Origin of the sequence: Halomonas sp. BLK-85 (genome assembly GCF_044792155.1) — a bacterium.
GTDB lineage: Bacteria > Pseudomonadota > Gammaproteobacteria > Pseudomonadales > Halomonadaceae > Vreelandella.
Map to the genome: position 1 here is coordinate 1,499,460 of NZ_CP087731.1, position 56,256 is coordinate 1,555,715.

Below are 56,256 nucleotides of genomic sequence, written 5' to 3' on the forward strand. Positions count from 1 at the left end.
ATATCAATACGATCCGCTGGCTGGAGGATATTCTCAAGGCGCGTAGCAGCACCATGATCATTATTTCCCACGACCGCCACTTCCTGAACAGTGTGTGTACCCATATGGCGGACCTGGATTATGGGGAGATTACCCTGTTTCCGGGTAACTATGATGACTACATGACCGCGGCCACTGCCGTGCGCGAGCGTCAGCAGTCAGATAATGCCAAGAAAAAGGCTCAGATTGCCGAACTGCAGCAGTTTGTCAGTCGTTTCTCCGCCAATGCCTCCAAGGCCAAGCAGGCAACGTCGCGGGCGCGCCAGATAGACAAGATCAAGCTTGAGGACATCAAGCCGTCCAGCCGGGTCAGCCCCTTTATCCGCTTTGATCAGGCCAGGAAAATCCATCGCAACGCGGTCAATATCGATAATATCAGCAAAGGTTATGACAACGCGCCGCTGTTCAAGCGGCTTTCGATGACCGTGGAAGCCGGTGAGCGGATTGCCATTATCGGCCCTAACGGCATTGGCAAGACAACGCTGCTCAAGACACTGGCCGGCGAACTTCACCCGGATGCGGGAGAGGTAAAATGGACCGATAGCGCCGATCTTGGGGTTTTTGCCCAGGAGCATGGCGATGATTTTGCCGTGGATGCCACCCTGTTTGAGTGGATGGCCCAGTGGACCCAGGGCGGCGAGCAGACGGTGCGCGGGGCGCTCGGGCGGATGCTGTTTTCCAGCGATGATATTGATAAATCGGTGAAAGTGATTTCCGGTGGTGAGCAGGGTCGGATGCTGTTTGGCAAGCTGACCCTGACGCAGCCGAACGTGCTGCTGATGGATGAGCCCACCAATCACCTGGATATGGAATCCATTGAGGCGCTCAATCTGGCGTTGGAAAACTATCCGGGTACGCTGATTTTTGTCAGCCATGACCGCGAGTTTGTGTCGTCGTTGGCCACACGCGTGCTGGATATGAGCGATGAAGGCATTGTCGATTTCAGTGGCAGCTACGATGATTACCTGCGCAGCCAGGGCGTTGCCTGATTCGTTGTGAATCCTCAGCGCCAGTTTGCCGCTGGGTCAAAGCCCGAACAGTTTGATGATCTGAGGAATCAGTATTGAACTGAACACGCCGGTCAGGCCCATGGCCAGGCCGGCAAAGGCACCTGCCAGGGTACTGCGCTGCATGGCGTAAGCGGTACCGAAACCATGGGCAGCCATGCCCAGGGCAAAGCCGCTGGCAGTGTCTGAACGTATCTTCAGTAGCCGGAAGACCAGCGGCGCCAGCAGGCAGCCGATCATACCGGTGGTCAGGGCCAGGCCAGCAGAAAGGGAGGGGAAACCGCCTATCTGTTCGGAAATACCAATGGCAATCGGTGACGTGACGGATTTGGGCGCCAGCGAGAGCAGAAGCTGACCGCTGCCGCCAAACAGCTGACCGACCCAAAGGGTGGTGACGACCGCCGTCAGGCTACCACTCAAACAGACCAGCATGATGGGGCCGACCATCTGGCGAATGCGGGCGCGGTGATCAAACAGCGGCACGGCCAGCGCCACCGTGGCTGGGCCAAGCAGAAAATGGATGAACTGAGCCCCTTCGAAGTAGGTATCGTAGCTGGTGTCGCTCAGGGCCAGCAGCGCCATGATCATCAGCATGGCCACAAGCACCGGATGCAGCAGGGCGGTCCCCCCCGCTTTGCGGTTGAGAGCGCTGGCCAGCAGGTAGGCGGCCAGGGTGATCACCATCCAGAAGAGTGGCCGGGCGTTGAAGTAAACCCAGAAACTGGTCAGTTGCATGCTTTATTCCTCCCTGTGTTGCTGTCGCTTTTCGAAGGCTTGCAGCATCCAACCGGTTAACGCCAGGGTGAGAAAGGTGCTGAGGATCAATGAGGCCAGAATGCTCAGCCAGTGTTGTGCCAGAGTGTCGGCAAACAGCATCAGGCCAACGCCTGCGGGCACGAACAATAATGACAGGTGGCGAACCAGGCCTTCCGCGGGCAGGCGCAGGCTGTCCGGTACGCGGCCAACGACCAGCAGCCCTGCCAGCAGCAACAGCATGCCGGCCACCGGGCCGGGAATTGGCCAGCCGAACCAGACCATCAACCATTCACCTGCCAGTTGGCACACCAGCAGAATCAGGAATCCTTGCACCATTTCAATTAATCCTCCGTTGAGTGAATCAATGCCCTGAAGGCGGTACCTTGCCACGCAGCGCCTTGGTCTTACCCTTGCGTGTCTTGCTGTCTACCCGCTTGCGCCTGGCCGAGCGGGTGGGCCGGGTAGGGCGGCGGGCGCGCTGTTCATGAGTAGCGGCCTGGATCAGTTCCGCCAGGCGCTGCAGGGCATCGTCGCGGTTTTTTTCCTGGGTGCGAAAGCGCTGCGCCTTGATAATAATCACGCCTTCCTGGGAAATACGCTGATCATTGAACGCCAGCAACCGCTCCTTGTAGAACGGCGGCAGGCTGGAGCGCTGAATGTCAAAACGCAGGTGAATGGCTGACGCCACCTTGTTGACGTTCTGCCCGCCAGCGCCCTGAGCGCGAATGGGGTTAAGCTCAATTTCCCATTCTGCGAGTGTTACCGTATTGGAGAGTCGCAGCATGCGGCACCTTGCCTGGGTGTTAGCGTTTCAGAATATTCAGGCGGAGGCCATGTTCAATTTAAAACATAGCAGGGTATATAGTCCTGGCCATCGAGTTTCATCCGCCCCTGGGCAACAAAAGAAGTCAGCAGGGCATCCAGGCGGCGCATCAGCTCGGGCTCTGCCTGCAGGCGGAAAGGGCCGTGCGATTCGATGGCGCGAATCCCCTTCTCCTTGACGTTGCCGGCCACAATGCCGGAAAAGGCGCGACGCAGGTTGGCGGCCAGTTCATGGGTGGGTTGCGCGCGGTCGAGCCTGAGCGCCTGCATGGCGGCATGGCTGGGCTCGAAGGTTTCCTGGAAATTACGTGCTATGGTCAAACGCCAGTTGTAGTAGAAGGCATCCTGGTGGTGACGACGGAACTCGGCCACGTCATCCACTCCGTGGCGCATCTTGCGGGCCACGTCCACCGGATCACCGGTAATAATGCTGTAATAGCGGCGAACATCTTCCCCCAGGGTGTAGACAAGAAATTCGTCAATCCTGGCGAAGTACTCGGCTGAGTCGGCAGGGCCGGTGAAAATCAGCGGGAAGGGCGTTTCGTGGTTGTCGGGGTGCAGCAGAATACCCAGCAGATAGAGAATTTCTTCGGCGGTACCCACCCCGCCCGGAAAGACAATGATGCCGTGGCCCAGGCGGACAAAGGCTTCCAGGCGCTTTTCAATATCCGGCATGACCACCAGTTCGTTGACAATCGGGTTGGGGGCCTCGGCGGCGATGATACCGGGCTCTGAAATCCCCAGGTAACGGCCATTGTAACGGCGCTGCTTGGCATGGGCGACGTTGGCACCCTTCATCGGCCCTTTCATGGCACCCGGGCCACAGCCGGTGCAGATATCCAGATCCCTCAGCCCCAGATGGTAGCCGACATCCTTGGTGTACTCATATTCTTCACGGGAGATGGAATGCCCGCCCCAGCACACCACCAGGCTGGGATCGCGCCCTGGCTGCAGGGTGCCCGCCTTGCGCAGGATGTGAAACACCGCATTGGTGGTGCCTTCGCCGGTGGTCAGGTCAAAGCGCTGGTGATGCTGGATTTCATTATAGACGTAGACAATATCGCGAATGATCGCCGACAGGTGTTCGCGGATGCCGCGGATCATCCGCCCGTCAACAAAGGCATCAGCCGGGGCGTTGGTCAGCTTGAGGCGGATGCCGCGATCCTGCTGGAGGACCTCGATATCGAAATCCTTGTAGGCTTCCATCAGGGCCAGGCTGTCGTCGGTGGGGTTGCCGCAGTTGAGAACGGCCAGGGCGCAGCGGCGCAGCAGGTCATGCAGACCCGTCTTTGAGGTGCCGTGCAGGCGGTTGACCTCATGCTGGGACAGCACCTCCAGGCTACCTTCCGGGGAAATGATCGTGGAGAGCGTCGGGCGCTTCTGAAGCGAGCTGTTCATAGATCGGGTTCCGTTGTGTCTTCGTCAAGGGGCGCCATATTAGCATGCAGGTTGCATGATGGCAGAGGCCAAGCGGATGAATATGTTAGGCTATTCTTATCTCACTGTGGGTCGCTTGCTATGTTCAATGCGCAGTATTTTCGCACCTATATCACTCTGGTAGAGACAGGCAGCTTTACGCGTACGGCAAAGCGTCTGGAAATGACCCAGCCCGGGGTCAGTCAGCATATCCGCAAGCTGGAAACCTACCTGGGTAAGGCCTTGATCGAGCGGCAGGGGCGGCGAATCACTCTGACCGAGGCGGGTCGACGGGCCTATGATTACGCCCTTAAGCTGTTTGCCGAGCATGAACAGTTTCGTCATGGGCTGGATGATGACCTGCTCGACAGCGGTGAATGCCGGATAGCGTCACCGGGCAGCGTTGGCCTGATGCTGTACCCTTATTTTCTGGGTCAGCAGCAGATGCAGCCCAACCTGATTGTTAATTACAGTTTTGCTTTTAACCATGAAATCAGCACCGATCTGCTCAATGGCCGTCACGACATCGGAATTGTGACGGAGGCGGTCAAGCATCCTGATCTGGTGTGTGACGTGTGGCATCAGGAGCCCCTTTGCCTGGTGGTTCCTGCAGACTTTGCGGGGAACACCCTCAGCGATCTCATGGGGTTAGGGTTCATCAATTATTACGATGGAATCAACCATGCCAGTGCCTTGTTGAACGCCAATTACGCGGACGAGTTTCGCTCGATGAGTCATTTCCGTCATCAGGGGTTTACCAATGAGGTCGGCATGGTGCTGGATGCTGTGGCACGTGGGCTGGGCTTCACCGTGGTCTCCCGGCTGGTGCTGGACACCTCGCCCTGGCAACGTCAGGTCAAAGCGTTGGCGCTTAGCCAGGACGTGGATGAAGTCCTGTTCTGTGTCTATCGGGCTGGCGCTCCTTTAGCCAAACGCTACGCCCGGCTCCTGGAAGGCTTCAAGGAGCAGCGGCGTATTGATAAACAGGTGTGATCCCTCATCGCAAGCAATCCATGCGCCCGGCGGAATGACCAGGCGCACACCTCATGACGGGTCGCGATAGGCGTCAACACTCGGGCAGGTGCAGATCAGCTGGCGGTCGCCAAAGACATTATCCACGCGATTGACGCTAGGCCAGTATTTGGCGGCCTTGACGGCGCCAGTGGGGAAGGCGCCGGTTTCACGGTCGTAGGCGCGCTGCCAGTTGCTGGTCATGATATCGGCCATGGTGTGCGGTGCATTGACCAGAGGGTTGTCTTCCAGTGTCCACTCGCCACGCGCCACTTTGTCAATTTCGTCACGAATGGCCACCATTGCATCGCAGAAGCGGTCAATTTCATACAGCGACTCTGATTCGGTAGGCTCAATCATCAGGGTGCCGGGTACCGGGAAAGACATGGTGGGGGCGTGAAAGCCGTAATCCATCAGACGCTTGGCGATATCTTCCTCGCTGATCCCGGAAGCGGCCTTGAGCGGTCGGATATCAATGATGCACTCATGGGCCACGCTGCCGTTGTCACCGCGGTACAGCACCGGGAAGCTATCTTCCAGGCGTTTGGCAATGTAGTTGGCATTGAGAATCGCCAGTTCGGTGGCTTCCCGCAGTCCGCGGGCACCCATCATCTTGATGTAGGCCCAGGAAATCGGCAGGATTGAGGCGCTGCCAAACGCAGTCGCCGCAACGGCGCCGCTGTTTTTGTCGAGGCCGTCAATCGGCGTGACCGAGTGGTTGGCGACATAGGGGGCCAGGTGCGCCTTGACGCCTATGGGACCCATTCCCGGGCCGCCGCCGCCATGCGGAATACAGAAGGTCTTGTGCAGGTTGAGATGCGATACATCAGCGCCGAAATCACCGGGGCGGGTGAGGCCTACCAGGGCGTTCATGTTGGCCCCATCCACATACACCTGGCCGCCATGGCGGTGCACTACCTCACACACCGCACGTATATGCGATTCGAACACGCCGTGGGTGGAGGGGTAGGTGATCATGCTCGCGGCCAGCCTGTCGCTGTACTGCTCGGCTTTCTGGGTCAGGTCATCGAGGTCAACATTGCCTCTTGCATCACATTCCACCACGACGACCTGCAGCCCCAGCATGGCGGCTGACGCCGGATTGGTGCCATGGGCAGAGCTGGGGATCAGGCACACATCACGCTGCGCTTCGCCCTGGGCGGCCTGGTAGCGACGAATGGCCAGCAGGCCGGCATATTCCCCCTGAGCGCCGGAATTGGGCTGCATGGAAATATGATCGTAACCGGTGATTTCGACCAGACATGCGGCCAGTTCATCCATCATCTGGTGATAACCTGCGACCTGTTCTCTTGGGGCAAAGGGATGCAGGTGGGCAAAGGCCGGCCAGGACACCGGTACCATCTCACTGGTGGCATTGAGCTTCATGGTGCAGGAACCCAGCGGGATCATGGCATGGGCCAGGGAGAGATCCTTGTTTTCCAGCCGCTTGAGATAACGCAGCATCTCGGTTTCACTGCGATAACGCTTGAAGGTCGGGTGCGTCAGGAAATCAGTTTCCCGTTGGCAGTTGGCCGGAATACCGGTGATGCCCTCGCTGATCACCTGTTCATCAAGCGCCGGAATGGATAGCTGATGGTCGTCACCGAGGATGATAGTGAACAGCAACGCCACATCATGGGCGGAGGTGGTTTCGTCCAGACTGATACCTACATCGCCGTTGGCGAAGTAGCGCAGGTTGACGTCATGGGTCATGGCGCGGTCATGCACCTTGCCCTTGTCGATAGCGGTCAGTCGCAGGGTGTCAAACCAACTGTCATGGGCAAGGGTGATGCCTGCCTGCTGCAGGCCGAGGGCCAGAATCGTGGTCAGGCGCTGTACGCGGTTGGCAATGGTGCGCAAGCCGTCAGCGCCATGATAGGTCGCGTAGAAACCGGCTATATTGGCCAGCAGCGCCTGGGCGGTGCAGATGTTGGAGGTCGCTTTCTCGCGGCGGATATGCTGTTCACGGGTCTGCATGGCCATACGCAGCGCCGTCTTGCCGTGGCTGTCCCGGGAAACGCCGATGATGCGCCCGGGAATGGAGCGCTTGAGCTTGTCCGAGGTGGCAAAGAAAGCTGCATGCGGGCCGCCAAAGCCCATGGGAACGCCAAAGCGCTGAGAATTACCCACCACGATATCGGCGCCTGTGGCGCCGGGTTCCTTGAGCAGCACCAGGCTCAACAAGTCAGTGGCGACACAGGTCATTACCTGCTTTTCCCGGGCCTTGGCCAGCAGTGGCGCCAGGTCATTCACTTGGCCACTGTCACCAGGGTATTGCAGCAGGGCACCGAACACGTCGTGATCCTGCAGTGCTTGAGCCGGCGCAACAATCAGGTCAAATCCGAAATATCGGGCGCGGGTCCTGAGAACATCCAGGGTCTGGGGGAACACGTCTTCTGCCACAAAAAAGGCATTGGACGTGTACTTCTTGTTGGCACGTTTGCAAAGGGCCATGGCTTCGGCTGCGGCGGTGGCTTCATCAAGCAGTGATGCGTTGGCCAGCTGCATGCCGGTGAGATCCATGACAACCTGCTGGAAATTGAGCAGGCCTTCCAGGCGCCCCTGGGAAATTTCAGGCTGATAAGGCGTATAGGCAGTGTACCATCCCGGGTTTTCCAGCACGTTGCGTTGAATGACCGCCGGCATCTGGGTGCCATAGTAACCCTGACCGATAAAGTTTCTGGCCATACGGTTCTGACGGGCCAGTTGCGCCAGGTAATCAAGTGCTTCCGATTCATTGCAGGGGTCGTCCAGTGCCAGCTCGCCTTCGAGGCGGATATCATCAGGCACGGTTTGCTGAATGAGGGCTTGCATGGAAGGCAGGCCCAGTGCGTCCAGCATGTGCCGGGTCTCTGCGGCGTCAGGGCCGTTATGACGTTTGAGAAAGGCGTCGTGATGAGCGAGTTGGGTCAGCCGCTGTGCCGCATAAGGCTGTATTTCAGTGGACTGTGGAGACATGGTGCGAGATCCAGACGTGTAGGAAGACCCGACAGGGTTAACGGAATTGCCCGCCAGGGCGAGGCGGGCAAGGGGATGGTAGCGTGTGTGAGGCCTCAGTCATCAGCGTCTATGGAGGCCTGATAAGCCTCGGCGTTCAGCAGGTCATCAACGCTGCCATCCAGGCGGACTTTCATGATCCAACCGTCTTCATAGGGCGATTCATTGACGGTTTCAGGCGAGTCTTCGAGGTTTTCATTGACCTCAATCACTTCACCGTTCACCGGGGCATAGAGGTCAGAGGCTGCCTTGACGGATTCAATCACGCCAAACTCATCCCCTTTGCTCAGCGCATGGCCGACTTCAGGCAGCTCAACAAAGACAACGTCCCCCAGGGCTTCCTGCGCGTGGTCAGTAATCCCGATGGTAACGGTGCCATCCTGATTGTCCAGAACCCATTCGTGGCTCGGGGCGTAATGCAGATTCGCGGGAACTTGGCTCATGATGTTTCCTGTAGTGAATATGGATCAGAGACGGGTGCATGGTCTGAACCCTGCCATCAGCCGTATGGGAAAGGTTGACGCTGATGGGCCAGCTTGACAGGCTCGACGCATCAATCTGGCGATTTGAGTGCCTGTGAATAGCCCATATTAACGTGTTTCCGATACGAAACAAATTTCTTGTGAACCCTTTGCTTCGCTGGCGACATGTTTTAGTTTAGAACGATGGTATTACTGGATCTGACCTAAAAGATAGTCAGTTTTTCTAATAATACTGTTAGAAACGCTATCCACTCACCAAAAAAATACCGTTTTGCATTTAAAATTGGCTTGATAGAATTTGGCTTGCTTCAATGGGCTAAGGCGACCGATGACATGGCAGGATGTTGGCCACTGTCATCCAGGATTATTTTGCTGCGGGGTTGGCTCCAGCGCTGCAAAGTCGCTGCTTATTGTTGGAAATGCCGCTATGTGGCGATTGGCCACCATAGACGATCAGCCACTGCATGCGTCTCTGAATGAAGCGGCGATGCAGATCAACTGTAAAAGGGTCCAGGAGAAAAACAATGGAAACATTGAACGCTATCTTTGGGTCTATCAACGGGATCGTTTGGGGTCCCTTGATGCTGATTCTGTTGCTGGGGGTCGGGCTCTACCTGCAGATTGGCCTGAAACTCATGCCGCTCAGAAAACTGGGAATGGGTTTTCGGCTCTTGTGGCAAGGGCGTGATGCCAAGCACACCCCTGACGGTAAAGCCAAGACCGATGACGACGGCGAAATTTCACCTTTCAATGCCTTGATGACCTCTCTGTCGGCCACCATTGGAACGGGAAATATTGCCGGTGTGGCTACCGCGATTGCCCTGGGTGGGCCGGGAGCCGTGTTCTGGATGTGGATTACTGCCCTGGTGGGGATGGCGACCAAGTTCGCTGAAGCCGTACTGGCTGTTCGCTACCGTGAGACGGACAGCACCGGCTTTCACGTGGGTGGGCCAATGTTCTACATCAAGAACGGTCTGGGGCGTAAATGGCTCTGGCTGGGCGGAGCTTTTGCTTTCTTCGGGGCCGTGGCTGCCTTTGGTATCGGTAACACCGTCCAGTCCAATTCGGTTGCCGATGCAATGAACTCGACGTTCGGTATTCCGTTCTGGCTGACAGGCATTGTGATCATGGTACTGTCAGGCGCCGTTATCCTGGGTGGTATCAAGCGCATCGGTAAAGTGGCTGGTAAACTGGTGCCGATCATGGGGATTGCCTATGTGCTGTCGGGTATTCTGGTACTGATCCTCAACGCAAGTGAGATTGGTGAAGCCTTCAGCATGATTTTCTACTATGCCTTCAACCCGCATGCTGCCATGGGTGGTTTTGCCGGTGCGGCGGTCATGGCGGCCATTCGCTTTGGTGTGGCCCGTGGTATTTTCTCTAACGAAGCCGGGCTGGGCAGCGCACCGATTGCGCACGCGGCTGCCAAAACCAAGAATCCGGTTCGTCAAGGCTTGATTGCCATGCTGGGCACCTTTATCGATACGATTATTGTGTGCACCATTACGGCATTGGTTATCCTGACCTCTACCGTCTGGGTAGATGGTGAAGCCGGTGCCTCGCTGACGGCCCTGTCCTTTGACGCGGCCTTGCCCGGCTGGGGTAACCAGCTTGTGTCGATCGCGCTGGCGGTATTTGCCTTTACCACCATTATTGGATGGTCGTTCTATGGCGAAAAATGCTTCCAGTTCCTGTTTGGCACACGTTCCATCATGATTTACCGGGTGCTGTTTGTTCTGGCGATTCCGCTGGGTGCGATGGCAAACCTTGGCTTTATCTGGTTGATGGCAGATACCTTCAACGCCATGATGGCGATACCCAACCTGATTGCCCTGGCGCTGTTGTCACCGGTCGTGTTCAAGCTGACCCGTGACTACTTCGATGGCAAGGATATCCTGCCAGGCGAAGCACTGGATCACGATCAGAAATAATCAGCTGGAGGTGGGCGTTCTGGTGGTGACTGGGGATGCATTGGTGACCGAATGACCCTGGTGCGGCGCTGGAACGTTGCTAGCAATAAAAGCCGGGAAGCCACCTTGCGTGTCTTCCCGGCTTTTTTTGAAAAGAGGAAAGTTGAATGAGCGAGCTGAAAAAGACCCCATTGCATGACCTTCACCTGGCGCTGGGCGCCAGGATGGTTCCCTTTGCCGGCTACGACATGCCGGTGCAGTATCCGCTGGGCATCAAGAAAGAACATGAGCATACCCGAGCGGCATGTGGCCTCTTCGATGTCTCTCACATGGGGCAGATAACCGTCAGTGGGGAGCAGGCGGCACTGGCACTGGAGGCCCTGATTCCGGTGGATATCCTGGGGCTGACGCAAGGAGCACAGCGCTACGGCCTGTTTACCAGCACTGAGGGAGGCATATTGGATGACCTGATGATCGTTAATGCAGGAGATCACTTCTATCTGGTGGTCAATGCGGCATGCAAGCAGCAGGATCTTGCTCACTTAAGGGTCAACCTGGGTGATCAGCAGGAGATTGTCTATCTGCAGGAGCGAGCGTTGCTTGCACTGCAGGGGCCACAGGCGAAGGAAGTCATGGCACGTCTTTGTCCTGCCGCCTGCGACCTGGTATTCATGCAGCATCAACGTTTTACCCTGGAAGAAGGGGACGGGCTGGCAGGCGAGGAGATCTGGGTGAGCCGCAGCGGCTATACCGGCGAGGATGGCTTTGAGATCTCGGTGGCGGGACATGCTGCACAAGCGTTTGCAAGGCGTCTTCTGCGCGAGCCGGACGTCGAGATGATTGGCCTGGGCGCGCGCGATTCACTGCGCCTTGAAGCGGGTCTGTGTCTTTATGGCCATGATATGGATACTCAAACCACACCGGTCGAAGCCAACCTGAGCTGGGCGATCAGCAAGCCTCGCCGCCTCGGTGGCGCCAGGGCCGCCGGCTTTCCGGGCGCTGACCTGATACTGCACCAGCTGGATGCCAAGGATCACACCCGTCAACGGGTGGGTCTGGTGGCTGAAGGCAAGGCCCCGGTGCGGGAAGGGACGTTATTGGTTGACGCGGATGGCAAGCCGCTGGGCACCGTTACCTCCGGTGGGTTTGGCCCGAGTGTCGGCAAGCCGGTCGCGATGGGGTATGTGGACCGCGACTGGGAAAGTCCGGGTTCCCGGGTGTTTGCCCAGGTGCGCGGCAAACACCTGCCGATGATCGTGACCCGGATGCCTTTTATCACACCCGGCTATTATCGTGGCTAACGTCTTGGTTACCTGAGCACACGACGTGGGTCGATAGGGTTGCCGCCCTGACGCAAATCAAATAGCAGGTCGTAGCGCCCGTTACCGTTCTGGCCGACCTCGCACAAGGCATCGCCGCTGGACACCTGTGTGCCTTCCTCGACCTGCAAGGCCGCGCATAGCGCATAGACGCTTTGCAAATTGTCCGGATGGTGAATGATGACCACCTGGCCAAGTTGGCGCATGCTGCCGGCAAAGCGTACGTCGCCCGACGCGACCGCGGTTGCCTGAGCGCCTGCCTGTGTGGCAAGCAGCATGGGCTGGAGAGTGCCACGCTCATCGGGCCCGAAACGCCGTACAATCCGGTAATCATCCAAAGGCCAGGGCCAGTCGTCTGCCGATGAGGGGAGCTTGTCAGAGGACGGCGGCCGATCGGCTGTGGTGGTATCAGTGGCCGATGGCGGACGACGGGGGCTGCCAGATACGGGTACCTTGATCAGCTGGCCAATACCCAGGGCCGTCGGGCTGATGCCGGGGTTGGCACTGATCAGGTCCTGTGTGCGGGAACCGAAATGGCGTGCGATGCCAGCAAAGGTATCCCCCGCGCGCACCTGGTAGCGGTAGGGGCCGGCGGAGGGTGCCCGCTCCTCTTGCCGGGGAATCAGCAGTTGGTGTCCTACCAGCAGTCGCTGGGGATTAACATCAGGGTTGAAGCGCTGCAGGCGTTCCACAGGTATGTCGAACTGCCGGGCAATATCACCGAGGGTGTCGCCGGCCTGGATGGTTCTCCACGAACTGGTTTCGGCCTGACGTTGCGCATCTTCGTCCGGGCGGCTGTCAGACGTGCTGGCACAGCCAGCCAGGGTAGCCAGAAAGCAGCAGCAGATAAGGGCACTGATCAGTCGTGGTGAGTGCGTTTGTCCAGCAGGGCGTCTTTTTCTTGCCACAATGCATTGATCCATTGATGAAAGCGTTCCTTGTCCTGAGGTTGTGCATGATACTGGGTATCCAACATCCATTTTGGTACCTCCAGCCGACGGACCGTGAGTGTGATAGCTTGTTCTGTGCCACACAGAAACCCCCAGAAAGTCGGTGACGGGTTGGCATAGCTGACAGTGACATCGAGAATGCCACTGAGCTGATCGCCCATAAGGGTAAGGACTTGAGCGATTCCTCCCGCCTTGGGGCGAAGCAGATGCCGATAGGGGCTTTGCTGTTGCTCCCGCTTTGAAGGCGTGAAACGGGTGCCTTCGGCATAGATGACAATACTGATAGGAAAGTCTTTTGCCCGCTCGCACATTCGCTGGGTAGCGCGTCGGTCAATGTCAGCCAGCTTGGGGTTTTTGGCCATCTGCTCTCGACTGTAGCGGCGCATGACAGGAAATTCCAGTGCCCAGAATGCTTGCCCGATGACCGGTATCCACAACAGTGCGCGCTTGACAAAAAAACGTGGCATGGAAATGCGCCGGTGTAGCGCCATGAACAGCACAAAGATATCTATCCAGCTGCGGTGGTTGGAAATGATCAGCCACCACTGCCCGTCACCCAGTTGATCGGGCACCTCCTCCGTCAGCGGTGTTTTCAGCCAATGGCGCATCCACCACAGATTGGCATCAATCCATGTCAGGGTGATCCGGTTCATGCCTTGCAAGATGAGGCTGCGTGCTTTTTGAGTGGGTGCCAGCAGCTTCAGGAGTGACAGGCAGACCAGAGGGATACCCAGCACCAGGGTAATCACACAGATCATCAGTAAGCTGGTTACTCCTTTTATCAACGGCATGCGGCGGATTCCTGGTGCTTTAGTATGGTGATGTCGATGATATCATTTTATCCTGCGTCAAGGCGTGGGGCCTGAACAGTATCCCTGAGCACATCCCGCAGGGCCTGAGCCGCCACGGATAGTTCCTGGTGGGTAAGAATCCCCACCTGGCAGGATATATCCGGCCGTGTGAGCGGGACACAGTGAGCGCCGAGTTCCTTCATCTGCTGAATGCACATGGAGGGCACGGCACTGACACCCAGACCATCGGCGACCATTCGCCCAACGGTCGCCAGTTGGTGGCTTTCAAATGCCACAGGCAACTGCATGGCACGCCTTTCGAGCGCCTGTTCCAACAGTCGTCTTACCATCGAGGGGCGTTGCAGGGTGATAAAATCCTGACAAATCATATCGTGCCAGGTCAGTTGTTCAAGTCCGGCAAGTGGATTGTCACGCGGCACGACAGCCACAAAGCGGTCATCGAACAAAGGGGTGAAGTGGAGGCTCCCCAGCCCTTCCGGTGCAAAGGCAATGCCCATTTCAACCTGCCTGGAGCGTACCATGTCAATCACTTCCTCGTTGATGACATCATGTACCGTGATGTTGATTCTTGGGTATTGCTGGCGAAACTTGACCATGGCAGCGGGCAAGAGGTTGCTGGCGAATGCTGGCATGGCCGCAACGCCCAGACGACCAAGCTGCAGTGTGAAACGCTGGCGCAGGCGTTCCTCGGTGTTATCCCACTGTGCCAGCAGGTGTTTTGCCAGCGGTACCAGTGATTCGCCTTCGGGCGTCAAGCGCACACTGCGGGTACTACGTATCAATAATTTTCCTCCAAGGGTCTCTTCCAGCCCCTTGATCGCCAGACTCAGCGCTGGCTGTGAAAGGTGCAACCGCTCGCAGGCCTGGGTAAAGCTGAGGGTCTGGGCGACTGCCAGAAAGGCGCGCAGTTGTTTGACCGTCATCGACTGGCTCCGAAAAATGGCGCATTTAACGCACTATTGATTAGCAATATAAATTAATTAATAAATAAAACAAACTTAACAAATATATCAACGGGTATAACACTGGCATTATCCGGTGGCTGGTGCTGCCAATGGTATGAAAGGACACGTGGCCGTTGTAACAAGGCGTGTGAGACCCATTGCATCCATTAATAACAAGTGAGGATTCATCATGGCAGGTTTTGACAAGCGAGTGGCTTCCTATGCGGAAGCAATGCAGGGCATCGAAAGCGGTATGACGTTAATCGCTGGTGGCTTCGGGCTGTGCGGCATACCGGAGAACCTGATTGCCGAGATCAAGCGTCTTGGCGTCAAGGACTTGACCGTTGTTTCCAATAACTGTGGCGTTGACGGTTTCGGCCTTGGCCTGCTGCTGGAAGATCGCCAGATTCGCAAGATTCTGGCGTCCTATGTCGGTGAAAATGCGATGTTTGAGCAGCAGATGCTTAATGATGAAATCGAAGTAGTGTTGACGCCACAGGGTACGCTGGCTGAAAAAATGCGGGCGGGTGGTGCAGGCATTCCCGCTTTCTATACCGCCACGGGTTACGGCACGCCGATTGGTGAAGGCAAGGAAGTTCGCGAGTTCAACGGTCGACCACATATCATGGAAGAGTCCATCGTTGGTGATTTTGCCATCGTCAAGGGCTGGAAGGCCGACTGGTATGGCAATGTGGTTTACCGTCATACGGCACAGAACTTCAACCCCATGGCGGCTACTGCGGGAAAGATTACCGTGGTTGAGGTAGAGGAAATTGTGGCGCCGGGCGCGTTGGACCCAACCCAGATTCACACCCCGGGAATTTATGTGGATCGCCTGATCCAGGGCTCTTTCGAGAAGCGTATCGAAAAACGCACCGTTCGCAGCTAGGCCAGCATGCCCTGTCTGCTTAATTTGCCCAAGAATCGTATTTTAAAATAACAGGATAGATAATCATGGCACTAACACGTGAACAGATGGCAATGCGCGTTGCGCGTGAGCTGGAAGATGGCTTCTACGTTAATCTGGGCATCGGTATCCCGACCCTGGTGGCCAATTATATTCCCGAGGGAATGGACGTCATGCTGCAGTCCGAGAACGGGCTGCTGGGAATGGGGCGTTTTCCAACCGAAGAAGAACTTGACCCCGACATGATCAATGCCGGTAAGCAGACGGTCACGGCCCGTCCGGGCGCTGCCATTTTTTCATCGGCAGAGTCGTTTGCGATGATTCGCGGCGGTCATGTTGATCTGACCGTATTAGGCGCTTTTGAAGTCGATCAGAATGGCAATATCGCTTCCTGGATGGTGCCGGGCAAGCTGATCAAAGGTATGGGCGGTGCCATGGACCTTGTGGCTGGTGCGGAAAACATTATCTGCACCATGACCCACGCGTCCAAGCACGGTGAATCCAAGCTGCTTGAAGCCTGCACCTTGCCGCTGACGGGCGCGGGGTGTATCAATCGCGTGTTGACGGATCTGGCCTATATGGAAATCAGAGACGGCAGCTTCATTCTCAAGGAGCGGGCGCCGGGCGTTAGCGTTGAAGAAATTGTCGAGAAAACCGCGGGCAAGCTGATTGTGCCGGATGATGTGCCTGAAATGACTTTTGTTGAAGGCTGAACAGCCGTGGCAAGCGCCATGCCTGGGGAAGTGCAGCGTCAGCTTTTGGCTGGCACTGCACCGCCAGTGACCGTTAGGTAACCTCACAGCGGGTATGGTGAGGTAACAGCTGGCAGGCGATTGGCTCGTGGTTGTCTTCCACGCGCTTTTGGACCAATGCCAGCCCGCCGAAGGAAACGCGGTGTTCATCTCCTTCTGCAAATACCATTTTCTGGGCATTGGTCGGGTAGAAGCGATGCTCCAGCAACGAAGAGACAGGGAAGATGCCGTTTTGGTCTACGCATGCATGGGCCATTCCGCACTCGTTGAGCTGTTGGTCTATGTCATGAAGCGGCTGGCCAAGTGTATGGCAGTTGAAACCGGCATGATGAAGGCGTGGCCCCATGGTGGCCAGCCAGGCTGCCAGAGGATGCGTTTCCAGCAGTTCCTCATGAAGCGACCATGTAGGCATGGGCCAGGGACGGCCGTGGCAGAACAGCGTGACGCCTTTTGCTGTGTTGTCGTCAGTAACGCCCGGTTGATAGATGAGACGAGTAAGCTCTTCTCTCGGGCCTTTGGGCAGGGTGCCTATCTGTAGCTCTGCGACAATCAGCCAACTGCCATTGTCCTGCGGCGACCAGAGGTGTATCAGCAGGCCCTTGTCAGCCATGGCGTAGCGGGACACCAGCTGATAACCCATCTGGGCCAGAAAAGGGGAGAGTGTTTTGGCACTGAATTCACCGACATTAAGTGTCAGCAGGGCCATATATTCAGCCTGTTCGGCGTTGGGCCAAAGGGTCAGGGCCCCAAGATCAGGGTGGGCATGGATATAATCCAGCCATAATTGTTGTATGAACTCCTTGCGGTGCATGATGAAATCCTCGCCTGCGAGATACGTTAAGAGTAGACATCTATCTACACACGCAGTATAGGCAACGAGGACTGTGAGGCGTTCAACGCAGGTTAACGGCATGACCCGTTAATCCCAGCCGCGCGGTTTGTCAGTGACTCAGCGCGGGGTGTTGGCGCACGTAGTGGTCGAATTCTGTAAAGCCACCAATGTGCTCCTGATCAATAAATACCTGAGGAACAGTATGCACCGGCTTGCCAGCGGTTTTGGCGATATCTTCCTTGGTAATGCCTTCACTGGGCATGTCGATATAGCGCAGGCCATCAATCTTGCCGCTACTTTCCAGTTGTTCGGCCAGGCGCTTGGCCATGACGCAGAAAGGGCATGACAGACGGCCATAGATGACAACAAACATAGGGTGCTATTCCTTTGAATCAATATTTAATACATTAGTTTGACGTAGCCGACGCCGTTTGGCTAATAGCAGGATGCTACATCTGCCATTGAGCCTGATTATGGAGGTTATTTTGCTTTCGTACAGAGAACCTTTTAATGCAGTTACCCACGCTTGAAGAGTATGAGCAGATTGATGCGCTGGCGCGCAGCTATCGAGACAGGTATATACGCCAGCTCAAACGTAAGCCGGTTTTCAACCCTCGTCTGGGTGTCGATGGTTTATGTTTTCAGCGTGATCGCCTTGAAGTGTTCAATGGCACTGTCCTGATAGGCGCCTTGATCACGCCTTGTGCATTATGGCTGGCAGCCATTCCAGGCAGTACCGGCTCGCCTGCCTGGCAGGACAGCGTCTTGGTGTCACTGCCATCCGGGGCCTATCGTTTTCAGTGGCAACCATTGCCGGATGGTCAGGGCTGGTATACGTGCCGGATACTGGATGACCTGAGCGACCTTCAGACCATGCAGGAGGCGGCCCAGCTGGCCCAACGCCTGATGGAACGTATCATGGCGCCTGCCGCATAGTGGTGTTGCCAGGCCATTGTGGTTACCTTGTTGACAGGTTTGGCGGTTTTTTCAGGATTTCATCAATCACAAGCCCGTTTCATCGGTACTTGCAGCAGCAACTTTCAACAGCAACTTTTAACAGGATGTCCTATGACAACACGTGCATCGACAACGAATCATCCCCGTGTGGCGGTCGTCACCGGTACCAGTAGCGGCATTGGCGAAGCGGTCGTCAAGAAGCTTTGTGACCTGGGCCACCAGGTGTTGGCAGTAGACTTCAACCCGGACGGTAAGGCAGTGGCAGACGCTGCAGGCGCGGCCTTCTTCGAGGCGGACCTGACGGATCCGGGTGCCTGTCGTGGGGCGGTTGATGATGCCGTCAAACGTTTTGGCAGCGTCGATATTCTGGTCAACAATGCCGGTATCCAGCACGTATCCCCGATAGAAAGCTTTCCAGAGCAGAAATGGCGGCAGATTATCGATCTGATGCTGACCGCGCCTTTCCTGCTCTCTCAGGCGGCCTGGCCACATATGCGTGAAGGCGGTTGGGGGCGCATCGTCAACATCGCCTCCGTACATGCCCAGGTGGCTTCCCCGGGTAAATCAGCTTACATCAGTGCCAAGCATGGCATGGTTGGTTTGACCAAGACGGCCGCTCTTGAAGGTGGGGAGCAGGGAATTACCGCTAACGCCATTTGTCCGGCCTACGTGAAAACACCCTTGGTGGATAATCAGATTGCTGACCAGGCCAAGATGCATGGTATGGACGAACAGGAAGTGATCGAGAAGATCATGCTCAAGAATGCGGCCGTCAAGCGCCTGATCGAGCCTTCGGAAGTTGCCGACATGGTGGCCTTTCTGTGCGCCGATTCCGCCGGGGCGGTTACCGGTTCAAGCTGGAACATCGATCTTGGCTGGACGGCCCAGTAACGCCTCAAGCCATCGGGCTGGCAGACAGACAACCCGCCACCAGGCGGGTTGTTTTAGCGCTTTACCGGTCGCTTCTGTAACTTGCGCTGCAGGGTGCGCCGATGCATGCCCAAGGCGCGGGCCGTGGCAGAAATGTTGCCATCGTGTTCCTGGAGCACTTTCTGGATGTGTTCCCAGGTAATGCGGTTGACCGAGGGCGGGTTGTCGGCGACTTCTGCATCCGGATTGCCTTCCTGACGGTTGAAAGACGTTAACACATCGTCTGCATCAACCGGTTTGCACAGATAATTGACAGCGCCTAGCTTGATGGCTTCAACGGCAGTCGCAATGCTTGAGTAACCGGTCAGGACCACCACACGACACTCGGGTACCACACCGAGCAGTTCGGGCAGAAGCTTGAGCCCGGAGCTGTTTTCGAGTTTCAGGTCAAGGGTTGCCATGCTGGGCGATTGACTGGCGGCAAGGCTCAGCGCCTGATCTGCATCATGGGCGACGCTGACCTGATAGCCGCGCCGGGTAAGCGCTCGACTGAGTACATGACAGAACATTTCATCGTCATCAATGATCAGCAGACGCTGATCCTGGGGTGATGACTTGTGTTTAGATGACTTGGGAATAGACATGGCTTCCTCTGTTAATCCGCACAGCAATTCAGCAAATGATGATGCCAGGGGCTGATCATGACGGTGGCGGAGAGCTCAATGGCAGGATGACCTCTGTCAGTGTGCCACCTTCCGGGTGATTGTAGAGGCTGACCCCACCGCCAAAGCGATTGATCGTAGCATGCGTCAGAAATAACCCAATACCCATGCCTTTGCTTTTGGTCGACACAAAGGTATCGCCAAGTTGATCAGCAATCGACATGGAAACGCCAGGCCCATGATCACGGATATCAATAATCACGCTGTCGTTATGCCAGTCCAGACGTATTGCAATGTTTTCCGGATTGGCATCGGCCGCATTATTCAAAAGGTTGGTGAGGGCCTGGTCAAGCGTGGTGTCCGCGGCGAGCCAGGGGCGCCCACGACGTTCCGAGACGTGGAACTGATGGCTGACATCCGGGCGCAGTACCAGCCAGCGCTGAACCACGCCCGCCAGCCAAACTTCCCCATCGAATACCTCGGGTTCTGCCATGCGTCGGCGATCGGCATGCTCAACCAGGTGCTGCAGGCGAGACTTGCAGGTATCGACCTGTTGCCTGAGCAGGTAAATATCATCGCTGAGCGTTGAGTCTCTGGGTACTTCCTCGAGCATTTCATTGAGCAGCACCGCCATGGTGGAAAGGGGTGTGCCCAGCTCATGGGCTGTGCCTGCTGCCTGCGTCGCAACGGCCAATACCTGCTCGTTTCTGAGCGCAGCTTCCCGGGTGCTAGAGAGGGCCTTGTCGCGTCGACGCAGCGCATGGGCCATCTTGTAGATAAAAAAGGTAATCAAGCCGGCGGAAAGTCCAAAGTTCAGCCACATGCCAAGTGTGTGCAGGCTTAGGGGGGAGTCACTGTGGATATGGCTCATCTGGGGAACAACGTGATAATTGAACATCAGGAAACTGTAACCCGCCATGGCAAACGCGGCGATGATCCATGTGTGCCGCCAGGGCAGAGTGGCAGCGGCAATAGTGACAGGTACCAGGTAGTAGGTGATAAAGGGATTGGTAGCCCCGCCGGTAAAATAGAACAGCAATGTCAGGCCGGCGATGTCGGCCAGCAAATGCAGTAAATATTCGGTGTGGTTGACGGCACGTGGGCGACCCAGTCGCCACCAGGTAACGATATTGAGCGTTCCCATGGCGATCACGACACCGATGACAGCAGGCACCTTGAGTTCAAAGCCAAGCAGCTCTACACCGAAAATGATGGCAAGAAGGAATCCTGTCCAGGTGATACCACGCACGATGGTCAGACGGACCAGGTTCCGGTTGGGCGTTGAAAGCGGCAGAGGTAATTCTGTAGGCATGGGGCTACTTGCCGGTGGTTATCTGGCGGTGAATCAGCTTGATCACCAGTGTAAAGACAAACGTCAGCCATCCAGCTGATGCAAGAACATTGACGGCCAACATCTTGGGGGGCAGCCAGGCAGGACCCAGAAGGAACTCCAGCAGGATATAGGCGGCCATGCCAAGCAACAGGGGTAACGCCAACAGGTGTATCCACATGTCGGTGCGCCGCTTGCGCACATGATAGCGGCGCAGTAACAAACGTAGTGGACGGTGGAACCAACTGACGAAGATGACGGTAGCAATTAACAGCAGCATGCCAACAGTCGGTTCTGTACTGCCACGATAGGCCGAAAGAGTGACAGACCAGCCAAGTGCCAGCCATAACAAGCCTTCCAGACTGGCGACAATATCCGCATAGCGCCTTACGTTATGCATATAAAAAATGCGTCCTGAAACTGATATAAGAGGGAATGATACGTCAATTCACCTGCTTTGTGGGCATGGATTCAGGTGTGATTATCTGGCGGGCAATTTAAGCAGGTTGAATATCCGGTATAATCATCACTGAAGCTCAATTGCCCACACCATAACGTATCCTGATCCGATACGAACCAATACTTGCTCGACAGGAATTGCCGTGAACACACTTAGCCTAACCCGCCCTGATGACTGGCATCTGCACCTTCGGGACGACGCTGCCATGCAAGCAGTTGTCAATCACAGCGCTGCCCAGATGGGGCGTGCCATCATCATGCCGAACCTAAAACCACCGGTAACGACAACGGCCCAGGCACACGCCTATCGCCAACGCATTTTGCAGGCGCTTCCAGAAGGGGCGCATTTTGACCCTCTGATGACGCTTTATCTGACCGATACGACGCCACCGCAAGAGGTCCAGCGGGCCATTGACAGCGGCATTATTCACGCCATCAAGCTTTATCCTGCCGGTGCAACGACCAACTCAGCATCCGGAGTGACCGATCTGCGTCACTGTGATGAGACGATAGCGGCGATGGCCGATGCGGGGCTGCCGCTCTTGATGCATGGTGAAGTTACTGATGCTGATATCGATATTTTCGATCGCGAAGCTGTTTTTATCGAGCAGGTGCTCAAACCCTTGCTGGCGCGGCATCCTTCGCTCAAGGTGGTATGCGAGCATATCACCACCGAGCAGGCGGCCACCTTTGTGGCCGAAGCACCGAATAACGTCGCGGCGACCATTACCGCTCATCACCTTTTGTTCAATCGTAACCAGATGCTGGCAGGCGGTATCCGCCCGCATTATTACTGCCTGCCGATTCTCAAGCGCGAGCGTCATCGCCAGGCGTTACTCAAGGCAGCAACGTCGGGCAGCCCGAAATTTTTCCTGGGTACTGACAGTGCACCTCACGCTCAGGGGGATAAAGAGTCCAGTTGTGGTTGTGCCGGGGCCTATACGGCGCCAGCAGCGATCGAGCTGTATGCCATGGCGTTTGAACAGATGGAAGCGCTTGATCAGCTGGAAGCTTTTGCAAGCTTCAATGGACCTCGCTTCTATGGTTTGCCGGTCAATCCGGATAAGGTGGTGCTTGAGCGTCACAACTGGACACTGCCGGACAGTTACCCCTATGCGGACGGGCAGCGCATCATCCCCTTGTTGGCGGGCGAAACACTGCCGTGGAAATTGCACAAAGGTAACGCCTAGGCGGGTGTTGCTGCCCCGATCTGCTTAAGCATCTGGTCAACCATACGCGATGAGTGCAGGGCGGCAACCTCCAGAAACTGCTCGAATGACAGGTGGTTGTCCGAGTCCCCGGGAATGTCCGAGAGGGCGCGGATAACCACGAAAGGCACATCAAACAGATGGCAGCTCTGGGCAATCGCTGCCGCTTCCATATCGACGGCCAGCATATCAGGGAACTGACGACGCAACTGCTCTACACGTTGTGGGTCGGCCATGAAGCTATCCCCGGTGGCAATCATGCCCTCTCGCACACTGACTTCATTCAGTGCAGCAATAGCCCCTTTGGCGACGTTTTTTAGTCCTGAATCCGCCTCAAACGCAGCCGGCATACCCGGAACTTGCCCCATTTCATAGCCGAAGGCCGTCACATCAACATCGTGATGACGAACGTCACTGGAAATGACCACATCACCGATGTTCATGTCGGTGGCAAACCCACCCGCAGATCCGGTGTTGATAATGGCCTGAGGCTGAAAACGCTCGAGCAGGACGGCGGTGCCTACTGCAGCATTGACCTTGCCAATGCCTGACTGAAGAACGGTGACGTTCAGGCCATGGCGCTGGCCGCGATAGAAAGTAAAACCTGCATGCTCATGGCGCTGGGCATTGTCGAGTTGTCCGGCAAGAATCCCGACTTCCTGGGCCATGGCACCAATAATCCCGATATGTGTCACACGATATTCCTTGTTGGTAAATAATGTTCAGTTCAACTCAGGTGCCAGCAGGCGCATGCTGTTCGGCTGATTCGAGGGTGTTCTGGAGCAGGCTGGCGACTGTCATGGGGCCCACTCCGCCAGGGACAGGCGTAATATGACTGGCCCTCTGTTGCGCCTGGTCAAAATCGATGTCGCCTATCAGGCGTCCATCGTCACCTCGGTTGATACCGACATCAATCACGATGGCGCCAGGCTTGATCCATTCGCCTTTTACGATGCCGGGCTTGCCAACCGCGACGACAAGAAGATCGGCGCGTCTGACATGTTCATCAAGATGCTGGGTAAAACGATGGCACACCGTCGTGGTGCAACCGGCGAGCATCAGTTCAAGTGCCATGGGTCTGCCGACAATATTGGAGGCACCGACCACGGTGGCATCCAGGCCGCGAACTGCCAGGCCGCTTTTTTCAAGCAGGGTCATTACCCCTTTGGGGGTGCAAGGACGCAGAGCAGGCAGGCGTTGCGCAAGCCGACCCAGGTTATAGGGGTGAAAACCATCGACATCCTTATCGGGAAGAATGCGTTCCAAAAGGGGTTCCGGATCCAGATGGTCGGGTAAAGGCAGTTGCACCAGGATACCGTCAATGGATTCGTCGGCATTCAGCTGGTCAATCAATGCTTCAAGCGCTTCTTGGGTTGTCTCGGTAGGCAATTCATGCTGAATCGAGTGAATGCCGGCTTTCTCACAGGCGCGATGCTTGTTACTGACATAAACATGCGAGGCAGAATCATTGCCCACTAACACAACCGCAAGGCCAGGAGCTCGAGCGCCGGCCCTGCGGCGGGCGGCAACGCTATTGGCAACATTCTGGCGAACATCAGCGGCGATGGCCTTGCCATCGATCAATTGGGCCGTCATTAAGGTAATCCCCGTCTAGAAATGCCTGAAGAAAAAAAAGGCTTTTAAGAATGCCTCTTATTTTCGCATGCCCGCACGTTCAGGCAAAGCAATTGAAGGATTTATATGCATTAGTGGTTGACTTTAAATTCAAAAGTTGTACTATGTGCCTCGCTTGAGACGAGACACACGGTAGCGTCTAGGTTGTTTTTTCGGGGTGTAGCGCAGTCTGGTAGCGCGCCTGCTTTGGGAGCAGGATGTCGGGGGTTCGAATCCCTCCACCCCGACCACTTCCTAACGTGGATGTTGGTACTTGCATATCCAAGCGTTGGTTGTGGTTCAGCACTTTATTCGATTGGGCACTATCAACAATTGAATGGCTTACTCAAAAGTGCGCCCATAGCTCAACCGGATAGAGCAACGGCCTTCTAAGCCGTAGGTTGCGGGTTCAAGTCCTGCTGGGCGTGCCAATCTTGAGCGTCGCAAGTCAAATGTGCCAAGTATCCCGAATGGGCGCTTGTGCATCATACAAGCTGTATATGGTGGGTGTAGCTCAGTGGTAGAGCCCCGGATTGTGGCTCCGGTGGTCGTGGGTTCGATCCCCATCATCCACCCCATTCCACGCTTGTATTGTATAGCAGCTGAAGCAACAGGCTGTTTACCAGAATTTCCAAGGTTATGGTGGGTGTAGCTCAGTGGTAGAGCCCCGGATTGTGGCTCCGGTGGTCGTGGGTTCGATCCCCATCATCCACCCCATTAACCTTTCAGCATTCCTCCCTCGCGTGTTCTGTTATTTTTTTTATCCGTCTGTTTTCATCATCTTTGCCTGCCGGGCTGTCTTGAACGACCTTGGCCATCAAAACCCTTCTCCTGAATAATGCCTGTTCAATCTGCAGATACCTGACGGCGTTCATGCCTGTGTGTCTATGAATTGTGAAGGGCTGCACCCGTTTTTGGTGTGTTTGCCGCCATGATGATAAATGTAGGGCCTGTTGACGTAGCCTCGCAGCGATAAAGCGTCAGCAGGCCCTGGTCTTTTATTCTTTTTAAGTAAATTTTTTGATAATTACAGCTACTTTTTTATGAAAATACAGGCCTAAAATCTATTCAAAAGCCGTAGTTTTGGTGTTAATTTCTTGATACTGATTGGATTATGGGAAGCCCTGTGTTGCTGGCAGTCAGTGGATCAGCAATTTTTACGGGTACATTTCTTATACTTCACAGACATCAGGTTGGCGGGTGGCTGGGTTGAAGCTGAAGGGCATGAAAAAACGAGGAGCATAGAATGGCACATAGTATTGTTCTGGGTGCTGGAATGATTGGTGTCAGCGTTGCATGGCACCTTGTTCAGCGCGGGCATGATGTCACCCTGATCGACCGTCGTGAGCCGGGCCAGGAAACATCCTTTGGTAACGCGGGCATCATTCAGCGCGAGGCCGTTCGCCCATATGCCTTTCCACGTGATATGCAGACACTGCTGAGTGTCCTGCCGAATCGTCGTGTGGATATTCGCTACCGGCCAGGCGGTATGCTCAATGCCGCCTCGCCACTACTGCGTTACTGGCACAATTCCGGGCCAAAGGCTTATTCACGCATCGTACCGGAATATGCTTCTCTTATTCAGCTATGCCTTGATACCCATGCGCCAATGATTAAAGCCGCTGGCGCTGAGCAGTTAGTTGCTCAGGACGGCTTTCTTGAGCTGTTCCGATCTGAAAACAGGCAGACGAAACGTTTGAAAGAAGCGCAGGAAAATCATGAACGCTTTGGTGTTCAGTTCCAGCATCTTGACCGTCAGCAGCTGTCTGGGATGGAGCCGTACCTCTCGGCGGATATTATTGGCGCCATCCACTGGCTCGACTCCTGGGTGGTAAAGGATCCTGGCAGTCTGGTAGCCGCCTATGCCGAATCCTGCCAGCAGCAGGGCGGTCGTCTGATGCAGAGTGACGTCACTGATATCCGACAAAGGTCCGATGGTTGGGAAGTCACCACGCCGGACGGGGCCCTGCAGGCAGATAACCTGGTCATGGCACTGGGGCCATGGGCAGGCAAATGGCTAAAGCCTTTGGGTTACCATTTTCCGACTTTCGTCAAGCGTGGCTATCATATGCACTACGCGTCCGATGAAGGTGTCGAGCTTAATCACTGGGTGATGGACGCCGAGGTAGGATATCTGTTGGCACCGATGCGTGCCGGTATTCGTCTGACCACGGGTGCCGAGTTGGATAATCTGGAATCTCCCGCCCACGATGATCAACTGGCGAGTGCAGAAAAAGCTGCCCGCAAGCTGTTTCCACTGGGTGAGCGTAAAGATGCGGTTGCCTGGAAGGGGGCTCGTCCCTGCCTGCCGGATATGAAACCCGTGATCGGACCGGCACATCGCCATAAAGGCCTGTGGCTGGCGTTTGGTCATGGCCATCAGGGCTTCACGCTAGGACCCGCGACGGGCATGCTACTGGCAGACATGATGGAAGGAAAGCCGACGGCTATTGATATGGCGCCGTTCCGTGCTGACCGGTTTTAGAGGCTTTTCGCGATGCAGCGTGAACAGGCCCTTATCCTGATCCGACGTCAATCATTACCTGTATTGCTATCGTATGCCCTCGCGCAGGGACCCTGTCAGCGCCGACCTAGGGTCTTGCCGTGTGCCGCACTCTGAGGGTTTGATAGCCTCTCTGTGCTGATAGTGGTCATTTGCGTTACCATAGTGCTATCAGTAACTTAATTTATGCAGTCCTGCCAGAGAAACCAATGTCTGACGCTCAACTCTCCCGCGAAGCGGACCTTCGCCGCACCTTCGCCATTATTTCACACCCTGATGCGGGTAAAACCACCATTACCGAAAAGATGCTGTTGTTCGGCAACGCCATCCAGATGGCAGGGTCGGTGAAAAGCAAGCGGAATGACCGTCATGCGACCTCTGACTGGATGAAGATGGAGCAGGAACGGGGCATCTCGGTGACTACCTCTGTCATGCAGTTCCCCTATGGCGGCCGGATTGTCAACTTGTTGGATACCCCGGGCCACGAAGATTTCTCCGAAGACACTTATCGCACCCTGACAGCGGTGGATTCGGCGCTCATGGTGATTGATGGGGCAAAAGGCGTAGAGGATCGGACCATCAAGTTGATGGAGGTCTGCCGTCTGCGGACTACGCCGATCCTTACCTTTGTCAACAAGATGGACCGTGATATTCGTGATCCCATTGAAGTAATGGATGAAGTCGAAACTGTGCTTAATATCCAGTGTGCACCGATGACCTGGCCGATTGGCATGGGGCGGCATTTCAAGGGGGTCTATCATCTGTATAACGATGTGTTACATCTTTATACTCAGGGCCAGGGTAGCCGAATTCCGGATGACATACGCATTGAAGGGCTCGATAACCCCGAGGTGGAGGCGATGCTGGGCGACGACCAGGCAGAAGAATTGCGCATGGAGGTCGAGCTGGTCCGCGGTGCCTCACATACGTTTGACCTTGACGCCTATCGCAAGGGTGAGTTGACGCCTGTCTATTTCGGCACCGCCATGGGCAATTTTGGTGTGCGGGAAATGCTTGATGGCTTTGTTGAGTATGCACCGCCGCCCCAGCCTCGTGAAACGAATACGCGCACCGTGACGGCTGATGACAAACGCTTCAGTGGCTTTGTGTTCAAGATTCAGGCGAACATGGACCCTAATCACCGTGACCGTATTGCTTTTTTACGGGTGTGTTCGGGGAAATACGAAAAGAACATGAAAATGCGTCACGTCAGAATCAATAAGGATGTAAAGATTGCTGACGCCCTGACCTTCATGGCCTCTGACCGCTCTCAGGTAGAGGAAGCCTGGCCGGGTGATATTATTGGTCTGCACAATCATGGCACCATTCAGATTGGTGACACCTTTACCCTGAACGAAGACATGCGCTTTACCGGGATTCCTCACTTTGCGCCGGAGCTTTTCAAGCGCGTGCGTCTTAAAGATCCTCTGAAAATGAAAGCGTTGCAGAAAGGGCTTCAACAGCTTTCCGAGGAAGGCGCTACCCAGGTTTTCATGCCACTGGATAACAACGACCTGATTCTGGGCGCGGTAGGTACTCTGCAGTTCGACGTGGTGGCACATCGTCTCAAGGAAGAATACAAGGTCGACTGCCTGTATGAGGGTGTCAACGTCAACACCGCCCGCTGGGTCTACAGCGAGGATGCCAAGAAGCTTGAGGAATTCAAGCGCAAGGCAAGCGCCAATCTGGCGATTGATGGCGGTGGTTACCTCACTTACATTGCACCGACACGGGTCAACCTGCAGATGACCCAGGAGCGCTGGCCGGATATTCGCTTCCAACCAACCCGGGAGCACTGATCAGCGCAACTGCCGGGCTGATTCAGGAGGCCTGAGAGGGGAAATATGCTGATTGACGCGCATTGTCATCTTGATCTGGAAGATTTTGATAATGACCGTGAGAGCACCATGCTGCGTGCCCAAGTCGCCGGCGTCAGGCATTTTATTGTGCCAGGGACTACCCGGGCACGCTGGAATCACGTGCTGGCGCTTGGCCAGCGCGAGGATGTCAGTGTTGCTTTGGGTTTGCACCCCTACTTTATTGATGAGCATAGCGACGAGGATATGCAGGCTCTGGAAGACGCCTTGAACAACCATCCACAGCTCGTTGCGGTGGGGGAGTGTGGTATTGATGCTCGCCTCAGCGATACGCTTGAACAGCAATGGATACTGTTTGATGCCCAGCTGCGGCTGGCCAAACGCAACGACCTGCCGGTCATTATCCACTGCGTGCAGGCCAATGATAAGGTTGCCAAGCGCTTGCGTCAGTTACAGTTGCCCAGGGGCGGCATGGTGCACGGTTTTGCCGGATCGCCCGAGCAGGCACATGCCTTCAATAAGCTGGGGTTTGCTGTCGGGCTGGGAGGGATATTGACCTACCCTCGCGCACGCCGGGTACAACGGGCAGTTCAGGCATTGCCAGACGATGGATTTGTGCTGGAGACTGATAGCCCCGATATGCCGCTTCACGGCCAACAAGGCCAACGCAACGAGCCGGCCAACGTGGCTGAAGTCTGCCGCCAGCTGGCCCGTCTGCGCCATCAGCCAGAAGCCGAAGTGGCCAGGCTAAGCTGCCGGACCACTGCTCAACTGTTTCGCCTGCCTGCCAGTGTCACTGATGGCTGAATGTCTATTGATCGTTGACCTCAAGGGCGAGCTGTTCCGGGTCGAGCCTTTCAATCTCGTAGGGCAGACCCGTAAGCTCAACCGCCTGGTCATTGATACGCAGTGACAGCTGGTTATCGACGGCCTTCGTCGTGATCACGGCCAGAAACTCGTTTGCACCGGCTTCATTGACACAACTGGTGACGACCTCGCCGATGTTGCGATCGTTGTCATCCTGAATCGCTGTACCACTCGACAATGTTTCAGCGGTATTGACACTACCAGGCCAGAGACGCTTTTTGACCTGACCGCGGAAGTGAGCGCGTGCCACCACTTCCTGGCCGGTATAGCAGCCTTTCTTGAAACTGATGCCACCCAGAGCTTCCCAGTTGATCATCTGAGGCAGATATTTATCCTGGTGTTCGGCGCCAAGCCAGACAAGGCCTCTGCGAATGTCGGCCAATTGCCATTCGTCTGTATCAGCACGGGGTGAAAATTGCTCGGCATCCGCGTCAGGGAGGGCAAACAGCCACCGATAGCCAGCGCTGTCGGGGCCGGGAGGGTAAGCCACTATACTGCGTTGATGATCGTCACTGACCTGCTGCCAGGGGGTGGTTGGCAATGGCATCCTCAGGGTTTCTGCCATATGTTCAGCCACTGGCTGGTTGGCCCCCAGCACGGTGATAGTGTCACCGGCTGATAAGGTTACCTTATAGAAAGGAGCAAACTTTTGCAGATGCGTCATCAATGGCGCCACCAGGCTGGCGGAAAGCAGTATACGTATATGGTCACTTGCCAGGCGGATCAGCTGACCGTTGGCCATCATGCGGCCTTTGGAGGTACAGAAACAGGTGAGGGGAGCAAAGTGGCTATCTGCCAGGTTGACCTGAGCACTGGTCTGACCTTGCAGGAACTGCTCGCCACCGTCACCGTGAATATCCAGAACGCCCAGATAGGCTAACCTGACAGGGGCGTTGATAACGTCTGTCCGGGTCTGCGTATCGGCGTTGGTGCTTGAATCTGCGGATACGGGCATAGGGTGCGCATCTCCTTTCTGTGATGAAATAGCAGGTACTGTTACTGATTGCGTATGCAGTCAGACTACCACATATGAGTTCTTGGACCCGATTGCACGCCATTATCAGCATGCTAGACTCTTGTGCTGTATCAAGCTTGCATAACCTTGATGGAATACGTGTATGCAGAGGGGATAGACAGATGGCTCAGCAGGTGTCTCTAGGGTTTAACGGTGTGACATCCGTGGATCAGGTGAACCAGATTACAACGGCCTTGATGATGGTGGATGGCGTCGAGAGTGCCGAGGTCGGCCAGCACGGCGCCGAGGTTGAAGGGCGAGTCAAGCGCGAAAAACTTATTGCTGCCATCAATGCCCTGAAACTGGGTGTCAAGGTATCGTGAAAAGGAAACTATCATGGAAAAGACCATAACGGTTATCACTGAGCGTGATCATCTCCTGCGTCACCGGGTGGTGTTGAATGGTTTCGAGGATCTCTATGTCGATATCCCCAAAGCCTACGGTGGTGAAGAAAGCGCGCCGGACCCGCATGACTATTTTGATCTGTCACTGGGCGCCTGCAAGGCAATTACCGCCAAGATGTATGCCGACCGCAAGGGCTGGCCGCTGGAAGGCATCACTACAAGGGTCAAGCGCGATGATTCTCAGGAACGTAAAGGCGTGTACAGACTGGAAGTCACGCTGGTGTTTCATGGCATCATTGACCCTGAGCAACAGGCGCGTCTTGAAGAAATCAGCGAGCGTTGTCCGATTCATCGCCTGATTACGCAGGCCAGCGTTGAAGTAACCACACGCTCAGATACTGCCTGACCGCCAGAATATCGCATAAATCCGCTTTAGGAGCCTTGATGAGCAAAGCCTTCAGACTGCAGTCCAAATTTTCCCCTGCCGGTGACCAACCTACGGCTATCAGGTCGCTGGTGGGCGGGCTGGAAGCCGGTCTTGCTCATCAGACCCTCCTGGGAGTAACCGGTTCAGGCAAGACCTTCACCATGGCCAATGTCGTTGAAACCCTACAGCGGCCGACGATTGTCATGGCGCCCAACAAGACGCTGGCGGCCCAGCTATACGGTGAATTCAAGGCGTTTTTTCCGGACAACGCTGTCGAATACTTTGTTTCCTACTACGATTATTATCAGCCAGAGGCCTACGTACCTTCGTCAGATACCTTTATCGAAAAAGACGCCTCTATCAATGATCACATTGAGCAGATGCGCCTGTCTGCGACCAAGGCATTGCTGGAGCGCCGTGATGCCCTGATAGTCGTGTCTGTTTCGGCTATCTACGGTTTGGGCGACCCGGACCAGTACCTCAAGATGCGCCTGCACTTCACACGCGGTGAACTGATTGACCAGCGCGCTTTCCTGCGTCGCCTGGCAGAGCTGCAATATACCCGCAATGATATGGATTTCCGCCGTGGTACCTACCGGGTTCGCGGCGACGTCATCGACATCTTCCCGGCGGATGCTGAAGAAGAGGCGGTCAGGGTTGAACTGTTTGATGATGAGATTGATTCCATTCGCCTGTTTGATCCCTTGACTGGCGATGTGCGTGGCCAGGTGCCGCGTATGACGATCTATCCCAAATCCCACTATGTCACTCCCAGGGAAACCATTCTGGGGGCAATCGACGCCATTAAGGCTGAATTGAAAGAGCGTCTGGAGTGGCTTCGCAAGCATGATCGCCTGGTGGAGGCTCAGCGCCTGGAGCAGCGGACCCTTTATGACATCGAAATGATGCTGGAGCTGGGTTACTGCAACGGTATCGAAAACTATTCGCGCTATCTGTCGGGGCGGGATCCCGGCCAGGCGCCGCCGACCTTCTTTGATTACCTGCCCGACGATGCTTTATTGTTTATCGACGAATCCCACGTCAGCGTTCCCCAGGTGGGCGGCATGTTCAAGGGTGACCGCTCACGCAAGGAAACCCTGGTGGAATACGGTTTCCGTCTGCCCTCGGCGCTGGATAACCGACCCATGAAGTTTGAGGAATGGGAATCCATCAGTCCGCAGACGATATTTGTGTCTGCTACACCCGGGCCTTATGAAGCCGAGCATGCAGGTCAGGTGGTCGAACAGGTGGTGCGTCCGACAGGCCTGCTGGATCCAGAAATCGAGGTTCGCCCTGCGTCAACACAGGTAGATGATCTGCTATCGGAAATCCGCTTGCGCACGGCTGTGGGTGAGCGGGTTCTGGTTACCGTGCTGACCAAGCGGATGGCTGAGGACCTTACCGAATACTTTGATGAACATGGTATTCGCGTGCGTTATCTGCACTCGGATATTGACACCGTTGAGCGGGTCGAGATTATCCGCGACCTGCGCCTGGGAAAATTTGATGTCCTGGTAGGGATAAACTTGCTGCGTGAGGGACTGGATATCCCCGAAGTTTCTCTGGTGGCGATTCTTGACGCCGATAAGGAAGGCTTTCTGCGGGCTGAGCGTTCATTGATTCAGACGATCGGCCGTGCCGCACGTAACGCCCATGGCAAGGCGATTCTCTATGGAGACCGGATCACCGACTCGATGCGTAAGGCCATGGATGAAACGGCACGCCGACGGGAAAAACAGCAGGCGCATAATGAAAAGCATGGCATCACGCCGACCACAGTGACCCGTTCAGTGGCGGATATCATGGAAGCTGCGCAGGCACCGGGCAAGAAATCCAGCCGTCGGCGGGGTAATGAACGCAAGGTGGCCGAGCCGGATGCTGTCTATGAACCCAGGAGCATGCACCCGGATGATGTGGCCTCAGCCATCAGCAAGCTGGAGGACGGCATGTTTGAAGCCGCCCAGAATCTGGATTTCGAAGAAGCGGCCCGCTTGCGTGATCGCCTTCATGAACTCAAAGAAAAACAGCTGGCGCTGGGGTAAGCATGCCGGAAGGTCCTGAAATTCGTCGGGCGGCTGACCGTATTGAAAAGCAGCTCACCAAGGGCATCATTGAGGATGCCTGGTTTGCTTTTGATGAGCTTAAAGATTACCCACCCAGACTGATTGGCCAACAGGTGGATAAGGTTGAAACCCGAGGCAAGGCCATGTTGGTGCGTTTTTCAGATCAGCACGTCCTTTATTCACACAATCAGCTTTACGGGGTATGGAAGTGTCACGCAGCTGATAAAGTGCCGGTGACGCGTCGTTCTTTGCGAGCTCGCCTTGTGGTCAATGGTCGGGCAGCCAGTCTTTATAGCGCCTCGGACATCAGCATGTGGCCGGCAGATCGCCTTGATGAACACCCTTTTCTGGCCAGGCTTGGTCCTGATTTGCTGTCACAAGCAGTGGGGGAGGAGCACATAGTTCAGCGCCTGATGGAGGCGTCATTTCATCGACGCGGGCTGGGTGGTTTACTGCTGGATCAAGGATTTGTGGCGGGTCTGGGCAACTATTTACGCAGCGAGGTATTGTTCTTTGCCGGCTTGTCGCCCCGTCTACGTCCTTGTGACCTGAGTGAAGCTGGACGACGTCGCCTCGCGCACTTCATTCTTTCGCTTACCTGGCAGGCTTACCGCACGGCCGGTGTAACCAACTGCCCTGAGTGGATAGAAAAGGCAAAAAGCATGGGAGAATCTCGTCGTCAGTGGCGTTTCAGTGTATTCGAGCGTCAGGGTCTACCGTGCCATCGTTGTGCTGCATCGCTGGAAAAAATCAACGTCGCTTCTCGCAGGTTATATTTCTGTCCGCAATGCCAATCCATGTAGGCATTAATATTTATACCGTTATCTTGCTGTTTCTTGTTAGTCATCAAACTAAAGCACCAGCAACAGCCCCGTTTCGCAAACTGCCTGCCGCCGACAGATGGGGTATACTTGCCTCCACAAAATGACCGTGTGGCTTATTAAACGATTATCAGACGCGCGATGTGAATGTCTTTACAGCGACGCATGACTGCTTGCATATGATAATCAGATACCGGGGAGTAGCCGAAATGACCGTGATTCGCCAGGACGATGTAATTCAAAGCGTTGCCGACGCTCTTCAATATATTTCCTATTATCATCCAAAGGACTTTATTGATGCCATGGCGCAAGCCTATGAGCGCGAAGAAAACCCGGCCGCCAAGGATGCCATCGCCCAGATACTGATCAACTCACGAATGTGTGCCACCGGTCACCGCCCGATCTGCCAGGATACCGGTATTGTGACCGTGTTTGTTCACGTCGGTATGAATGTTCAGTGGGACGCTGACATGAGCCTCGACGACATGGTCAATGAAGGCGTTCGGCGGGCCTATCTGCTGCCCGATAACATTCTGCGTGCGTCTGTATTGGCTGACCCGGATGGCAAACGACAGAATACCAAGGACAATACGCCGGCCATTATTCATCACAAGCTTGTGCCCGGCGATAAGGTGGAGATTCATGTCGCCGCCAAAGGTGGGGGCAGTGAGGCCAAGTCCAAGTTTGCCATGTTGAACCCTTCTGACAGCGTGGTTGACTGGGTGCTTGAACAGCTGCCCAAGATGGGGGCAGGCTGGTGCCCGCCAGGCATGCTGGGCATTGGTATTGGCGGAACGGCTGAAAAAGCCATGGAAATCGCCAAGGAAGCCCTGCTGGACCCGATTGATATTCAGGATCTGCAGGCCAGGGGCGCCTCTAATCGCGCTGAAGAGTTGCGTCTTGAGCTGTTTGAAAAGGTCAATCAGTCCGGTATTGGGGCGCAGGGCCTTGGCGGTCTGACCACAGTACTGGATATCAAGGTCAAGGATTTTCCCACTCATGCGGCTAACAAGCCAGTCGCCATTATCCCGAATTGTGCCGCTACCCGACATGCGCATTTCACCCTCGATGGTACTGGCCCTGTGGCACTGGCACCGCCAAAGATCGAGGATTGGCCGGAAATCACACGTGAAATGGGCGATAACGTCAAGCGTGTGAATCTTGACACCATCACGCGTGATGAGGTCAAAACCTGGCAGCCTGGTGATACCCTGTTGCTCAATGGCAAGTTGCTGACGGGCCGGGATGCAGCCCATAAACGGATGGTGGATATGATTGCCAAAGGTGAGCCGCTGCCAGTCGATATGACAGGGCGTTTTATCTATTATGTGGGCCCTGTCGACCCGATCGGTGATGAAGTGGTCGGCCCGGCAGGACCCACCACCGCAACGCGCATGGATAAGTTCACCCGCACCATGCTGGAAGAAACCGGGTTGCTGGGTATGGTTGGCAAAGCCGAACGTGGTCTGGCAGCGATTGAGGCGATCCGTGACAATGAAGCGGTGTATCTGATGGCGGTGGGGGGGTCGGCTTACCTGGTCGCTCAGGCCATCAAGAAATCCCGCGTGGTGGGGTTCAAGGATCTGGGTATGGAAGCCATTTACGAATTTGAAGTGGAAGACATGCCTGTCACGGTCGCGGTGGATGCGCAAGGTACCTCAGTACATCAGACGGGGCCGGCCAAATGGAAAGAGATTATTGCTGAAAAAGCCTGATCATTACGCATTACGTTACAGCTTAACTGCCTGCTGTTAATAAGCATTGTCGTCGGGCCCCGAATGTCGGGGCCCGCTTTTGTTTATCAATCACATGAACGGATAGGGTTGGCACTGAAAGCATGCACCAAGCTGTTATAATGGTTGCTGTTTTTATGCTTATCGCACGTCAATGGAGTTGTTATGACCTCCTGGTTATGGGGTACGGGCCTGCTGTTAATATACCTTGTAGGTATCGTGTCGGCAGTGATGGCGCTTATGTCCAGTCGAACGTCTCAGGGGGCCATTGCCTGGATCATTTCCTTGTTGACTTTCCCGTATGTGGCCGTGCCTGCCTACTGGTTTTTCGGCCGCCCCCGCTTTTATGGCTATGTATCGGCCAGAGGTGAGCGCGACAGTGTCTTGCGCCAGGTGCTGAACCGCTACCGGTCGAACATGTTGCCTTTTTGTTCACCTTCGCTGACGTCAGATATTCAGGCGGTCGAGCAGTTGGCCATGATGCCCCTGACACAGCATAACCACGCGGAATTGCTGATTGACGGCAAGGCTACCTTTGACAGCCTGTTTGCCGGTATTGATCGGGCAACACATTACGTGTTGATACAGTTCTTCATCGTTCGCAATGACGCCTTGGGGCGGCAGTTGCAATACCATCTGGAGCAGGCGGCCAGACGCGGTGTGCGCGTGTATTTTCTATATGATGAGGTAGGCAGCCGAAAGCTGGATGAGGGGTATCTGAAGGACTTGTCCTGTCTAGGCGTCAAGGTCAGTGCTTTTCGATCATCGCGTGGCTTAAAACACCCTTTCCAACTGAACTTTCGTAATCATCGCAAAGTGTTGGTGGTGGATGGCGAACAGGGCTGGTTGGGTGGTTTCAATGTAGGGATGGAATACCTTGGAGAATCCCGACGCCATGGACCCTGGCGCGATACCCACTTGATGCTGGAAGGCCCCAGTGTTCTTGGGTTGCAGGAAGCCTTCTGGGAAGACTGGCACTGGGCTACAGGGGAGGTGATCAATCTGCACTGGCAACCCGTCGCCATGTCAGCACCGAGCCATGATGTTGTCATTGTACCTTCCGGTCCTGCCGATCGGTTGGATACCGCGAGTCTGCTGGTCCAGAGCCTGATTCATAGCGCCAACGAAAGGTTGTGGGTGACCAGCCCATATTTTGTTCCCGACCAAGGGGTTCAGGATGCGCTGCGGCTTGCCGCCATGCGCGGCGTTGATGTACGGGTAATGATTCCTGAACGTCCGGATCACGTGCTCGTCTTTTTGTCCGCTTTTTCTTTTTTACCGGACATGCTGAGAGCGGGCGTTAAAATATACCGTTATCTTCCAGGTTTTTTACATCAAAAGACCATCCTGATAGACAATCACTCAGCAACAGTAGGGACCATCAATCTGGATAATCGCTCATTTCGGCTTAACTTCGAGATAACCGCTTTTATTCCTAGCCCCGCCTTTGCTGGACAGATGCGCTTGATGTTGGAAGAAGATTTTGCGCAATGTCGTCGTGTATCGCTCGATGAAATACAGCAACGTCCTTTATGGAAAAAAGTCATATCACGCGCGGCTTACTTGATGTCGCCAATACAATAACGGCATCATTCAGTCATGATCAGGGTTCTGTTTTATCTATTGCTACAACTACCCAGTTTAGAAGGAGTCTAGGGTGAATTTGGAAACCAAATGGTTGGAAGATTTTGTCGCCCTGGCCAATACCCGCAGTTTTTCCGCATCGGCGCGTCAACGCCATGTTACCCAGCCAGCCTTCAGTCGTCGCATCAGGGCGCTAGAGCAGGCGGTAGACGTCACTCTGGTGGATCGTTCTACAACGCCTATCGGTTTGACATCGGAAGGGCAGTTATTTCTTATTACAGCGCGTAACCTTGTTGAGCAACTGAATGAATCCCTGAGTCATCTGCGCGGATTATCCATTGCCAACGAAGCGCTGGATATAGTGGCCGCTCATTCACTGGCGTTGAGTTTTTTCCCACCCTGGATTTCCAGATTGCAGAAAGGGTTGGGGGAGTTGCCGACCCGCTTGCTTGCCATGAATGTCGGAGAAGCCATCCATGTTCTGAGAGAAGGCAATTGTGATCTGATGCTTGCCTACTATGATCCCTTTGCCACCATGCAGTTGGATGCTGAAGTCTTTCCATCTTTCTCTATTGGTAAAGTAAAGATGTTGCCCGTGTCCATCGCAGACGAAGGGGGTAATCCCCGATTTTCCTTACACACCGATTCCTCTATTCCCTACCTGGCCTATACTCAGGGGGCCTTCTTGGGGCGAAGTGTACGCATGTTGTTAAAAAATGACCCCCTTCGTCTGAAGTTACGCACTGTTTATGAGACTGCCATGGCGGAGGGACTGAAAGGCATGGTGCTTCAGGGAGTGGGAGTGGCCTGGATACCTGATTTCTGCATACGCGAAGAGTTAAAGACAGGTACTCTGGTGCGCGCAGGCGATGAAAGCTGGGATATACCGCTGGAAATACGCCTTTATCGATGCTCAATGGTTCACAAGCCCGGGGTAGAACGCTTGTGGCGTCAAATGATGAAGCTCCCCCGTGACTTTCTTGAAGCCTAGGCCCTGGAAATGACGACGCAGTCAGTAACGCTACTACCGTCAACTGGTGCCGAAATCAGCCGGCAGCCCCAGAAAATTCTGGATGATAAAGAAATGATCTTCAAACAGGCTGTCCGGTTCAAGATCAGCCAGCGCTATCCAGCGTGCATGGTCACCGCCTTTGACCGGCTTGAGCCTTGGCAGTTGTTGATCAGGACGCAAGGCAAAATAAAACGCTTCTGCCAGTGTTCTTCCCCGCCAGCTACGGTGTGGTTCGTCAAATAGGCGCTGGCCTCTCAGCGACCCTTTCAATACCGGCTCAGGCACTTTCAGGCGAATACGCTCGCGCAGCTCTCTAAGGCAGGCATCCAGTAAACGCTCGTGCGCATTGATGAATCCGCCTGGCAGCGCATATAGCCCCTTGCCTGGTGCTGCCTTGCGGCGCACAAGCAGTACGTGCCCGGATTGCACAACCACTGCATTTACCGTCACAAATATGGGCGGGTAGGGGGCATCCGACCAGGCTTGGCGGTATTGATCCAATAACTGCTGCTCCTCGATCAGCCGCCAATAGGCTTCCTCTTTACAGAATTTATGAACGTACTCAATCACACCGGGCGGCAGGTCATGAAAGGCGCCCGTGCTGAGATAATCATCGCTTGAACCCTGCGAGCGAAACAGTCGCTCACGAATATGGCTGGCTGAAATACCTTCCACCACGGGTACGCTGACAGATTCCCACTGTGGGAAAAGTGAGAGATAGTAACTTGACTGGCCACGACTGGCGCCAATCAGGCCGATTCTCGGTAGCTTACCATTTTCAGGAATTGTGAGATCCCTGACACGCCGTTGAACATCGCGTACCCAGACGTCGTCGTTATAGAGCGCATCCAGCAAGGGCGTAATTTCAAGACGCTGGTTTTCTTCATCATCAAAACTGGCTGTCAGCATGTTCTGACGGTCTGTGAACTGCCAGGGATTGCGTAATGAGCGCGCCTGCCAGGCAGAACCCACCAGGACAATTACCTGACGAGCCTGCTTTAGGGCCTCACGAATAACGGCCACATGCCCCAGGTGAGGTGGCTGAAAACGACCAATAAACACCAGGCAGTCAAACTCATAGTCTTTATCTGCAGGCGGGTGTTCAAATGCTTGAACGCTGGGCATTGAAGGCTCCAAAAAGTAAAACGTCTGACTGCCGATGCAGGGTTTTGCCGAGCTGCCATTATGGCAGTGCACCGGTCTGACGCAATTGACCGACAGCCTGATAAGCGACTTTTATTCAGGTATGCTAACAGTAATTCTTGATGAAACCATGACTGTCGATTGATAAGGCGTTGCGTTTTGTCAGGTCTGTAAAGCAGCCAGCTAAACGCCATGAGGAAGACAAGATGTTAAAGCGCTCAGCGATTTTCTGGAGCCAGGTTTTCAAAGACGCTGTTCGATTGTGGTTGGAAAGAAATGCCTTCAGTTATGCAGGGTCATTGGCTTTTTACACACTGTTTTCCCTGGCACCGACGGTCATTATCGCGGTGACTGTGATTGGGGTAGTAATGGGTGAGGATGCCGCTCAAGGCCAGATTGTTGCCCAGCTGCAGGGAACCATGGGAGCGGAGGCGGCCAGGGCCATTGAGCAGGCTGTGGCACAATCAAGAATCGAAGAAGCAGGGATTCTGCCTACTTTATTGGGGGTTGGCGCCTTGCTGGTAGGCGCTACGACAGTATTTGGTCAGATGCAGTTTTCACTGAACACTATTTGGGGTGTCACTGCTCGACCCACGGCTAACAGTGCCCTGATTTTTTTGAAAAATCGCTTTTTATCCCTGACAGTGGTGCTGTCAATCGGTTTTATACTGCTGGTTTCACTGGCTGCCGGCGTTGCCGTCCGGGCAATGCTTCAGGCAGCCGATAATCTGCTTCCCTACACAAGTGTGCTGGCTTCAAGCGCTGAATCATTAATATCCTTGGGTGTTGTAGTTCTGCTTTTCGCCACCATTTTCAAGGTACTGCCAGATGTGGTGCTGCGCTGGCAGGATGTTCTGATTGGTGCGGTGGTCACGGCGGTTCTGTTTACCGTGGGGCGCAGCGTCATCGCCCTTTACCTTTCCCACACGGCGACAGCTTCTACCTACGGGGCTGCCGGTTCCGTGGTGATGATTCTGCTTTGGGTCTATTATTCGTCCTTGATACTCTTGTTTGGCGCAGCATTTACGCGTTCACTGTTGTTAAGACGCAAAAGACCTTTGATACCGCGCAACAGTGCAGTCCTTGTGCAGCGCGAGTTTATTGATAAAGAAAGCGCCATGGATCAATAGATTTGCGATATCCAGCAGCAAGCCCTGAGTAACCGACTATATACAAGGAGCTTCCATGAAACAGTCCAGTGTACGGGCATGGGTCACCGGCAAGGTCCAAGGCGTCTGGTTTCGTCGCGCCACCCAGGAACAGGCACTCAAACTGGGTCTTACCGGCTACGCCAAGAACCTGCCTGACGGGCGGGTAGAGGTTCTGATGTGTGGTTCCAGTGACAATATCAAGGTGCTATCCCAATGGTTATGGCATGGCCCAGAAAATGCCCGAGTGACCCACGTCGAATTGGAGGTGCTTGACGAGGTTGCAGTGCCGGATCATTTTTCAACCTACTAGGGCCTGTTGACGTTTCATCGCGGCCGTGATGAAACGTCAACAGACTCTAGCTGCCAATGGGTTGCATCAGGCATCGCTCTTCCAGGCTCGAATATTTTCAGCGGTCAGCCTGACAATGTTCTGCCTTGCCTCAGGTGTTATCCAGGCATTATGCGGTGTGACGATGAGGTTCAAGGGTTCTGCTGCGCCGACAGCGACACCGTGTAACGCAGTGAGTAGTGGATGACCATTGCGGGGTGGCTCTTCAGGCAGCACATCCACCGCCAGCCCTCCTATCCGTCCCGCCCGAAGCGCATCAAGTGCCGCTGTTTCATCTATTATTCCCCCGCGTGCACAGTTGACCAACAGCAAGGACGACTTGGCACTTGCCAATCGCTCATGGTTGATCAAGTGGCGGGTATTTTCATTCAGCGGACAATGCAGGCTGATAATGTCTGCCTCTGGAAGGAGGTCATCCAGCGCTGGACGCGGATCATGTGCCTCGTTGCCAGGACGAGCAGCAAAACTGACTTTCATCCCGAAGGCCTCAGCAAGACGCGCTACTTCACTGCCCAATTCGCCTTTTCCCACCATGACAAGCTGCTTGCCCGCAAGCTGTAGGGTGGGATGATCCTGGAGGCAGAAAAACACGCTTTGCTGCCATTTGCCTTGCGCAATATCTGCCTGGTAAAGCGGTAGACGGTTAGCCAGAGAAAGTATCAGCATCAGGGTGTGCTGGGACACGCTGGCAGTGCCGTAAGCGCTGACATTCCTGACCTCTATCCCATGCGCGTTGGCCGCCTCTAGATCAATATTATTCAGCCCCGTGGCCAAAACACAGATCAGGCGTAAGCGTGTCGATGCCTGTAGGGTATCAGCATCAATGATCACCTTGTTAACGATGGCTATCTCTGCATTCTGTAACCGCTGTCTGGCTTGCTGCGAGCTACTTTGCTGATAAACCTCAAGCTGATCGACCTGCCCTTGAATTGCAGCAAGATCTATTTCTGGTCCCAGGCTTTCGGCATCGAGTACGACTGCATTGACCATTTCTATATCCTTTCAGGTTGTTCAGGTATGTTTTATGTAGTGCTTAGCCTTGCTCGCCGGGGGCAACAAAAGGGTATAATGCATCCGCTTGATTATTTACTATCTTGGATTTCCACCGGTTGGCCGCATATACACAGTGGCATATCCGACAAATGCCATCATATTGTCTTTGCTTCGATTTTCATGCGTTGATAACAGGAGTTGATAACATGCCCATCTATGAATACGAGTGCAAGGCCTGCGGCCAGCGTTTGGAAAAACTGCAGAAAATGAGCGCTGATCCGCTTACCCAATGTCCAGAGTGTCATCAGGAGGCTCTGTCGCGCCTGGTATCGGCGGCAGGCTTTCGTCTGGCCGGTGGTGGCTGGTACGAGACAGATTTCAAAACGGGTAGCAAGAAAAATCTGGTGGCTGACAAGTCCGATGGAACTTCAGCGGCTACCCAAAAGCCCGGGGCGGAAAAGCGCTCAGCCAAGAACAGTGATGCTGCCGCTTGATGGCATATCACGCTGTATAAATCTGCCCAAACGTAATTTTATTAGCCACGAAACAGAACAGGATTTGACATGCGCAGCCATTATTGCGGCCAGCTGAACGAAACATTGGTGGATCAAACGGTCACCGTTTGCGGCTGGGTACACCGTCGCCGTGACCACGGTGGGGTGATCTTTCTCGACATGCGTGACCGTGATGGAATTGCGCAGTTCGTTGTGGACCCCGATACCGCCGAAGCGTTCGCCAATGCCGACCGTGCCCGTAGTGAATACGTGCTGCGCGTGACGGGTCGTGTGCGTCTGCGTCCTGAAGGCACCCAGAATCCCAATATGCCCACCGGCCTGATTGAGGTTCTTGCCAAGGAAGTTGAAGTACTCAATAGCGCCGCTACACCGCCTTTTCAGCTTGATGAGCACGGCAAGGTAGGTGAGGAAGTACGCCTGAAACACCGCTATATTGATTTGCGTCGCCCGGAGATGATCGAAAAACTGCGTTTGCGTTCGCGTATTTCGCACAATGTACGTGCCTACCTGGAGAACCAGGGCTTTCTGGATATTGAAACGCCGGTATTGACACGGGCCACGCCAGAAGGCGCCAGGGATTATCTGGTACCCAGCCGGACCCACGCGGGCAGTTTCTTTGCGCTTCCCCAGTCTCCGCAGCTGTTCAAGCAGTTACTCATGGTGGCGGGGTTTGATCGTTACTACCAGATTGCCAAGTGTTTCCGGGATGAAGATCTGCGCGCCGACCGTCAGCCAGAGTTCACTCAGATCGATATCGAGGCGTCTTTTGTCAGCGAAGACGACATCATGTCGATTACCGAAGAAATGATCCGTCAGCTGTTCAAGGACGTTCTGGATGTGGAACTGCCGATATTCCCCCGGATGACCTGGCATGATGCCATGCAGCGTTTCGGCTCTGACAAACCAGATTTGCGCATCCCCCTGGAACTGACTGATGTTGACGACCTGATGCAACAGGTCGACTTCAAGGTATTCTCGGGCCCTGCCAACGCTGAAGACGGTCGGGTGGCTGCGCTTAAAGTAACCGGTGGCGCCAGCCTGTCGCGCAAGGAAATCGACGAATATACCAAGTTTGTGGGTATCTATGGCGCCAAGGGTCTCGCCTGGATCAAGGTCAACGAACGGGCTAAAGGTATCGAAGGGCTGCAGTCGCCCATCGTCAAGTTCATGGAAGGCGTTGTGGAAGAGCTGCTTGACCGAGTGGATGCCAAAGACGGCGATATCGTTTTCTTTGGTGCTGACAAGGCGTCTGTCGTTAATGAGGCAATCGGCGCCCTGCGGGTAAGAATCGGTGCGGATCTCGACCTGTATACACATGAATGGTCACCCTTGTGGGTGGTTGATTTCCCGATGTTCGAAGCTGATAGCAATGGCCGTTTAAGCCCACTGCATCACCCCTTCACGGCACCGGCATGTTCACCTGAAGCGCTCAAGGCAGATCCGGCAGCGGCACTGTCACGTGCTTATGACATGGTACTTAACGGTACGGAACTGGGTGGTGGCTCACTGCGTATCCATGACCAGGCCATGCAAAGCACAGTCTTTGACATCCTTGGCATCGGTGAGGAGGAAGCCCGTGAGAAGTTTGGTTTTCTCCTGGACGCCTTGCAGTACGGCGCGCCTCCTCATGGCGGTTTGGCTTTCGGCCTGGATCGTCTGGTGATGTTGATGACCGGAGCCACCACGATTCGCGAAGTCATTGCCTTTCCGAAAACCCAGAGCGCTGCCTGCCTGATGACCGATGCACCGGGCGATGTCAGCACTGAACAACTTAAAGAGCTTAATATTCGCCTGCGTCAGAAAGCCAAGGTTGATGCTGGCGAGTAAGTCGCAGGCGCTCGACGCTGTGATGGGGCTCTGAACTGCACCGACGTCAAATGGCGTCGGTGTTTTTTCAGTCATTCATTGAGTATTGGCCATATTTTGGGTAAACCGTCATGAAGCAGCAATCACACCTGTGTTAACTAAAGGGTTAGTTGTGCGTATTCTGGGCGTTGATCCAGGTTCCCGGATTACCGGTTATGGCATCATTGATGTCTGCCACGGTCAGCCTGTTTATGTGGCGAGTGGCTGCATTCGCACCGCCGACAGTGCCCTGGAACAGCGTCTGGCACAGATCTACGCGGGTTTGAGCGAAGTGATCGGGGAGCATCGGCCCACTGCGGTGGCCGTTGAGCGCGTTTTTCTGGCCAAGAATGCCGATTCAGCACTCAAGCTAGGGCAGGCCAGAGGCGCAGCGCTGGTATGTATGGCTAACCATGGCCTGGCAATCAACGAGTATGCTGCTCGCCAGATCAAACAGACCGTGACCGGTCAGGGCGGAGCTGACAAGCTTCAGGTACAGCATATGATTACGGCGTTGCTAAAGCTGCCGAGCACCCCCCAGGCAGACGCTGCCGATGCACTGGCAATTGCAGTGACAGATGCCTATTCCCGCAGCGGGCTCTGGGTACCCACTCCGCAGCGTCGCACCCGCGGAAGCAGTGGTCGCTGGCGATTGTAGAGTGACGTCGGTAAATGGGGCATTACGACGAAAACTGGCTATCTGTACAGATAAAATTTATATTAGCTGGCATTAAAACCTTTGATCGAGCCATGTTAGAGAGTGGATACCCCCTATGATTGGACGCCTGACAGGGCAGTTACTTCAGAAACAGCCGCCATGGGTCGTGATTGATGTGCATGGCGTCGGATATGAACTCGAAGCGTCCATGACAGCCCTGGTGGCACTTCCCCCAGTGGGAGAGCAGGTGTCGCTTTTCACCCATCTGACCGTGCGTGATGACGCCCACCTACTGTATGGTTTTGTACGTGAACAGGAGCGCGCATTATTTCGTGCCTTGATCAAGGTGAACGGAGTAGGCCCAAAGCTGGCCCTGGCGATTCTCTCCGGTATGGACGAGGATGCCTTCATGCGTTGTATTCGTGATGATGACAGTAAGGCTCTGACCCGCTTGCCCGGCGTTGGTAAAAAGACTGCGGAACGCCTGATTATTGAAATGCGTGATCGCTTTCCGGAATGGGAGCAGGTTTCCAGTGAACCTTCATTGCTTGACCCACAAGCCAGGGATGCACATCGCAATGCATTGGCAGACGCGGAGTCAGCGCTTGTGAGCCTTGGATACAAACCGGCCGAGGCGGCAAAAATGCTCTCTGGTCTCGAGGCAGATCAGCCAACGGAAGCCCTGATTAAAGCAGCGTTAACCCAGCGTATGAATAGCTAGTAATGGGTGAGGAGCAGCATGCTTGAACATGATCGTCTGATTGCCGCCGCCCCTGAGCAGGGTGAAGTACGCCTGGATCACGCTATTCGCCCCAAGCGTCTCGCTGACTATATTGGCCAACCGCGAGTGCGTGAACAGATGGAAATTTTTATTGGTGCGGCCAGGCTGCGGGAGGAGAGTCTAGACCACACCTTGGTATTCGGCCCCCCGGGGTTGGGGAAAACCACCCTGGCCAATATTATTGCCGCAGAAATGGGGGTCGGGCTCAAGTCAACCTCAGGACCTGTGTTGGAACGCGCCGGCGACCTGGCAGCGATGCTGACCAATCTTGAAGAAGGCGATGTGCTCTTCATTGATGAAATACATCGCCTGTCACCCGTCGTGGAAGAGGTTCTGTACCCGGCCATGGAGGATTTTCAGCTCGATATCATGATTGGCGAAGGGCCTGCGGCGCGATCAATCAAACTGGATCTGCCGCGATTCACCCTGGTGGGTGCAACTACCCGAGCCGGACTTTTGACGTCTCCGCTGCGCGACCGCTTCGGCATTGTCCAGCGGCTGGAATTCTATAATCTTGCTGAACTGACAGAAATTGTGACCCGATCCGCACGTCTGCTTGATGTTTCTTCCACTCCGGATGGCTGTGAGGAAGTTGCCAAACGTTCTCGAGGTACTCCAAGGATTGCCAATCGCCTGTTGAGACGCGTCAGGGATTACGCAGATATTAAAGGACGTGGTGAAATCGACACACCGATTGCGGATGCAGCGCTGAATATGCTCAACGTGGATCATCACGGCCTCGATCATATGGATCGGCGCCTGCTACTGGCGATGATGGATAAGTTTGATGGTGGCCCGGTCGGGGTTGATTCACTGTCAGCCGCGATCGGGGAAGAACGCGACACCATAGAGGATGTCATTGAACCGTATCTTATCCAGCAGGGATTGATGATGCGGACCCCACGCGGGCGCGTTGTCACGCGTCAGGCATGGTCACATTTCAGTCGAGTTCCCCATGAAGAGGCCACTGACGCTAGCGGGGAGACACGACCATGACAGGTGTTTCCTCCTTTAGTGTGCCTATCAGGGTATATATGGAAGATACCGATGCTGGCGGGATTGTCTATTACGTCAATTATCTGAAGTTCATGGAGCGTGCGCGAAGTGAATGGTTGCGTTGTCATTCGCTTAACCAACAGGCCTTGCTGCTCGAAAATACCCAGTTGGTGGTCTATCGTCTAACTTGCCATTATGCCAAGCCAGCACGGCTTGACGATGATTTGACGGTAACTGCCGAAGTGACCGATCTTGGGCGCTGCAGGGCGACATTTGATCAGACGGTTGAACGCGAAGGGGAACTCCTTTGTAGTGCCACGGTCGAGATTGCGTGTTTGAATGCCACCTCCATGAAACCCAAACAGTGGCCAACTCAGGTATTTAAGGTATTTAATATCAGTGATAGCTGATTGACGTCAGTCAATGCCTATGATGTCTTCAAAGACGACGAGGATAACCGTGAACGAAAACAGTATGTCTATACCCCACTTGATCATGAGTGCCAGTACCGTTGTTCAACTGGTCATGTTGCTTTTGGTGATCGGGTCCCTATTGTCCTGGGTAGTGATCTTTCAACGCAGTTTTGCTCTCTCACGTGCCAAGTCGGCTTACCAGAAATTCGAGGAGACCTTCTGGTCAGGCGTTGACCTGAATGACCTTTATCGGGACATTCCAGCGGATGATGCGCGTCAGGGCGCGGAGCATATGTTTCAGGCAGGTTTTCGCGAGTTTCATCGCCTGATGCCGCGCAGTTCTCAGCCTGATCAGGTGCTTGAGGGGGTTCAGCGCAGCATGCGTGTGGCCTGGTCGCGGGAGGAGGAACGCCTGACCAAGCATCTGGTCTTTCTTGCTACTGTCGCCTCTGCCAGCCCTTATATTGGTCTTTTCGGAACGGTGTGGGGCATCATGGGCTCTTTTCAATCGCTTTCCATGACGGATCAGGCCACGCTTGCAACTGTGGCGCCCTGGATTGCTGAAGCCCTGATTGCCACAGCCATGGGGCTTTTTGCCGCCATTCCAGCGGTTATCTTCTACAATCGTCTGTCGAACACTTCCTCTCGCTTGCTGGGTAAATACGAAGACTTTGCCGAGGAGTTTTACGCGATTCTGCATCGCAATCTTCATGGGCGTGAGCCCAATACCCAGTAAGGGAGGCTTGGTATGCAAGGTCCTTTTAATCGAAACAGCCAACGCCGGCCTATGGCAGAAATCAACGTCGTTCCCTTCATCGACGTCATGCTTGTGCTACTGGTCATTTTCATGATTACAGCCCCCATGCTGACGCAGGGGGTTCAGGTTGAACTGCCTCAAGTGTCCTCCCAGCCCATTGAAACGCCTGAGAATACTGAACCAGTGATTGTTGCCGTGGATCAGGAAGGAAAGTATCACATCACACTGGGGGAAAGCAGTACACAGGTAACCGCTGATGAACTTGCTCAACGGGTTGTCACCATTCTTGAACGCAGCCCTGATTCTGCTGTTCTTGTGCGAGGCGACCGAAATGTAGCCTACGGGCAGATCGTAACGCTGATGAGTACGCTGCAGGGTGCCGGGGTTGAAAACGTTGGGCTGATATCCGAGCCACCAAACAATGACTAAAGGTAAGACAAAAAAAGCGTTTCTGGCTCGCCAACGTCATAATGGCGACGTGGGGTATGGGTGGCCATTGATACTTGCGCTCATGCTGCACGCCCTTGTTGTGGGGCTCAGTGTTATCAGTCTGCCGTCACAGGACAATACGCCGGAATCCTCATCCATTGTCCAGGCGACTCTGGTAAGTACCGAAACCTTTACTGATCAGGCTCAGCAGCCGCTTGAACAAACAACGCCAGAGGTTCCGGAAGAACGCCAGGAAACGGCGCTGCCAGATCCTGAGCAAGCCGAAGAAGAAGCCCAGCGCCAGCGCGAAGCCGAAGAAGAGGCTCAACGCCAGCGCGAAGCCGAAGAAGAGGCCCGACGCCAGCGCGAAGCCGAAGAAGAGGCTCAACGCCAGCGCGAAGCCGAAGAAGAAGCTCAACGCCAGCGCGAAGCCGAAGAAGAGGCCCAACGCCAGCGCGAAGCTGAAGAGGAAGCCCGGCGCCAGCGTGAAGCTGAAGAAGAAGCCCGACGCCAGCGTGAAGCCGAAGAAGAGGCCCGGCGCCAGCGCGAAGCCGAAGAAGCCCGCCGCGCGGCCGAGGCAGCGGCCAATGCGCGTCAGGCAGAGCAGGCAAGCAATGCGTTTATTAATATCGTGCGCAGTGCCGTCGAACAATCCTGGATTATTCCATCCAATGCCCGCGATAGTTTGACCGTTACATTGACAGTTCGCCTTGGCCCTTCAGGCGAGGTGTTGGCAACATCAGTTGCGTCAACCAGTGGTGATGAAAGTTTTGATCGTTCTGCCCAGCAGGCTGTAGAACAAGCGGCGCCTTTCAGTGAGCTCCGTGATGTACCTGCTGAATTTCAACGTAATCTGCGCCAGTTCAATTTGCGCTTTACTCCGGGGGATATTCGCTGATGCCAATGATTAGACGAATAGGGATCTTGTTAGCGTTGTGTCTGCTGAGCAGCACAGCGAATGCTAACCTCACCATCGAAATAACACGTGGCAGTGACCGTGCCTTGCCGATTGGTGTTGTGCCCTTTGAACAAGCCAGCAACGCGTCTGAAGACGTCGCTCAGATCATACAGGATGATCTTGAGCGCAGCGGCTACTTTGAGCCCCTTGAACGTGATGCCATGTTTGAACAGCCAACCCGTGCCGACGACGTGGCTTTTGGTCCATGGCGTTCTCTGGATGTGCGCTATCTGGTGGTCGGCAATGTCGACGAAACCGCTGATGGAGTGGAAGTGACGGCTGCCTTAATGGATATCAGTGGGCAGCGCCGGATGCTGACGGAACGTGTCACGACACAGAAAAATGATTTACGCAGTGCCGCTCATTACCTGAGCGATCAGATATTTGAAGCAATTACCGATATTCGTGGCGCTTTTTCTACCCGCATTGCCTATGTCACCGCCAACGGCGTCGGTGACGATATACAATTTGCGCTGCATGTGGCTGATAGCGATGGACGCAACAGCCAGGAAATACTCAGCTCTGATCAGCCCATCCTGTCACCCGCCTGGTCGCCAGATGGAGAAAAGCTTGCCTACGTTTCCTTCGAGTCCGGGCGTCCTGCCATCTACGTTCAGCAGGTAACCTCTGGTCAACGTGTTGAGTTGACCTCTTTTGAGGGAATCAATAGCGCTCCATCCTGGTCACCTGATGGCAGGCGCCTGGCCATGTCACTCTCCAAGGATGGTCAGCCTGAAATCTATATCATGAACCTGGCGGATCGTTCGCTGACGCGGATTACCAACAATAGCAGTATTGATACCGAGCCTTCATGGGCACCGGATGGACGCAGCCTGCTGTTCACGTCGGATCGCAGCGGTGGCCCACAGATCTACCGCCACTCTCTCACAGGACAGGAGACTCAGCGCCTGACCTTTACCGGAAATTACAATGCAAGAGGACGCTTTTCACCGGATGGTGACGCTATTTTCCTGATTCATCGTACCGACAGCGGCTATCAGGTGGCACGACAGGATCTTTCAAGCGATAGACTTGTGGTGCTGAGCGACTCCTCCCAGGATGAGTCCCCCAGTGTAGCGCCCAATGGTACGATGGTCATTTTTGCCACCCAACGTGGAGGCAGCGGCGTACTGAGTGCGGTTTCTGCAGATGGGCGATCGTCTTTTCGACTACCGTCACCTCAGGGTGATGTACGGGAACCTGCCTGGTCACCGTTTATGGATTAACCCATGAGACTTCTCAGTTGGCTCAGGTCTCATTTACTTTCACTGTTCAGACAAGGAGTCTGATAATGCAAATCAAATCAATGGTTCGTTTATTCGCGGTAGCGTTCTCAATCAGCATCATCGCCGGTTGCTCCAGTACAGGAGGAACTCAGGGAAGTGATGTCTCCGGTTCTCAGCAAGGGTCGGGGAGCGATTCCGGTAGCAGCGCTTCAGGTGCATCCACTTCAGGTGTCAGTGGTACAGGGCAGTACGGTTCAACCTCGGGGAGCGGATCATCAGCCGGTCAACAGGCAGATTCCAGAATTCCTTCTGCTCGAACCATCTACTTTGATTTTGACCGTGACAGGATAAAAAGTGAATTTGAATCTGTCGTTATGGCCCATGCGCGTTACCTTCGCTCGAATCCTAGCGCTCAGGTAACTCTCCATGGCCACACCGATGAACGTGGCACCCGTGAGTATAATCTGGCGCTCGGAGAACGACGTGCGAACGCTGTACAGCGTTTTCTGAATATTCAGGGCGTCTCCAACAGCCAGATGAGCGTGGTGAGCTACGGTGAAGAACGTCCCGCGGCGCGCGGCAGTGATGAAAGCGCCTACTCCCAGAACCGTCGGGTAGTTTTTGATTATTAGGGGCCTGTTTTGTTGATCGGTCAGTGAACTCAACAAGGTGATATAGGCAGTGCTGTCCAGGATGCGCGTTTGATCCACAGGTCAGTCACTGCCTTTTGTTTTTTGGATTAAGGGTGGTCGTATGAATCACAGTCTCGCCGCAAGGCGCCCAAACCTATCAGCGCAGCAAGGGCATGCCGTCAGTCAGGCTAAAGGGTTTTTTGGGCTGCCCGTTTGTGCCAGTGGGATAACGTTGTCGCTAGGCCTGATGGTTGCTCCCATGGTGCTTGCCCAACAGCCTGTTGTGCAGGACCTTTCAGCCTCGTCGGCAAGCAGCTTTTATCAACAGGCCGATACTCAGACAGCCTCTGATGGTGCCTTGGTGATGTTCAATCAGGTTCAGGAACATCAGCGGGAAATACAGGAGCTACGTGGCCAGTTGGAGGAATTACGTCACGAACTGGAGCAAGTACGCGAACAGGGGCAGCAGCGTTATCTGGATACGGACGACCGCCTGGCAGCGCTGGAAAATACAGTGCCTGGGGGGAGCGTTGATCCGACGCTGGAGGGGGATGTTATACCTGTCAATACGCCTGAATTGGATAGCACCTCTGAAGATTCCGTGGATACGGCAGATGCCTCCGTGGAGGAAGACGACACGCCTGCATCTGACCGGCAAAGTGCTGACAGGTCCTCTGCGCAAGAGCAAGAAGCCTATCAGGCGGCATTTGCCTTCGTTCAAGCACGTGAATTTGATGATGCAATTGATGCCTTCAATGAATTTGTTGATGATTACCCGGATACTCGACTGACACCCAACGGTTATTATTGGCTGGGTGAGTTGCATGCAGCCAATGACGACCTGGGCGAGGCTGAAGTATCATTTGAAAAGGTGATCAATGACTTTGCCGGCAACAATAAAGTAGCTGATGCGCTTTACAAGCTTGGGCTTGTCAAGGCTCGACAGGGCGAAACAGAACGTAGCCGTGAAATATTGAACCGCTTACGTGAGGAGTTTCCGGAAAGCAGTGCCGCCGGGCTTGCGGGTGATTTTTTGCGCCAGACGCCGGAATAACAACCTGCCACGACGCTCTTTAAACAAATTCGTCTATCAATTCATTAAAGGAAATGCCATGAGCTGCAAGATTGACTACCAAGCGCCTGCTGATCTTCTGGCAAATCGTATTATTCTGGTTACCGGTGCCGGTGACGGTATTGGCCGAGTTGCCGCACTTGCCTATGCCCGCCATGGTGCCACCGTCATCTTGCTGGGCAGGACCATCACTAAACTGGAAAAGGTTTACGATGAGATTGAAGCGGCGGGGGGGCCACAACCGGCCATTTTCCCGCTTAATTTTGAAGGTGCTACGCTGAAGGACTTTCAGGAGATGGCCCAGACGCTTGACACTGAGTTCGGGCGTCTGGACGGCATTTTGCATAACGCCGGGCTACTCGGGCGTATCACCCCGTTTGAACAGTATAATCCTGAGCTATGGGCGCAGGTCATGCAGGTCAATATTAATGGGCCTGTGTGGATGACACAGGCACTGCTGCCTCTGCTTGAAGCGTCCGAAGATGCATCGATTATCTTTACTTCATCGAGTGTCGGTCGCAAGGGTCGTGCATACTGGGGCGCCTATTCTGTCTCCAAATTTGCTACCGAAGGCTTCATGGAAGTGCTTGCTGATGAGCTGGATAGACAGCCTAATGTGCGTGTAAACACTTTGAATCCCGGGGCAACTCTTACCCAGATGCGGCGAACGGCCTATCCGGGCGAAGACCCGGAAACGCTGCGAACGCCTGAAGATATAATGCCAACCTATCTATGGCTGATGGGCCCTGACAGCACAGGTATCAGCGGTGAAAAGTGGGACGCGCAACCACCGCGCAACCAGGGCCTGAACAGTAACGGCGGATGATAATGTCAGGATGGTTTCGGCAAGGCGCTGACCAGTTCGGCGCAATCAGCAAACCAGGTGTCAGCCGGCCATGTGCGGTAATCATCCTGCTCGGCTATGTAACCGTAGCCAACCGCAACAGCATGCATGCTTGCCGCCTTGGCAGCTTCCATATCACGCAGATGATCGCCAACATACCAGCAGTCTTCAGGCCGGATACCCAGCTGCCGCGCCGCTTCCCACAAAGGCTCTGGTGAGGGTTTCTTGACGGCGAGGTCATCGGCACAAAGCAGGGCACCCGGCGTGAGAGTCAATGCCTCAAGCAACGGTTCCGTGTAGCGGCGTGGCTTGTTGGTCACTATGCCCCAGGGTTTCTTGAGTGTTTCCCATTGGTGTAGCCACTCATCCAGTGGTGAGAACACGCGGCTATGTGTCGCCACGGCCTGTTCGTAGGCGTCCAGCAACCATTCCCTTGCTGAGCCATGCTCTGGTTCATTGGTTTCCAGCCCGAGCGCCAGTGTAACCAGAGCGCTGCCACCGTTGGACACTTCCCTTCGAATAGTCGCAAACGGAAGTGGTGGCAAGCCATGGTATGCGCGAAGACGGTTAGTGGCATTTGCCAGGTCAGGCGCGGTATCAACCAGAGTGCCGTCGAGATCAAACAGAATGGCCTTGGGGATCATGAGTCATTTCCTTGACGGCAATGCATCATATAGTTGACGGATACATCATGGGGATTCAGTCGGTAACGTTTCAGCAGCGGGTTATAGGTCAGGCCGGTTTGTTCCTTGACGTCAAGCCGGTTGGCGCGACACCAGGTCGCCATTTCCGAAGGGCGGATAAACTTGGCATGTTGATGCGTACCACGCGGTAGCAGTTGGAGCAGGTATTCGGCTCCTACAATGGCAAAGACATAAGACTTGTGAGTTCGGTTAAGGGTAGAGAAAAAAACATGCCCACCGGGGCGGACAAGCCGGCTGCATGCGGCTACCACTGAAGCCGGGTCGGGTACGTGCTCAAGCATCTCCATGCAAGTCACTACATCAAACTCTTCGGGGTGCTGACTGGCGAAGTCCTCGACAGCGCAAAGCTGGTAGCTGATCTCAACGCCCGTTTCTTCAGCATGGTGACGCGCTACATTCAGTGGGGCTTCCCCCATGTCAATGCCGGTGACTTCAGCGCCGCGGTGGGCCATTGACTGGCTGAGTATTCCGCCACCGCAGCCCACATCAAGCACGCGTTTGCCCGCCAGCCCCGCGCGCGCATCGATGAAGTCCAACCGCAAGGGGTTGATATCATGCAATGGTTTGAACTCACCGGTCTTGTCCCACCATTGGCTGGCCAAGGCTTCAAATTTTGCCACTTCTGCCGGGTCAACGTTGTCCTGAGAACCCTGTGCAGTGCTATCCTGAGGTATTGCTTGCATTTTTAGCTTCCCGCATCGATCAACGAGCATTAACCCGTGTGGGTGTGTACAGATGTGTCGTGTATGATAACTATTCTAACCACTCCTGGGTCGTAACGCATGAAAAGGACCATGTATGATTCGTAACGCTGTACTTCCCTCATCAGGCTTGGATAATCGCTGTCTATTGTCCTGCGAGGCAATATCGCCAGGGATGTCGCGCTGTTACCAGGAGTTCTGAGCGATGCGGATATTTATCTATGGTAGCGAGCTTAGTGCAGCAACGGCGGCAGCCGCGCTTTCCTGGGTAGGGCATCATGTGCATTGGCTGGCACATGAATCCGAGACATGGGAGTCGCTAGAGCAGGCGGGATGGATGTCCCGCGAACCGCATCTGCTCGGACAACTGCAAGAGAGCAGGGCCGAAGGGACCTTGATAGTTGAACACCAGGCTGATGCCATCTCCCAGGTAGATGTCATCTGGCTGGCATTATCGCCCGAACAACGCAGCGATGCGGCCCGCCTGATGATGCGAGCCTCCGCAAAGGCACCTGCTGGCTTACTGCTGATCAATAATTCGACCTTCCCGGTCGGGGAAACCGAGCGTTTGCAAGGACTTTTAAAAGAAAGTCAGCTAAGTGTTGCGTTGCCCGACATGCTGGAAGAAGGCCGCGCATGGTTGACCTTTACCCGACCAACCCGATGGCTTCTCGGCTGTGATGATGCGGAAAGCGAACGTCTGGTCAGGGAATTATTGCGGGCGTTTAATCGTCGCAGCGAGATATTTCAGAGCATGCCCCGTCGTGCCGCTGAGCTCACCAAACTGGCCATCAACGGTATGCTGGCCACACGCATCAGTTACATGAATGAAATTGCCGGGCTGGCAGACACTTTGGGAGTGGATGTAGAGTACGTACGCCAGGGTATGGGCGCTGATACACGTATTGGCTTTGAATACCTTTACCCGGGATGTGGTTTTGGTGGTCCCAATTTTTCACGCGACCTGATGCGACTTGCGGATGTCCAGTTTTCCAGTGGCCGAGCGTCAGCTCTGTTGGAACAGGTCATGGATATCAACGAGAACAAGAAGGAAACCCTGTTTCGCAAGCTTTGGGCACATTTTGATGGCAACCTCAGTGGCAAGACCATTGCTATCTGGGGAGCTGCTTTCAAACCAGGCACGGCCCGTATTGATCAGGCGCCAGTGTTGACCCTGCTTGAATCATTATGGGCTCAAGGTGTGAAGGTGCAACTGCACGATCCGGCGGCCATTCCTGCTTTATTGGAGGCCGTGGGTAAACGCGAGGATCTGAGTACCTTCGAGGAGGACCCCTATCTCGCCTGCGAGCAGGCTGATGCCCTGATGCTGGTTACCGAGTGGAAAGCTTACTGGAATCCTGACTGGCAGAAACTACGCCGTCTGCTCAATGCCAATTTGATACTGGATGGACGTAATATCTACGATCCGGCATTTGTAGCCAGCTGCGGCTTGGACTATCGAGGTATCGGCCGTCGTGCCGACGTTACCGCTCATTGAGGAGAACCCATGTCTGAATCCGCTTCGTCAAGGCGTATTGTCCCGGATGTTGAGCAAAGCGTCAGTGCGCAACATCTGCGTTACCGTAAAAGCCCGACCATCTGGCCCATCTGGCTGGCACTGGTAGCGCTATCGGGACTGCTCTTCGCCGCTGCCGTCGGACTCTGGTACGAGCGCGAGCGGCTGCTCGACGAAGTCAGTGGACTCAGTGGCGAAATCTCCAATATGCATGCCCGGCTGGATTCGGGTGACACGCAGATAGAAGAAACCATCACACTCTTGCAGGCTCAGATGGCCACTCTGTTTCAAGAGCAGGACCAACTGGGGCTGGCATTGAGCGATACGCGTA

57 protein-coding genes and 4 tRNA genes (2 of these 61 running past the window's edge) are annotated in these 56,256 nt (G+C 54.9%); 40 read left to right on the forward strand and 21 right to left on the reverse strand.

The window, feature by feature from the left end:
* Nucleotides 1–1,028, forward strand: partial view of an ABC-F family ATPase gene (locus tag LL947_RS06680; RefSeq protein WP_499834312.1) — the 3' portion only. Its footprint begins 559 nt before the window's first position; only the last 1,028 of its 1,587 coding nucleotides appear in the window; its start codon lies off the left edge, out of view; the stop codon is at nt 1,026–1,028.
* Between the two features lie 36 nt (nt 1,029–1,064).
* Here LL947_RS06680 and LL947_RS06685 read toward each other — a convergent pair whose 3' ends face one another.
* From LL947_RS06685 to ppnN, 4 genes are read right to left on the reverse strand one after another with little or no spacing between them, the layout of a single operon-like run.
* Nucleotides 1,065–1,781 (reverse strand): LrgB family protein, encoded by a 717-nt coding sequence (locus tag LL947_RS06685; protein ID WP_404417672.1) that lies wholly within the window; start codon nt 1,779–1,781, stop codon nt 1,065–1,067.
* 3 nt (nt 1,782–1,784) lie between these two features.
* On the reverse strand, nt 1,785–2,138 hold the full coding sequence (locus LL947_RS06690; protein WP_404417675.1) for a CidA/LrgA family protein: 354 nt from the start codon (nt 2,136–2,138) through the stop codon (nt 1,785–1,787).
* Nucleotides 2,139–2,163: 25 nt separating this feature from the next.
* Nucleotides 2,164–2,586, reverse strand: a complete 423-nt coding sequence (gene arfB / locus LL947_RS06695; RefSeq protein ID WP_404417678.1) for an alternative ribosome rescue aminoacyl-tRNA hydrolase ArfB — start codon at nt 2,584–2,586, stop codon at nt 2,164–2,166.
* A 53-nt stretch (nt 2,587–2,639) separates the two neighbouring features.
* A complete protein-coding gene (gene ppnN / locus LL947_RS06700) occupies nt 2,640–4,022 on the reverse strand; it encodes a nucleotide 5'-monophosphate nucleosidase PpnN (protein WP_404417681.1) in 1,383 nt (460 codons plus the stop codon).
* Between the two features lie 120 nt (nt 4,023–4,142).
* Here ppnN and LL947_RS06705 point away from each other — a divergent pair, with 120 nt between their 5' ends.
* On the forward strand, nt 4,143–5,033 hold the full coding sequence (locus LL947_RS06705) for a LysR family transcriptional regulator (RefSeq protein ID WP_404417684.1): 891 nt from the start codon (nt 4,143–4,145) through the stop codon (nt 5,031–5,033).
* Between the two features lie 51 nt (nt 5,034–5,084).
* Here LL947_RS06705 and gcvP read toward each other — a convergent pair whose 3' ends face one another.
* Nucleotides 5,085–8,009: an aminomethyl-transferring glycine dehydrogenase gene (gene gcvP, locus LL947_RS06710; protein WP_499834313.1), complete on the reverse strand. Its 2,925-nt coding sequence runs from the start codon at nt 8,007–8,009 to the stop codon at nt 5,085–5,087.
* 95 nt (nt 8,010–8,104) lie between these two features.
* Nucleotides 8,105–8,491, reverse strand: coding sequence for a glycine cleavage system protein GcvH (gcvH, locus tag LL947_RS06715; RefSeq protein ID WP_499834314.1), 387 nt, complete (start codon nt 8,489–8,491; stop codon nt 8,105–8,107).
* 563 nt (nt 8,492–9,054) lie between these two features.
* Between gcvH and LL947_RS06720 the strand changes: the two genes are divergently transcribed.
* The gene (locus tag LL947_RS06720) at nt 9,055–10,461 is read left to right on the forward strand and encodes an alanine/glycine:cation symporter family protein (RefSeq protein ID WP_404417693.1); all 1,407 of its coding nucleotides are present in this window, start codon (nt 9,055–9,057) and stop codon (nt 10,459–10,461) included.
* A 146-nt stretch (nt 10,462–10,607) separates the two neighbouring features.
* Entirely contained in the window at nt 10,608–11,741 is a 1,134-nt protein-coding gene (gene gcvT / locus LL947_RS06725) for a glycine cleavage system aminomethyltransferase GcvT (protein WP_499834315.1), read from the forward strand.
* 8 nt (nt 11,742–11,749) lie between these two features.
* Here the strand turns inward: gcvT and LL947_RS06730 are convergent, their stop codons facing one another.
* Genes LL947_RS06730 through LL947_RS06740 form a run of 3 tightly spaced genes read right to left on the reverse strand, consistent with a single transcriptional unit; the run spans nt 11,750 to nt 14,444 of the window.
* Nucleotides 11,750–12,682, reverse strand: a complete 933-nt coding sequence (locus tag LL947_RS06730; protein ID WP_499834316.1) for a murein hydrolase activator EnvC family protein — start codon at nt 12,680–12,682, stop codon at nt 11,750–11,752.
* A complete protein-coding gene (gene yihG, locus LL947_RS06735) occupies nt 12,619–13,500 on the reverse strand; it encodes a 1-acylglycerol-3-phosphate O-acyltransferase, YihG family (protein ID WP_499834317.1) in 882 nt (293 codons plus the stop codon). Before yihG ends, LL947_RS06730 begins: the two co-directional genes overlap by 64 nt.
* Before the next feature lie 47 nt (nt 13,501–13,547).
* Nucleotides 13,548–14,444, reverse strand: coding sequence for a LysR family transcriptional regulator (locus LL947_RS06740; protein ID WP_499834318.1), 897 nt, complete (start codon nt 14,442–14,444; stop codon nt 13,548–13,550).
* Nucleotides 14,445–14,655: 211 nt separating this feature from the next.
* Between LL947_RS06740 and LL947_RS06745 the strand changes: the two genes are divergently transcribed.
* Together LL947_RS06745 and LL947_RS06750 are read left to right on the forward strand one after the other, a co-directional pair.
* A complete protein-coding gene (locus LL947_RS06745) occupies nt 14,656–15,354 on the forward strand; it encodes a CoA transferase subunit A (RefSeq protein ID WP_404417708.1) in 699 nt (232 codons plus the stop codon).
* A 65-nt stretch (nt 15,355–15,419) separates the two neighbouring features.
* Nucleotides 15,420–16,085, forward strand: coding sequence for a CoA transferase subunit B (locus LL947_RS06750; RefSeq protein ID WP_404417711.1), 666 nt, complete (start codon nt 15,420–15,422; stop codon nt 16,083–16,085).
* Between the two features lie 73 nt (nt 16,086–16,158).
* Here LL947_RS06750 and LL947_RS06755 read toward each other — a convergent pair whose 3' ends face one another.
* Complete coding sequence (locus tag LL947_RS06755; protein ID WP_499834319.1) at nt 16,159–16,935, reverse strand: VOC family protein; 777 nt, start codon at nt 16,933–16,935, stop codon at nt 16,159–16,161.
* Nucleotides 16,936–17,065: 130 nt separating this feature from the next.
* Complete coding sequence (locus LL947_RS06760) at nt 17,066–17,329, reverse strand: GrxA family glutaredoxin (RefSeq protein ID WP_404417717.1); 264 nt, start codon at nt 17,327–17,329, stop codon at nt 17,066–17,068.
* A gap of 137 nt (nt 17,330–17,466) precedes the next feature.
* Between LL947_RS06760 and hybE the strand changes: the two genes are divergently transcribed.
* Together hybE and LL947_RS06770 are read left to right on the forward strand one after the other, a co-directional pair.
* Nucleotides 17,467–17,892 (forward strand): [NiFe]-hydrogenase assembly chaperone HybE, encoded by a 426-nt coding sequence (hybE, locus tag LL947_RS06765; RefSeq protein WP_499834320.1) that lies wholly within the window; start codon nt 17,467–17,469, stop codon nt 17,890–17,892.
* A gap of 132 nt (nt 17,893–18,024) precedes the next feature.
* Nucleotides 18,025–18,804 (forward strand): 3-hydroxybutyrate dehydrogenase, encoded by a 780-nt coding sequence (locus tag LL947_RS06770; protein ID WP_499834321.1) that lies wholly within the window; start codon nt 18,025–18,027, stop codon nt 18,802–18,804.
* Between the two features lie 53 nt (nt 18,805–18,857).
* On the opposite strand, the gene LL947_RS06775 is transcribed toward LL947_RS06770, so the two are convergent.
* The 3 genes from LL947_RS06775 to LL947_RS06785 are packed head-to-tail and all read right to left on the reverse strand — an operon-like array spanning nt 18,858 to nt 21,175.
* A complete protein-coding gene (locus LL947_RS06775; protein WP_499834322.1) occupies nt 18,858–19,427 on the reverse strand; it encodes a response regulator transcription factor in 570 nt (189 codons plus the stop codon).
* 55 nt (nt 19,428–19,482) lie between these two features.
* The gene (locus tag LL947_RS06780) at nt 19,483–20,757 is read right to left on the reverse strand and encodes an ATP-binding protein (RefSeq protein ID WP_499834323.1); all 1,275 of its coding nucleotides are present in this window, start codon (nt 20,755–20,757) and stop codon (nt 19,483–19,485) included.
* A 4-nt stretch (nt 20,758–20,761) separates the two neighbouring features.
* Nucleotides 20,762–21,175: a hypothetical protein gene (locus LL947_RS06785; protein ID WP_404417732.1), complete on the reverse strand. Its 414-nt coding sequence runs from the start codon at nt 21,173–21,175 to the stop codon at nt 20,762–20,764.
* Between the two features lie 202 nt (nt 21,176–21,377).
* On the opposite strand from LL947_RS06785, the gene pyrC reads away from it, so the two are divergent.
* On the forward strand, nt 21,378–22,424 hold the full coding sequence (pyrC, locus tag LL947_RS06790) for a dihydroorotase (RefSeq protein WP_499834324.1): 1,047 nt from the start codon (nt 21,378–21,380) through the stop codon (nt 22,422–22,424).
* Here pyrC and mtnN read toward each other — a convergent pair.
* Together mtnN and folD are read right to left on the reverse strand one after the other, a co-directional pair.
* A complete protein-coding gene (gene mtnN, locus LL947_RS06795) occupies nt 22,421–23,137 on the reverse strand; it encodes a 5'-methylthioadenosine/S-adenosylhomocysteine nucleosidase (protein ID WP_499834325.1) in 717 nt (238 codons plus the stop codon). The genes pyrC and mtnN overlap by 4 nt on opposite strands.
* 37 nt (nt 23,138–23,174) lie before the next feature.
* Nucleotides 23,175–24,038, reverse strand: a complete 864-nt coding sequence (gene folD / locus LL947_RS06800) for a bifunctional methylenetetrahydrofolate dehydrogenase/methenyltetrahydrofolate cyclohydrolase FolD (protein WP_499834326.1) — start codon at nt 24,036–24,038, stop codon at nt 23,175–23,177.
* A gap of 192 nt (nt 24,039–24,230) precedes the next feature.
* Here folD and LL947_RS06805 point away from each other — a divergent pair.
* The 7 genes from LL947_RS06805 (at nt 24,231) to LL947_RS06835 (ending at nt 29,183) form a co-directional block, all read left to right on the forward strand.
* Nucleotides 24,231–24,307 (forward strand) — tRNA-Pro (locus tag LL947_RS06805).
* A gap of 103 nt (nt 24,308–24,410) precedes the next feature.
* A tRNA-Arg gene (locus LL947_RS06810) sits at nt 24,411–24,487 on the forward strand.
* Between the two features lie 72 nt (nt 24,488–24,559).
* Nucleotides 24,560–24,634: transfer RNA gene (locus LL947_RS06815), tRNA-His, on the forward strand.
* A gap of 64 nt (nt 24,635–24,698) precedes the next feature.
* Nucleotides 24,699–24,773: transfer RNA gene (locus tag LL947_RS06820), tRNA-His, on the forward strand.
* A gap of 529 nt (nt 24,774–25,302) precedes the next feature.
* Nucleotides 25,303–26,541 (forward strand): NAD(P)/FAD-dependent oxidoreductase, encoded by a 1,239-nt coding sequence (locus LL947_RS06825; RefSeq protein ID WP_499834327.1) that lies wholly within the window; start codon nt 25,303–25,305, stop codon nt 26,539–26,541.
* Between the two features lie 227 nt (nt 26,542–26,768).
* Nucleotides 26,769–28,358: a peptide chain release factor 3 gene (locus LL947_RS06830; RefSeq protein ID WP_499834328.1), complete on the forward strand. Its 1,590-nt coding sequence runs from the start codon at nt 26,769–26,771 to the stop codon at nt 28,356–28,358.
* Nucleotides 28,359–28,403: 45 nt separating this feature from the next.
* Nucleotides 28,404–29,183 (forward strand): TatD family hydrolase, encoded by a 780-nt coding sequence (locus LL947_RS06835; protein ID WP_499834329.1) that lies wholly within the window; start codon nt 28,404–28,406, stop codon nt 29,181–29,183.
* Between the two features lie 4 nt (nt 29,184–29,187).
* Here the strand turns inward: LL947_RS06835 and ygfZ are convergent, their stop codons facing one another.
* Nucleotides 29,188–30,198, reverse strand: coding sequence for a CAF17-like 4Fe-4S cluster assembly/insertion protein YgfZ (gene ygfZ / locus LL947_RS06840; RefSeq protein WP_499834330.1), 1,011 nt, complete (start codon nt 30,196–30,198; stop codon nt 29,188–29,190).
* A 182-nt stretch (nt 30,199–30,380) separates the two neighbouring features.
* Between ygfZ and LL947_RS06845 the strand changes: the two genes are divergently transcribed.
* The 7 genes from LL947_RS06845 to LL947_RS06875 all read left to right on the forward strand — a co-directional run bounded on the left by LL947_RS06845 (nt 30,381) and on the right by LL947_RS06875 (nt 38,221).
* A complete protein-coding gene (locus LL947_RS06845; RefSeq protein WP_404417752.1) occupies nt 30,381–30,581 on the forward strand; it encodes a hypothetical protein in 201 nt (66 codons plus the stop codon).
* Nucleotides 30,582–30,594: 13 nt separating this feature from the next.
* Nucleotides 30,595–31,008, forward strand: coding sequence for an OsmC family protein (locus LL947_RS06850; protein ID WP_499834331.1), 414 nt, complete (start codon nt 30,595–30,597; stop codon nt 31,006–31,008).
* A gap of 38 nt (nt 31,009–31,046) precedes the next feature.
* The gene (gene uvrB / locus LL947_RS06855) at nt 31,047–33,071 is read left to right on the forward strand and encodes an excinuclease ABC subunit UvrB (protein WP_404417755.1); all 2,025 of its coding nucleotides are present in this window, start codon (nt 31,047–31,049) and stop codon (nt 33,069–33,071) included.
* 2 nt (nt 33,072–33,073) lie between these two features.
* Nucleotides 33,074–33,895 carry an endonuclease VIII gene (nei, locus tag LL947_RS06860; protein WP_404417757.1) on the forward strand — a complete coding sequence of 274 codons (822 nt, stop codon included), beginning with the start codon at nt 33,074–33,076 and terminating at the stop codon, nt 33,893–33,895.
* 227 nt (nt 33,896–34,122) lie between these two features.
* A complete protein-coding gene (locus LL947_RS06865) occupies nt 34,123–35,628 on the forward strand; it encodes a fumarate hydratase (RefSeq protein WP_404417760.1) in 1,506 nt (501 codons plus the stop codon).
* Nucleotides 35,629–35,811: 183 nt separating this feature from the next.
* On the forward strand, nt 35,812–37,230 hold the full coding sequence (gene cls / locus LL947_RS06870; protein WP_499834332.1) for a cardiolipin synthase: 1,419 nt from the start codon (nt 35,812–35,814) through the stop codon (nt 37,228–37,230).
* A gap of 73 nt (nt 37,231–37,303) precedes the next feature.
* Entirely contained in the window at nt 37,304–38,221 is a 918-nt protein-coding gene (locus LL947_RS06875) for a LysR substrate-binding domain-containing protein (protein ID WP_499834333.1), read from the forward strand.
* A 39-nt stretch (nt 38,222–38,260) separates the two neighbouring features.
* Here LL947_RS06875 and LL947_RS06880 read toward each other — a convergent pair whose 3' ends face one another.
* Nucleotides 38,261–39,367 (reverse strand): bifunctional nicotinamide-nucleotide adenylyltransferase/Nudix hydroxylase, encoded by a 1,107-nt coding sequence (locus LL947_RS06880; RefSeq protein WP_499834334.1) that lies wholly within the window; start codon nt 39,365–39,367, stop codon nt 38,261–38,263.
* A gap of 224 nt (nt 39,368–39,591) precedes the next feature.
* On the opposite strand from LL947_RS06880, the gene LL947_RS06885 reads away from it, so the two are divergent.
* Entirely contained in the window at nt 39,592–40,515 is a 924-nt protein-coding gene (locus LL947_RS06885; RefSeq protein WP_404417771.1) for a YihY/virulence factor BrkB family protein, read from the forward strand.
* Between the two features lie 55 nt (nt 40,516–40,570).
* A complete protein-coding gene (locus LL947_RS06890; protein ID WP_404417774.1) occupies nt 40,571–40,846 on the forward strand; it encodes an acylphosphatase in 276 nt (91 codons plus the stop codon).
* Nucleotides 40,847–40,912: 66 nt separating this feature from the next.
* Here the strand turns inward: LL947_RS06890 and LL947_RS06895 are convergent, their stop codons facing one another.
* A complete protein-coding gene (locus LL947_RS06895) occupies nt 40,913–41,875 on the reverse strand; it encodes a D-2-hydroxyacid dehydrogenase (protein WP_499834335.1) in 963 nt (320 codons plus the stop codon).
* A 209-nt stretch (nt 41,876–42,084) separates the two neighbouring features.
* Between LL947_RS06895 and LL947_RS06900 the strand changes: the two genes are divergently transcribed.
* The 13 genes from LL947_RS06900 to LL947_RS06960 all read left to right on the forward strand — a co-directional run bounded on the left by LL947_RS06900 (nt 42,085) and on the right by LL947_RS06960 (nt 52,986).
* Nucleotides 42,085–42,372, forward strand: a complete 288-nt coding sequence (locus LL947_RS06900) for an FmdB family zinc ribbon protein (RefSeq protein ID WP_404417779.1) — start codon at nt 42,085–42,087, stop codon at nt 42,370–42,372.
* 69 nt (nt 42,373–42,441) lie between these two features.
* Nucleotides 42,442–44,220 carry an aspartate--tRNA ligase gene (gene aspS, locus LL947_RS06905; protein ID WP_499834336.1) on the forward strand — a complete coding sequence of 593 codons (1,779 nt, stop codon included), beginning with the start codon at nt 42,442–42,444 and terminating at the stop codon, nt 44,218–44,220.
* A 151-nt stretch (nt 44,221–44,371) separates the two neighbouring features.
* Nucleotides 44,372–44,896 carry a crossover junction endodeoxyribonuclease RuvC gene (ruvC, locus tag LL947_RS06910; protein WP_499834337.1) on the forward strand — a complete coding sequence of 175 codons (525 nt, stop codon included), beginning with the start codon at nt 44,372–44,374 and terminating at the stop codon, nt 44,894–44,896.
* 115 nt (nt 44,897–45,011) lie between these two features.
* Complete coding sequence (ruvA, locus tag LL947_RS06915) at nt 45,012–45,617, forward strand: Holliday junction branch migration protein RuvA (RefSeq protein WP_404417787.1); 606 nt, start codon at nt 45,012–45,014, stop codon at nt 45,615–45,617.
* A gap of 18 nt (nt 45,618–45,635) precedes the next feature.
* Nucleotides 45,636–46,673, forward strand: a complete 1,038-nt coding sequence (gene ruvB / locus LL947_RS06920; protein WP_404417790.1) for a Holliday junction branch migration DNA helicase RuvB — start codon at nt 45,636–45,638, stop codon at nt 46,671–46,673.
* Complete coding sequence (gene ybgC / locus LL947_RS06925; protein WP_499834338.1) at nt 46,670–47,083, forward strand: tol-pal system-associated acyl-CoA thioesterase; 414 nt, start codon at nt 46,670–46,672, stop codon at nt 47,081–47,083. The genes ruvB and ybgC overlap by 4 nt, the downstream gene beginning before the upstream one ends.
* Before the next feature lie 64 nt (nt 47,084–47,147).
* Nucleotides 47,148–47,822: a protein TolQ gene (tolQ, locus tag LL947_RS06930; RefSeq protein WP_404417796.1), complete on the forward strand. Its 675-nt coding sequence runs from the start codon at nt 47,148–47,150 to the stop codon at nt 47,820–47,822.
* A 12-nt stretch (nt 47,823–47,834) separates the two neighbouring features.
* Complete coding sequence (gene tolR / locus LL947_RS06935; RefSeq protein WP_404417799.1) at nt 47,835–48,272, forward strand: protein TolR; 438 nt, start codon at nt 47,835–47,837, stop codon at nt 48,270–48,272.
* Nucleotides 48,265–49,170 carry a cell envelope integrity protein TolA gene (tolA, locus tag LL947_RS06940; protein ID WP_499834339.1) on the forward strand — a complete coding sequence of 302 codons (906 nt, stop codon included), beginning with the start codon at nt 48,265–48,267 and terminating at the stop codon, nt 49,168–49,170. The genes tolR and tolA overlap by 8 nt, the downstream gene beginning before the upstream one ends.
* A gap of 5 nt (nt 49,171–49,175) precedes the next feature.
* On the forward strand, nt 49,176–50,456 hold the full coding sequence (tolB, locus tag LL947_RS06945) for a Tol-Pal system beta propeller repeat protein TolB (RefSeq protein WP_499834382.1): 1,281 nt from the start codon (nt 49,176–49,178) through the stop codon (nt 50,454–50,456).
* 65 nt (nt 50,457–50,521) lie between these two features.
* Nucleotides 50,522–51,088 (forward strand): peptidoglycan-associated lipoprotein Pal, encoded by a 567-nt coding sequence (gene pal, locus LL947_RS06950; protein ID WP_404417808.1) that lies wholly within the window; start codon nt 50,522–50,524, stop codon nt 51,086–51,088.
* A gap of 121 nt (nt 51,089–51,209) precedes the next feature.
* Complete coding sequence (gene ybgF, locus LL947_RS06955; protein ID WP_499834340.1) at nt 51,210–52,142, forward strand: tol-pal system protein YbgF; 933 nt, start codon at nt 51,210–51,212, stop codon at nt 52,140–52,142.
* 58 nt (nt 52,143–52,200) lie between these two features.
* On the forward strand, nt 52,201–52,986 hold the full coding sequence (locus tag LL947_RS06960; protein ID WP_499834341.1) for a YciK family oxidoreductase: 786 nt from the start codon (nt 52,201–52,203) through the stop codon (nt 52,984–52,986).
* Nucleotides 52,987–52,991: 5 nt separating this feature from the next.
* Here LL947_RS06960 and LL947_RS06965 read toward each other — a convergent pair whose 3' ends face one another.
* On the reverse strand, nt 52,992–53,648 hold the full coding sequence (locus LL947_RS06965) for an HAD-IA family hydrolase (RefSeq protein ID WP_499834342.1): 657 nt from the start codon (nt 53,646–53,648) through the stop codon (nt 52,992–52,994).
* Nucleotides 53,645–54,391 (reverse strand): bifunctional 2-polyprenyl-6-hydroxyphenol methylase/3-demethylubiquinol 3-O-methyltransferase UbiG, encoded by a 747-nt coding sequence (gene ubiG, locus LL947_RS06970; protein WP_404413237.1) that lies wholly within the window; start codon nt 54,389–54,391, stop codon nt 53,645–53,647. The genes LL947_RS06965 and ubiG overlap by 4 nt, the downstream gene beginning before the upstream one ends.
* A gap of 223 nt (nt 54,392–54,614) precedes the next feature.
* Between ubiG and LL947_RS06975 the strand changes: the two genes are divergently transcribed.
* Both LL947_RS06975 and LL947_RS06980 read left to right on the forward strand, forming a co-directional pair.
* Complete coding sequence (locus LL947_RS06975; protein ID WP_290822836.1) at nt 54,615–55,907, forward strand: nucleotide sugar dehydrogenase; 1,293 nt, start codon at nt 54,615–54,617, stop codon at nt 55,905–55,907.
* A 9-nt stretch (nt 55,908–55,916) separates the two neighbouring features.
* Nucleotides 55,917–56,256, forward strand: partial view of a hypothetical protein gene (locus LL947_RS06980; RefSeq protein ID WP_499834343.1) — the start only. 485 nt of this gene lie beyond the right edge of the window; 340 of the gene's 825 nt are visible here — the first part of the coding sequence; it begins with the start codon at nt 55,917–55,919; its stop codon lies off the right edge, out of view.

Bases quoted from the DNA above. Each gene is read 5' to 3' on its own strand.
- LL947_RS06685 (WP_404417672.1), bottom strand. From the start codon at position 1,781: ATGCAACTGACCAGTTTCTGGGTTTACTTCAACGCCCGGCCACTCTTC.
- LL947_RS06690 (WP_404417675.1), bottom strand. From the start codon at position 2,138: ATGGTGCAAGGATTCCTGATTCTGCTGGTGTGCCAACTGGCAGGTGAA.
- arfB (WP_404417678.1), bottom strand. From the start codon at position 2,586: ATGCTGCGACTCTCCAATACGGTAACACTCGCAGAATGGGAAATTGAG.
- ppnN (WP_404417681.1), bottom strand. From the start codon at position 4,022: ATGAACAGCTCGCTTCAGAAGCGCCCGACGCTCTCCACGATCATTTCC.
- LL947_RS06705 (WP_404417684.1), top strand. From the start codon at position 4,143: ATGTTCAATGCGCAGTATTTTCGCACCTATATCACTCTGGTAGAGACA.
- gcvP (WP_499834313.1), bottom strand. From the start codon at position 8,009: ATGTCTCCACAGTCCACTGAAATACAGCCTTATGCGGCACAGCGGCTG.
- gcvH (WP_499834314.1), bottom strand. From the start codon at position 8,491: ATGAGCCAAGTTCCCGCGAATCTGCATTACGCCCCGAGCCACGAATGG.
- LL947_RS06720 (WP_404417693.1), top strand. From the start codon at position 9,055: ATGGAAACATTGAACGCTATCTTTGGGTCTATCAACGGGATCGTTTGG.
- gcvT (WP_499834315.1), top strand. From the start codon at position 10,608: ATGAGCGAGCTGAAAAAGACCCCATTGCATGACCTTCACCTGGCGCTG.
- LL947_RS06730 (WP_499834316.1), bottom strand. From the start codon at position 12,682: ATGGATCAATGCATTGTGGCAAGAAAAAGACGCCCTGCTGGACAAACG.
- yihG (WP_499834317.1), bottom strand. From the start codon at position 13,500: ATGCCGTTGATAAAAGGAGTAACCAGCTTACTGATGATCTGTGTGATT.
- LL947_RS06740 (WP_499834318.1), bottom strand. From the start codon at position 14,444: ATGACGGTCAAACAACTGCGCGCCTTTCTGGCAGTCGCCCAGACCCTC.
- LL947_RS06745 (WP_404417708.1), top strand. From the start codon at position 14,656: ATGGCAGGTTTTGACAAGCGAGTGGCTTCCTATGCGGAAGCAATGCAG.
- LL947_RS06750 (WP_404417711.1), top strand. From the start codon at position 15,420: ATGGCACTAACACGTGAACAGATGGCAATGCGCGTTGCGCGTGAGCTG.
- LL947_RS06755 (WP_499834319.1), bottom strand. From the start codon at position 16,935: ATGCACCGCAAGGAGTTCATACAACAATTATGGCTGGATTATATCCAT.
- LL947_RS06760 (WP_404417717.1), bottom strand. From the start codon at position 17,329: ATGTTTGTTGTCATCTATGGCCGTCTGTCATGCCCTTTCTGCGTCATG.
- hybE (WP_499834320.1), top strand. From the start codon at position 17,467: ATGCAGTTACCCACGCTTGAAGAGTATGAGCAGATTGATGCGCTGGCG.
- LL947_RS06770 (WP_499834321.1), top strand. From the start codon at position 18,025: ATGACAACACGTGCATCGACAACGAATCATCCCCGTGTGGCGGTCGTC.
- LL947_RS06775 (WP_499834322.1), bottom strand. From the start codon at position 19,427: ATGTCTATTCCCAAGTCATCTAAACACAAGTCATCACCCCAGGATCAG.
- LL947_RS06780 (WP_499834323.1), bottom strand. From the start codon at position 20,757: ATGCCTACAGAATTACCTCTGCCGCTTTCAACGCCCAACCGGAACCTG.
- LL947_RS06785 (WP_404417732.1), bottom strand. From the start codon at position 21,175: ATGCATAACGTAAGGCGCTATGCGGATATTGTCGCCAGTCTGGAAGGC.
- folD (WP_499834326.1), bottom strand. From the start codon at position 24,038: ATGACGGCCCAATTGATCGATGGCAAGGCCATCGCCGCTGATGTTCGC.
- LL947_RS06825 (WP_499834327.1), top strand. From the start codon at position 25,303: ATGGCACATAGTATTGTTCTGGGTGCTGGAATGATTGGTGTCAGCGTT.
- LL947_RS06830 (WP_499834328.1), top strand. From the start codon at position 26,769: ATGTCTGACGCTCAACTCTCCCGCGAAGCGGACCTTCGCCGCACCTTC.
- LL947_RS06835 (WP_499834329.1), top strand. From the start codon at position 28,404: ATGCTGATTGACGCGCATTGTCATCTTGATCTGGAAGATTTTGATAAT.
- ygfZ (WP_499834330.1), bottom strand. From the start codon at position 30,198: ATGCCCGTATCCGCAGATTCAAGCACCAACGCCGATACGCAGACCCGG.
- LL947_RS06845 (WP_404417752.1), top strand. From the start codon at position 30,381: ATGGCTCAGCAGGTGTCTCTAGGGTTTAACGGTGTGACATCCGTGGAT.
- LL947_RS06850 (WP_499834331.1), top strand. From the start codon at position 30,595: ATGGAAAAGACCATAACGGTTATCACTGAGCGTGATCATCTCCTGCGT.
- uvrB (WP_404417755.1), top strand. From the start codon at position 31,047: ATGAGCAAAGCCTTCAGACTGCAGTCCAAATTTTCCCCTGCCGGTGAC.
- nei (WP_404417757.1), top strand. From the start codon at position 33,074: ATGCCGGAAGGTCCTGAAATTCGTCGGGCGGCTGACCGTATTGAAAAG.
- LL947_RS06865 (WP_404417760.1), top strand. From the start codon at position 34,123: ATGACCGTGATTCGCCAGGACGATGTAATTCAAAGCGTTGCCGACGCT.
- cls (WP_499834332.1), top strand. From the start codon at position 35,812: ATGACCTCCTGGTTATGGGGTACGGGCCTGCTGTTAATATACCTTGTA.
- LL947_RS06880 (WP_499834334.1), bottom strand. From the start codon at position 39,367: ATGCCCAGCGTTCAAGCATTTGAACACCCGCCTGCAGATAAAGACTAT.
- LL947_RS06885 (WP_404417771.1), top strand. From the start codon at position 39,592: ATGTTAAAGCGCTCAGCGATTTTCTGGAGCCAGGTTTTCAAAGACGCT.
- LL947_RS06890 (WP_404417774.1), top strand. From the start codon at position 40,571: ATGAAACAGTCCAGTGTACGGGCATGGGTCACCGGCAAGGTCCAAGGC.
- LL947_RS06895 (WP_499834335.1), bottom strand. From the start codon at position 41,875: ATGGTCAATGCAGTCGTACTCGATGCCGAAAGCCTGGGACCAGAAATA.
- LL947_RS06900 (WP_404417779.1), top strand. From the start codon at position 42,085: ATGCCCATCTATGAATACGAGTGCAAGGCCTGCGGCCAGCGTTTGGAA.
- aspS (WP_499834336.1), top strand. From the start codon at position 42,442: ATGCGCAGCCATTATTGCGGCCAGCTGAACGAAACATTGGTGGATCAA.
- ruvA (WP_404417787.1), top strand. From the start codon at position 45,012: ATGATTGGACGCCTGACAGGGCAGTTACTTCAGAAACAGCCGCCATGG.
- ruvB (WP_404417790.1), top strand. From the start codon at position 45,636: ATGCTTGAACATGATCGTCTGATTGCCGCCGCCCCTGAGCAGGGTGAA.
- ybgC (WP_499834338.1), top strand. From the start codon at position 46,670: ATGACAGGTGTTTCCTCCTTTAGTGTGCCTATCAGGGTATATATGGAA.
- tolQ (WP_404417796.1), top strand. From the start codon at position 47,148: ATGTCTATACCCCACTTGATCATGAGTGCCAGTACCGTTGTTCAACTG.
- tolR (WP_404417799.1), top strand. From the start codon at position 47,835: ATGCAAGGTCCTTTTAATCGAAACAGCCAACGCCGGCCTATGGCAGAA.
- tolA (WP_499834339.1), top strand. From the start codon at position 48,265: ATGACTAAAGGTAAGACAAAAAAAGCGTTTCTGGCTCGCCAACGTCAT.
- tolB (WP_499834382.1), top strand. From the start codon at position 49,176: ATGATTAGACGAATAGGGATCTTGTTAGCGTTGTGTCTGCTGAGCAGC.
- pal (WP_404417808.1), top strand. From the start codon at position 50,522: ATGCAAATCAAATCAATGGTTCGTTTATTCGCGGTAGCGTTCTCAATC.
- ybgF (WP_499834340.1), top strand. From the start codon at position 51,210: ATGAATCACAGTCTCGCCGCAAGGCGCCCAAACCTATCAGCGCAGCAA.
- LL947_RS06960 (WP_499834341.1), top strand. From the start codon at position 52,201: ATGAGCTGCAAGATTGACTACCAAGCGCCTGCTGATCTTCTGGCAAAT.
- LL947_RS06965 (WP_499834342.1), bottom strand. From the start codon at position 53,648: ATGATCCCCAAGGCCATTCTGTTTGATCTCGACGGCACTCTGGTTGAT.
- ubiG (WP_404413237.1), bottom strand. From the start codon at position 54,391: ATGCAAGCAATACCTCAGGATAGCACTGCACAGGGTTCTCAGGACAAC.
- LL947_RS06975 (WP_290822836.1), top strand. From the start codon at position 54,615: ATGCGGATATTTATCTATGGTAGCGAGCTTAGTGCAGCAACGGCGGCA.